This is a genomic window from Runella sp. MFBS21 (genome assembly GCF_029433105.1).
GTDB lineage: Bacteria > Bacteroidota > Bacteroidia > Cytophagales > Spirosomataceae > Runella.
On record NZ_JARNTW010000024.1, the window covers coordinates 57672 to 107855 of the forward strand.

The 50184-nt window shown below is 40.4% G+C and carries 44 protein-coding genes (1 of these 44 cut by a window edge); 21 read left to right on the plus strand and 23 right to left on the minus strand.

The genetic code is table 11. The annotated features are described in order from the left end of the window. Together P1X15_RS28260 and P1X15_RS28265 are read left to right on the plus strand one after the other, a co-directional pair. On the plus strand, positions 1-279 hold the final stretch of the coding sequence (locus P1X15_RS28260) for a serine hydrolase (RefSeq protein ID WP_277341485.1). 885 nt of this gene lie to the left of the window's left edge; the window shows 279 of its 1164 coding nt (coding positions 886-1164); its start codon lies off the left edge, out of view; it ends in the stop codon at positions 277-279. Positions 280-425: 146 nt separating this feature from the next. Then, positions 426-1202 carry a class I SAM-dependent methyltransferase gene (locus P1X15_RS28265; protein ID WP_277341486.1) on the plus strand — a complete coding sequence of 259 codons (777 nt, stop codon included), beginning with the start codon at positions 426-428 and terminating at the stop codon, positions 1200-1202. A gap of 6 nt (positions 1203-1208) precedes the next feature. Here the strand turns inward: P1X15_RS28265 and P1X15_RS28270 are convergent, their stop codons facing one another. After that, positions 1209-1922 carry a DUF1361 domain-containing protein gene (locus P1X15_RS28270; RefSeq protein WP_277341487.1) on the minus strand — a complete coding sequence of 238 codons (714 nt, stop codon included), beginning with the start codon at positions 1920-1922 and terminating at the stop codon, positions 1209-1211. Positions 1923-2223: 301 nt separating this feature from the next. Between P1X15_RS28270 and sucC the strand changes: the two genes are divergently transcribed. Beyond that, positions 2224-3447: an ADP-forming succinate--CoA ligase subunit beta gene (sucC, locus tag P1X15_RS28275; protein WP_277341488.1), complete on the plus strand. Its 1224-nt coding sequence runs from the start codon at positions 2224-2226 to the stop codon at positions 3445-3447. Positions 3448-3505: 58 nt separating this feature from the next. Here sucC and P1X15_RS28280 read toward each other — a convergent pair whose 3' ends face one another. After that, positions 3506-5344, minus strand: a complete 1839-nt coding sequence (locus tag P1X15_RS28280) for a gliding motility-associated C-terminal domain-containing protein (protein WP_277341489.1) — start codon at positions 5342-5344, stop codon at positions 3506-3508. Between the two features lie 148 nt (positions 5345-5492). Here P1X15_RS28280 and P1X15_RS28285 point away from each other — a divergent pair, with 148 nt between their 5' ends. Then, positions 5493-6023, plus strand: coding sequence for a 5' nucleotidase, NT5C type (locus P1X15_RS28285; protein WP_028664705.1), 531 nt, complete (start codon positions 5493-5495; stop codon positions 6021-6023). A gap of 72 nt (positions 6024-6095) precedes the next feature. On the opposite strand, the gene P1X15_RS28290 is transcribed toward P1X15_RS28285, so the two are convergent. The 6 genes from P1X15_RS28290 to P1X15_RS28315 all read right to left on the minus strand — a co-directional run bounded on the left by P1X15_RS28290 (position 6096) and on the right by P1X15_RS28315 (position 11166). Then, positions 6096-6893 carry an acyl-CoA desaturase gene (locus P1X15_RS28290; RefSeq protein WP_277341490.1) on the minus strand — a complete coding sequence of 266 codons (798 nt, stop codon included), beginning with the start codon at positions 6891-6893 and terminating at the stop codon, positions 6096-6098. Between the two features lie 136 nt (positions 6894-7029). After that, entirely contained in the window at positions 7030-7701 is a 672-nt protein-coding gene (locus tag P1X15_RS28295; protein WP_277341491.1) for a DUF4159 domain-containing protein, read from the minus strand. A gap of 100 nt (positions 7702-7801) precedes the next feature. Beyond that, positions 7802-8206 carry a LytTR family DNA-binding domain-containing protein gene (locus P1X15_RS28300; protein ID WP_277341492.1) on the minus strand — a complete coding sequence of 135 codons (405 nt, stop codon included), beginning with the start codon at positions 8204-8206 and terminating at the stop codon, positions 7802-7804. A 127-nt stretch (positions 8207-8333) separates the two neighbouring features. After that, on the minus strand, positions 8334-9038 hold the full coding sequence (locus P1X15_RS28305; protein WP_277341493.1) for a 16S rRNA (uracil(1498)-N(3))-methyltransferase: 705 nt from the start codon (positions 9036-9038) through the stop codon (positions 8334-8336). Positions 9039-9095: 57 nt separating this feature from the next. Then, a complete protein-coding gene (locus P1X15_RS28310) occupies positions 9096-10304 on the minus strand; it encodes a VWA domain-containing protein (protein ID WP_277341494.1) in 1209 nt (402 codons plus the stop codon). Positions 10305-10317: 13 nt separating this feature from the next. Then, entirely contained in the window at positions 10318-11166 is an 849-nt protein-coding gene (locus P1X15_RS28315; RefSeq protein WP_277341495.1) for a MoxR family ATPase, read from the minus strand. A 142-nt stretch (positions 11167-11308) separates the two neighbouring features. Here P1X15_RS28315 and P1X15_RS28320 point away from each other — a divergent pair, with 142 nt between their 5' ends. Continuing rightward, a complete protein-coding gene (locus tag P1X15_RS28320; protein ID WP_277341496.1) occupies positions 11309-13033 on the plus strand; it encodes a GMC oxidoreductase in 1725 nt (574 codons plus the stop codon). Between the two features lie 28 nt (positions 13034-13061). Here P1X15_RS28320 and P1X15_RS28325 read toward each other — a convergent pair whose 3' ends face one another. Genes P1X15_RS28325 through P1X15_RS28335 form a run of 3 tightly spaced genes read right to left on the minus strand, consistent with a single transcriptional unit; the run spans position 13062 to position 15943 of the window. Then, positions 13062-13751 (minus strand): polysaccharide deacetylase family protein, encoded by a 690-nt coding sequence (locus tag P1X15_RS28325; RefSeq protein ID WP_277341497.1) that lies wholly within the window; start codon positions 13749-13751, stop codon positions 13062-13064. A gap of 32 nt (positions 13752-13783) precedes the next feature. Further along, positions 13784-14917 (minus strand): glycosyltransferase, encoded by a 1134-nt coding sequence (locus P1X15_RS28330; protein ID WP_277341498.1) that lies wholly within the window; start codon positions 14915-14917, stop codon positions 13784-13786. 12 nt (positions 14918-14929) lie between these two features. Continuing rightward, on the minus strand, positions 14930-15943 hold the full coding sequence (locus tag P1X15_RS28335; RefSeq protein ID WP_277341499.1) for a lysylphosphatidylglycerol synthase domain-containing protein: 1014 nt from the start codon (positions 15941-15943) through the stop codon (positions 14930-14932). Here P1X15_RS28335 and ruvC point away from each other — a divergent pair. Together ruvC and P1X15_RS28345 are read left to right on the plus strand one after the other, a co-directional pair. Then, a complete protein-coding gene (gene ruvC, locus P1X15_RS28340; RefSeq protein ID WP_028664801.1) occupies positions 15942-16532 on the plus strand; it encodes a crossover junction endodeoxyribonuclease RuvC in 591 nt (196 codons plus the stop codon). The two genes, P1X15_RS28335 and ruvC, sit on opposite strands and share 2 nt — an antisense overlap. A 145-nt stretch (positions 16533-16677) precedes the next feature. Beyond that, positions 16678-17688 (plus strand): hypothetical protein, encoded by a 1011-nt coding sequence (locus P1X15_RS28345; RefSeq protein ID WP_277341500.1) that lies wholly within the window; start codon positions 16678-16680, stop codon positions 17686-17688. On the opposite strand, the gene P1X15_RS28350 is transcribed toward P1X15_RS28345, so the two are convergent. After that, entirely contained in the window at positions 17666-19063 is a 1398-nt protein-coding gene (locus P1X15_RS28350; RefSeq protein WP_277341501.1) for a hypothetical protein, read from the minus strand. The genes P1X15_RS28345 and P1X15_RS28350 overlap by 23 nt on opposite strands. Positions 19064-19400: 337 nt before the next feature. Between P1X15_RS28350 and P1X15_RS28355 the strand changes: the two genes are divergently transcribed. After that, positions 19401-20705: an SUMF1/EgtB/PvdO family nonheme iron enzyme gene (locus tag P1X15_RS28355; protein ID WP_277341502.1), complete on the plus strand. Its 1305-nt coding sequence runs from the start codon at positions 19401-19403 to the stop codon at positions 20703-20705. 92 nt (positions 20706-20797) lie between these two features. On the opposite strand, the gene P1X15_RS28360 is transcribed toward P1X15_RS28355, so the two are convergent. Further along, positions 20798-21943: an NAD(P)/FAD-dependent oxidoreductase gene (locus tag P1X15_RS28360; RefSeq protein ID WP_277341503.1), complete on the minus strand. Its 1146-nt coding sequence runs from the start codon at positions 21941-21943 to the stop codon at positions 20798-20800. Between the two features lie 138 nt (positions 21944-22081). Here P1X15_RS28360 and P1X15_RS28365 point away from each other — a divergent pair, with 138 nt between their 5' ends. Continuing rightward, positions 22082-23272: a sorbosone dehydrogenase family protein gene (locus P1X15_RS28365; protein ID WP_277341504.1), complete on the plus strand. Its 1191-nt coding sequence runs from the start codon at positions 22082-22084 to the stop codon at positions 23270-23272. Between the two features lie 68 nt (positions 23273-23340). Next, positions 23341-23838, plus strand: a complete 498-nt coding sequence (locus P1X15_RS28370) for a GNAT family N-acetyltransferase (protein WP_277341505.1) — start codon at positions 23341-23343, stop codon at positions 23836-23838. Here the strand turns inward: P1X15_RS28370 and aac(6') are convergent. Together aac(6') and P1X15_RS28380 are read right to left on the minus strand one after the other, a co-directional pair. Continuing rightward, positions 23833-24282 carry an aminoglycoside 6'-N-acetyltransferase gene (gene aac(6'), locus P1X15_RS28375; protein WP_277341506.1) on the minus strand — a complete coding sequence of 150 codons (450 nt, stop codon included), beginning with the start codon at positions 24280-24282 and terminating at the stop codon, positions 23833-23835. The two genes, P1X15_RS28370 and aac(6'), sit on opposite strands and share 6 nt — an antisense overlap. Before the next feature lie 65 nt (positions 24283-24347). After that, positions 24348-25268: a ClpXP adapter SpxH family protein gene (locus tag P1X15_RS28380; protein WP_277341507.1), complete on the minus strand. Its 921-nt coding sequence runs from the start codon at positions 25266-25268 to the stop codon at positions 24348-24350. Positions 25269-25470: 202 nt separating this feature from the next. Here P1X15_RS28380 and P1X15_RS28385 point away from each other — a divergent pair, with 202 nt between their 5' ends. Continuing rightward, the gene (locus P1X15_RS28385; protein WP_277341508.1) at positions 25471-25788 is read left to right on the plus strand and encodes a helix-turn-helix domain-containing protein; all 318 of its coding nucleotides are present in this window, start codon (positions 25471-25473) and stop codon (positions 25786-25788) included. 14 nt (positions 25789-25802) lie between these two features. Here P1X15_RS28385 and P1X15_RS28390 read toward each other — a convergent pair whose 3' ends face one another. Genes P1X15_RS28390 through P1X15_RS28400 form a run of 3 tightly spaced genes read right to left on the minus strand, consistent with a single transcriptional unit; the run spans position 25803 to position 27157 of the window. Then, positions 25803-26243: a MarR family winged helix-turn-helix transcriptional regulator gene (locus P1X15_RS28390; protein ID WP_277341509.1), complete on the minus strand. Its 441-nt coding sequence runs from the start codon at positions 26241-26243 to the stop codon at positions 25803-25805. Between the two features lies 1 nt (position 26244). Further along, entirely contained in the window at positions 26245-26727 is a 483-nt protein-coding gene (locus P1X15_RS28395) for a glutathione peroxidase (protein WP_277341510.1), read from the minus strand. A 4-nt stretch (positions 26728-26731) separates the two neighbouring features. Next, on the minus strand, positions 26732-27157 hold the full coding sequence (locus P1X15_RS28400) for a hypothetical protein (protein WP_277341511.1): 426 nt from the start codon (positions 27155-27157) through the stop codon (positions 26732-26734). A 338-nt stretch (positions 27158-27495) separates the two neighbouring features. On the opposite strand from P1X15_RS28400, the gene P1X15_RS28405 reads away from it, so the two are divergent. The 5 genes from P1X15_RS28405 (at position 27496) to P1X15_RS28425 (ending at position 33668) form a co-directional block, all read left to right on the plus strand. Continuing rightward, positions 27496-29493 carry a thioredoxin domain-containing protein gene (locus P1X15_RS28405; protein ID WP_277341512.1) on the plus strand — a complete coding sequence of 666 codons (1998 nt, stop codon included), beginning with the start codon at positions 27496-27498 and terminating at the stop codon, positions 29491-29493. Positions 29494-29508: 15 nt separating this feature from the next. Then, positions 29509-30306 carry a queuosine precursor transporter gene (locus tag P1X15_RS28410; protein ID WP_277341513.1) on the plus strand — a complete coding sequence of 266 codons (798 nt, stop codon included), beginning with the start codon at positions 29509-29511 and terminating at the stop codon, positions 30304-30306. Between the two features lie 190 nt (positions 30307-30496). Continuing rightward, positions 30497-30913, plus strand: a complete 417-nt coding sequence (locus tag P1X15_RS28415) for a hypothetical protein (RefSeq protein ID WP_277341514.1) — start codon at positions 30497-30499, stop codon at positions 30911-30913. Then, positions 30913-31971, plus strand: a complete 1059-nt coding sequence (locus P1X15_RS28420) for a phosphotransferase family protein (RefSeq protein ID WP_277341515.1) — start codon at positions 30913-30915, stop codon at positions 31969-31971. The genes P1X15_RS28415 and P1X15_RS28420 overlap by 1 nt, the downstream gene beginning before the upstream one ends. Further along, positions 31968-33668 (plus strand): T3SS effector HopA1 family protein, encoded by a 1701-nt coding sequence (locus P1X15_RS28425; protein ID WP_277341516.1) that lies wholly within the window; start codon positions 31968-31970, stop codon positions 33666-33668. Before P1X15_RS28420 ends, P1X15_RS28425 begins: the two co-directional genes overlap by 4 nt. Before the next feature lie 34 nt (positions 33669-33702). On the opposite strand, the gene P1X15_RS28430 is transcribed toward P1X15_RS28425, so the two are convergent. Further along, positions 33703-35646: a tetratricopeptide repeat-containing sensor histidine kinase gene (locus tag P1X15_RS28430; RefSeq protein WP_277341517.1), complete on the minus strand. Its 1944-nt coding sequence runs from the start codon at positions 35644-35646 to the stop codon at positions 33703-33705. A 49-nt stretch (positions 35647-35695) separates the two neighbouring features. Next, positions 35696-38089, minus strand: coding sequence for a PDZ domain-containing protein (locus tag P1X15_RS28435; RefSeq protein ID WP_277341518.1), 2394 nt, complete (start codon positions 38087-38089; stop codon positions 35696-35698). 115 nt (positions 38090-38204) lie between these two features. Here P1X15_RS28435 and P1X15_RS28440 point away from each other — a divergent pair, with 115 nt between their 5' ends. The 4 genes from P1X15_RS28440 to P1X15_RS28455 all read left to right on the plus strand — a co-directional run bounded on the left by P1X15_RS28440 (position 38205) and on the right by P1X15_RS28455 (position 42528). Next, positions 38205-39632 (plus strand): sodium:alanine symporter family protein, encoded by a 1428-nt coding sequence (locus tag P1X15_RS28440; protein ID WP_277341519.1) that lies wholly within the window; start codon positions 38205-38207, stop codon positions 39630-39632. 92 nt (positions 39633-39724) lie between these two features. After that, positions 39725-39931, plus strand: coding sequence for a helix-turn-helix transcriptional regulator (locus tag P1X15_RS28445; RefSeq protein WP_277341520.1), 207 nt, complete (start codon positions 39725-39727; stop codon positions 39929-39931). Between the two features lie 323 nt (positions 39932-40254). Continuing rightward, positions 40255-41538: a Gfo/Idh/MocA family protein gene (locus tag P1X15_RS28450; protein ID WP_277341521.1), complete on the plus strand. Its 1284-nt coding sequence runs from the start codon at positions 40255-40257 to the stop codon at positions 41536-41538. Positions 41539-41622: 84 nt separating this feature from the next. Further along, entirely contained in the window at positions 41623-42528 is a 906-nt protein-coding gene (locus P1X15_RS28455; RefSeq protein WP_277341522.1) for a sugar phosphate isomerase/epimerase, read from the plus strand. Between the two features lie 170 nt (positions 42529-42698). On the opposite strand, the gene P1X15_RS28460 is transcribed toward P1X15_RS28455, so the two are convergent. The 3 genes from P1X15_RS28460 to P1X15_RS28470 all read right to left on the minus strand — a co-directional run bounded on the left by P1X15_RS28460 (position 42699) and on the right by P1X15_RS28470 (position 49524). Next, positions 42699-46442 carry a putative Ig domain-containing protein gene (locus tag P1X15_RS28460; RefSeq protein ID WP_277341523.1) on the minus strand — a complete coding sequence of 1248 codons (3744 nt, stop codon included), beginning with the start codon at positions 46440-46442 and terminating at the stop codon, positions 42699-42701. A gap of 263 nt (positions 46443-46705) precedes the next feature. After that, positions 46706-49006 carry an FdhF/YdeP family oxidoreductase gene (locus P1X15_RS28465; protein WP_277341524.1) on the minus strand — a complete coding sequence of 767 codons (2301 nt, stop codon included), beginning with the start codon at positions 49004-49006 and terminating at the stop codon, positions 46706-46708. Between the two features lie 110 nt (positions 49007-49116). Next, entirely contained in the window at positions 49117-49524 is a 408-nt protein-coding gene (locus tag P1X15_RS28470) for an EthD family reductase (protein ID WP_277341525.1), read from the minus strand. A 126-nt stretch (positions 49525-49650) separates the two neighbouring features. On the opposite strand from P1X15_RS28470, the gene P1X15_RS28475 reads away from it, so the two are divergent. Continuing rightward, positions 49651-50070, plus strand: coding sequence for a LysR family transcriptional regulator (locus P1X15_RS28475; RefSeq protein WP_277341526.1), 420 nt, complete (start codon positions 49651-49653; stop codon positions 50068-50070). The last annotated feature ends 114 nt before the right edge of the window (positions 50071-50184 follow it).

Sequence of the window (50184 nt, forward strand, 5' to 3'; positions counted from 1 at the left end):
GGCGTATACAAAGGCACTAGAGTGTTGTCAGAGGCATCTATAAATGAAATGGAAAAAGACCAAACAGGCTCAATGAATCGATTGTATGGTTTAGGCCTTTGGCGTTATAATTATAGCTCTGGCACGGCGATAGAGGTGAGTAGCCCTAGTGCGCTGGGGGTTCATCCCTGGGTAAATAGAAACAAGGGATATTTTGGAATCATTTTTACCCAAGCTGGCTTTGATAAAACCTACCAATCTAACCTAGCCTTTAGAGAATTAGTCCAAAATAATCTATAATAAACTGCTTTTGCTTTCTTAGTGAATTAGCTAACATTATGAAATAGCAAGCTGTTTTTAATATGTTTTTTATTACTTCTAAAATAAAGGCACTATCTTTGTCGTCTTTTTCTAATATCAATTTACCCCATTTACGTAAATACATCATGGTCGATTTCATCAAGTTATATCTTGGTACAACGCGTCGTTTGGCATATACCTTTACTACAAGCTTCTTCAATCCTACCGAAAGAAAACGATTAATGGACTTGTATAATGTCTATAATCACCAGGATCCTCATGCTTTTCCAATCGACCCCTATATCATTCCTAAAACGGACGTATTAGAAATCAATGGCAACGACAAAGCCATTTATGAAGGCGTCGATGAATGTGGTTTTGGACATATCACTGAGTTTGAACTGAAAGTTATTTGCCAAATTATTCAAAAGTATCAACCTCAAAGGATTTTTGAAATTGGAACTTTTGAGGGGCGTACTACCCTAAACATAGCTCTTAACGCTCCCAACGCTCAAATTTTCACTTTGGATCTCCCGGCCGCAGACCTTGGCAATACCAAAATGCAAATCGAAAAAACGGAAGAGGCCTATGTAAAGAAAACCCAATCTGGAGGGCGTTTCTTAAATCATCCTGCCAAAAAAAATATCCAACAATTGTTTGGAGACTCGGCTACTTTTGATTTTTCACCCTATTACAATTCCATCGATTTGATGTTTGTGGATGGCTCTCATGCCTATGAATATGTACTTAGTGATACAGATCGCGCCCTTAAACTCGTCAAAAAAGGCGGAATCATCTTATGGCACGATTACACTAACTGGGAGGGAGTCCGGGATGCACTTAATGAATTCTATAAAAATGACCCTTTATTTAAAGGAGTTAAACACATAGGTGGTACAAGCATTGTAATGCTGCAGGTATAAGACTCTCTAACGGGGCCGTACCCGAAAACGTAAAACGGCCCATAATACTAAGTATAGTATTCCTAGCAATAATCCAAACTCAAAGCTTAAAATCAACGCTGTTCTGTCAGTCAAACTCTGTAAGATAGCGTTGAAAAGCTCTTGAGGATTGTGAAGAATATCCCAACTATTCCACCTTCTGATTCGACCTAGGTAAATTCCAAAGCCAGCTAATGGCAAACTTACCAACAAAAGTGCATTGCCAATATTTTTATTATAAGTCTTTTGCCAAGACCGGTGCATCCAATACAATGATACTAGTCCATTGAAAAGACTTACTTCGGCATAGAAAAATAGCATAATCATGTCGTGGTAGGTAAGGTCGCTGCCCATATCTACCGAAAGATGCACCAAATCGGTAATCATATAAGGTGCATTTGGAAAAAACAGTACCCATACCACACTCCACACTCCTACCCATAAGGGCAATGCTCCAAATCTTTTGACAGAAACATCTACCACAAAAGCTACCAAAAGGGGCATCCAACTTAAAAAAAGATTCCAGTCCAACGAAAAATCTACCGCTTCTTTGAATTGAATCCTAATCATGTGGTACGTGAGAGCTACCATACTCATCAATAACAGTAGGAGTAATGGATAAAGTCCTTCTAACGTAATAATAGGTGGCTCAGCGATACTGAGATGGTATTTCCACAATCGATCAATTAAACGTTTGAGCAAAATATAAATGTTTTGGTTGTATAAAGAACGCCCAAAATCCATCCTGATTTTAACAATACAACTAAAAAGTTTGTGTAATCATCCAAAATCCTAGGATAAATCTAATATTTTCTTTTTAAGAGAACAAACCAAGTTTTCCTCCTTCTTATTTTCCTTTTTTCTGCTTGAGAAGAAGCTAAGCCTTGCAAGTATTTAGAAACTGTACCTAGGCTAAAACCTAAAAAATCCTATTTCCATTCAGTTATTTTCTGTAATTTGGCACGGAAAATAAAAATCTCACCAACTCACCCAAAATACCTATATGAATATTCACGAATATCAAGGTAAAGAAATACTCAAAAAGTACGGTGTGCGTGTGCAAGACGGCATCGTAGTAGATACTCCAGAACGGGCTGTTGAAGCATATCGTAGCATCGCCGAACGTACTGGTTCAAAGTTCGTTGTTGTGAAATCTCAAATTCACGCGGGTGGACGTGGTAAAGGAAAAATCCAAGGTTTAGAACAACGTGGTGTACAAGTAGCTAAATCGCCCGACCAAGTACGCGAAATTGCCACAAACCTCTTAGGACATATTCTAGTAACACACCAAACTGGCCCTGAGGGCAAGCGTGTAAACAAAATTTTCTTGGCCGAAGACGCTTATTATCCTGGCGCTTCTGATCCTAAAGAGTATTATATTTCTATTTTGCTTGACCGTGCCAAAGGATGCCCCGTAATCATGGCAAGTACTGAAGGTGGTATGGACATTGAAGAAGTAGCAGAACATACTCCCGAAAAAATCATCAAAGAATGGGTAGACCCTCGCGTAGGCCTTCAGCCTTTCCAAGCTCGTAAAATCGCTTTTGCGTTTGGTTTGTCAGGCAATGCCTTCAAAGAAATGGTCAAGTTTGTCTCGGCTCTTTATACTGCATATTGGGAGTCTGATGCGGCGATGTTTGAAATCAACCCCGTACTCAAAACTTCTGATGACAAAATCATGGCCATTGATGCCAAAGTTAATTTGGACGATAATGCCCTGATTCGCCATGCAGACCTTGCCAATATGCGTGATACTAATGAGGAAGATCCTCTTGAAGTAGAAGCAGGCGAAAACAACCTCAACTACGTTAAGCTTGACGGTAATGTAGGTTGTATGGTCAATGGCGCTGGCTTGGCCATGGGTACAATGGATTTAATCAAGCTTTCGGGCGGTGAGCCTGCCAACTTCCTTGATGTAGGAGGTGGAGCAAATGCCAAAACAGTGGAAGCGGGTTTCCGTATTATCTTAAAAGACCCTAACGTTAAAGCGATTCTTATCAATATCTTCGGTGGAATTGTGCGGTGTGACCGCGTAGCAACGGGGGTTGTGGAGGCTTACAAAGCCATTGGCGATATTCCGGTACCAATCATTGTGCGCTTGCAAGGTACCAACGCCGAAGAAGGAGCACGTATCATCAATGAATCTGGCTTGAAAGTTTACTCTGCTATCGAGTTTAAAGAAGCTGCTGCTAAAGTAACCGAAGTGTTGAAATCTTTGGGATTATAGTAATATCTTTTAAAATAAAAAAGCAACTGATAGCTCTCTCTGTCAGTTGCTTTTTTATTTACCTCATAAGCCATACTTTCCCGCGCCATTCATACTGATGAGAAGGCGTTTTTATCATATAACTATATACTCCAACAGGAAGAGGCTTATCTTGAAATGTACCATCAAAAGGCAGTTGAGTATCTCCTTTACCAAAAAATACCACTTCTCCCCATCTATTAAGCACCATCACTTCTATCTCTGGATATTGATCTAATCCTTTTAATATCCACAAGTCATTTTGCCCGTCACCATTGGGAGTAAATACGTCTGGAATATACAAGGGCCCTAATACCTCAATCAGTACGCTATCCTCAGCCAAGCAGCCTACTGGTCCAATAGCTTTTAAATGATACATTGTAGTAGTTTCAGGGCTGAAAATAGGAGACAAACTCATCGCATTTTCGATACCTGATGAGGGCGTCCATTGATAGGTATATCCTTCTCCTAAATCAATATCAATCTTTAATTTTGCACCTCTTATCAAACTACGCTTTTCACCCAGCTCTACTTTGGCCGGTGCCACCACTGCTACGGTCTGTTCTGCTTGTCCATTCAAACACTCTACTGGACCGTTTAAGGCGTACACAATAGTATGCATTCCTTTTCCAGCTTTAATAGGATCAAATACCCCATCTACCACGCCTCTTCCCGAAAATGTCCCTCCTTCAGGACTCCCCCTCAATTTGACAGGCTTCATTATCTCACTACAAAAGGGGGGAATGGAATCCATCTTGACGATCATTTTATCTACCATTGAGACTTCAAATACGCTAGAAACAGCAGTACAGCGATTGGTATCTCTGACTGCCACTGTGTATTTCCCCGCTTGAGTTGCCACAACTTGGGCTTGTGTTTGTCCTTGTAGTAGCTGTCCATTTAGCAGCCATTCAAAAGCTTTCAAATCCTTACCTTTTGCTTTGAGCAAGAGCGAAGCCCCCGGACAAAGCTCTTTGCCGCTAGCCTCTATTTCCACTACAGGTTCTTCATATTGAATCACTTTTACATCCTCCGAGTCGGTGGTGCAATTGTTAGGAGCAGTTACTTTTACCTTATAAACTCCTGGTTGTGTAGCTATTAGTGAATCTTTAATACCATTGATAGGCTGTCCATTAAGGTACCACTGATAGATATATGTCCGCCCATGAGTAGCGTTTAGAGTGACTTTACTCCCTTTACAAAACCCTGCTCTTGCAGCTTTCAAATCTGCTTTGGGAGGAGTATTTGTGATTACAATAGAAGAAGACGAAAGATAACCACAACCGTGGGGATCAGTTATTTTCAAGCTATAATTTCCCGTCTCCACTGCTTCCAAAGTATTGGAAGTAGCACTTAGGACAGGTCGATTTTCAAAAAGCCATTGGTAAAAAAAGGCTCCATCTCCACTTACAGCTGCACTTAATTTGACCGTTCCACCTTGGCAAGGATTGCCTGTCAGATTTCCCTCTGAAATACTAATATTAGGTTTAGGAAAAAGAGCAAGCTCAACTCCGAGCGTAACTACCATTTCGGGGCAATAAAGAGGTGTCGAAACCAAGCATTTATAATTTCCAATTCGATTATTTGTAACTATCAAAATCGAATCTTTAGCGTTTGGAATCAAAACATCGTTGAGAGTCCATTGAAATGTACTGTTTGCTAAAAAACCACTTGCATTGAGCTGCACAGTACTATCATAGCATATAGTGGTTTGAAGCCTTTTTTGAGGTTGCCCTACTTTAGAAACAAAAGTAATGGGCTTGCTTACATTGGTATTGCATACTCTTGTAGTTTCATGAGCTATTTTGGCAGCTGCTTTAGCTGATAAAATAAAGTAGAGTACCCAGTAAAAACCAATTAAAAGGAAGCGCCTTGACATACCAAACAAGATGAGTCTTTTGACAAAAATAACAATAAATCAAGAACTTATGTTGGGACTAAAATAGACTTCCTTACAACAATTGTCAAAAAGTGGAATTATTCAAAAATCTTCGTGGTTGAGATAGTAAACAATCTTCTATCATTTTATGTCAAAACCCCGCCTCATTTTAGACCAAGACGATGTATTAGCTGCTACGCACGACAAACTCGCCGATATTGTTTTCAACGAGTTTGAAACTGGTCTTTCACGCGAAGCTTTTAACAAAGTAGCATTTCATCAAATCCTTTCAACTGAACTGAGCCAACGTCTTTATCATATTATCCAAGCTCCAGGTTTTTTTAGCGATATTCCGCTCATCCCCAATGCCCGCGAAGCTGTGCTTGAGTTGAGCAAGAAATATGAAATTTTTGTAGCTACTGCCGCCCTAGAGTTTCCCAATTCTTTCCGCGAAAAGTATGATTGGCTACGCCAATATTTCGATTTTATTCCTTGGACCCACATTGTATTTTGTGGCGACAAAAGTGTTTTGTCTGGAGACTACCTTATCGACGATATGCCCCGCAACTTAAAAACCTTTAAAGGAAAGGGTTTACTTTTTAACGCTGCTCATAATCTCGAAGAAACAGCCTACCAACGTGTCATGAATTGGGAAGAAATCTTGCAACTTTTGGGTTGAGATTGATTGACTACAAAACAAAAGCCCGACGCGAATGCGTCGGGCTTTTGTTTTGTACCTTGATATTTATTGCTAAAACAAATGCGTAGGTGAAGCTTCTTTTGGTTTAGGCACTTCCACCCCTACCTTCGATTCTTTCATTTTGATGATTTTGGTCCAACTCAAAAACTTAATCACTGGGTAAGTAGGATCAAACTCAAACCATTTAGTACCAAAATTGACACGATTTGGAAGTTTATGATGGTTGTTTTGAAACAACTCTCCCATCATCAATAAGTCAAAAACAAGGGAATTTTTTGATTCGTCTTTGTTATCAAAATTTTGGTAACCGTATTTATGACCACTCCAATTGACGATAGCCCCATGCACGGGTCCCATTAAATAATGAATAGGCAACAACAAGAAAAATGCCCAATGCATATCTAAATAAATGAAGGCAAAAACATAAAACAACGAGTATAAAATCCCCCATCCTAAACGTGAAATCCACGAATCGCCTAGTTTTTCGAGTTTTTCCCAATAAGGATAATCACGCTCAAAACGAGCTTCTACTTTGACTTTACGATTCAAAACTGCGTTATAAAGATCTTTTGTTTTCCACATCATCGTAAATACATTTTCGGTATGATGAGGAGAGTGAGGGTCTTTATCGGTATCGCTAAAAGCGTGGTGCATACGGTGCAAGATAGCATACGCACGAGGGCTTAGGTAAGAAGACCCTTGCGAAATGTAAGTAAGGGCGTAGAAAAACTTCTCCCAAAACTTATTCATCGTAAACATCTTATGGGCAGAATAGCGATGCAAAAAAAACGTCTGACAAAATAAAGAAAGATACCAGTGCCCAAAAAAAGCGGCCAAAACTACGTACATGTAATGAAGTAGGTTATTTTTAATGATTTTAAACTTGTACAAAACTAAGGAAACCTTTTGGTAGAAACAACCTTTTTGAGGCGAAATTTCGCTTCCTTGCGTTTTGGGTTTGAATCAAATCAATAGGGTAATTAATTTATTGATTTACAGTAAGTGCATATTGTACCAAATTGGCGCCCATTCGCAAAGCCTGCTGACGTAGTTCTTCAGGGTCGTTGTATACACTCTGATCTTCCCACCCATTTCCTAAATCACACTCATAACTATAAAAACAAACTAACCTTCCTTCCCAAAACAATCCAAAGCCCTGTGGAGACTTAGAATCATGCTCATGTACTTTTGGGAGCCCATTAGGAAATTGAAATTTTTGGTGATATACAGGATGCGAAAAAGGTATTTCCACAAACTCTAGTTCGGGAAATACCTTTTTCATTTCACGGCGAATATATTTATCTAAGCCATAATTATCATCTAAATGCAGAAATCCACCCGAAATCAGGTATTTGCGGAGGTTACGAGCTTCTGAATCCGAAAATAGTACATTTCCGTGTCCAGTAAGGTGAATAAAAGGATAGGAAAACAAATCAGGGCTACCTGGCTCTACAATATCTTCTTCAGGAAAAATATTCATTCGTAGGTTTTGATTACAAAATTTAATCAAATTAGGCATGGAAGTTTTGTTGGCATACCAATCACCTCCGCCGCCATATTTGAGTTTTGCAATTTTGTAGGCATACTGTGCATGAGCCGCCGACAATATCCCTAGGATGATAATTAAGGTGGATAAAATTGATTTTTTGAGATTCATTGTAGCCTTTGTCTGAGGGTTTCAAACCGTTTCACTAACTTAACGCAAACTAATCTAATACGCAAGTTTGTGCAACAATTACAACGAATCTCTATCAAATTTAGTACCACTTATCCATTTTGATAAAAGAAGAAAAAACGGAAGTGATTGCTCGGTTTTTTTTCAATACCCGTCGTTTGCGGCGTGATACAGGCAACTGTACTCCGTTGCGCAATTCGACAAATTCGGGCGTCATTTCAACAATAAAGTTTTTGTTTACTAAAAATGACTTATGAATTCTGATAAAATCGGAGCCTTCCAATACGCCATTGAAGTGCTTGAGGGTTTTTGCTTCCAAATAAGCCTTTCCATCTTTGGTAAAAAAACGCGTGTAGTTTACTTCAGATTGCAGATACATGATGTTTTGGGTATCCATCATTCTGACAATCCCTCCTACGTGTAAACAGAGGCGATGAACTGATTTTTTTTCTACAAGTGGTAAAGGCAAGAGTTGTGGCTGTAACATAACGGGAGAGTATTAGATTGTTTTTGATGCTTCAAAGGTGATACATCTCTCCCCCTCAAATCAAATAAGAAGTAGTGAATCGTGTTATTAAGCAAGTGAACCGTGGCGAATTTATTCTTGAAGCGTATTAGAGATTGACATGGTGTAATACCTGACAAGCAGCCAAAGCTGCCGTTTCGGTGCGTAAACGGGTATTTCCTAGTGTCGCCATCCTAAATCCATGTATTTGGGCTAGTTCAATTTCAGAAGCTGTAAAATCGCCTTCGGGTCCAATCAATACAGTATAGCGCTCCCCGGAGGTAGCCGCTTTGAGTAAGTGAAGAGGGACTTCGTTTTCGGGTAAATGAGCTATCCATTTTTGAGTATTGGTATCGGATTGCCTCACAATCCATTTCTCAAAATCTCCTACTTCTACTATCTCCGGTAGATACGCTTGCAAAGATTGCTTCATCGCAGATACAGCTATTTTATGGATACGTTCCAATTTTAGCGTCTTTCGTTCGGAGTGTTTGGTATAAAAAAACGATATTTTATCAATACCTATCTCCGTGGCTTTTTCCACAAACCACTCAATACGATCTATATTTTTGGTGGGGGCAAGTGCTATTTCAATATGGTATTTTCGTGGTGGTTGGAGTATTTGATTTGTAACGTTAAGAATACAATTTTTAGGAGTACTTGATTGAACCACGGCTTCGTACCAGCTTCCTTTACCGTCTGTGACTTGTACGCTTTCTCCCTGACGCAGCCTTAATACTTTGGCCGCATGAAAGGCTTCGTCGTCGGTGAGGGCAGTGATTTCGGAGAAGTTGGGTTGATAAAACAAATGCATATAAAACACTATAATTGGGGAAATGATATAATCTTAGCAACGATTTGCTTGAAACTATTAAACTTTATTCTCAAACTTTATTTTAGGATTTTTCAAACACTTCATGGCTTGAGTAAGTCCTGCCAATGTGAGGGGAAACATCCGATTGTCGGTCCATTCACGAATGATACTAATGCTATGGGTGTATTGCCAATAATCTGCCACTGTGACAGGATTGAGCCATACCAAATGCGGATATTGCTCTTTGAAGCGATTAAGCCACACGATTCCTGCTTCTTCATTGTAGTGCTCTACACTACCTTTGGCATGAGTAATTTCATACGAAGCCATAGAAGCATCCCCCACAAAAATCACTTTATAATCTTTGTTGTATTTATGTAATACCTCCAAAGTAGGCACTCTCGTACTACGACGGGTATTGTCACGCCATAAAGTTTCATAAACACAATTATGAAAATAATAATGCTCAAGATGTTTGAATTGGTACTTTGCTGCCGAAAACAACTCTGAACACAATTCGATATGGTCATCCATAGACCCACCCACATCCAATAGCAACAATACTTTAACGTTGTTTTTACGAGAAGGGTGGAGGTGTATATCCAAGATGCCGCCATTTCGGCTTGTACCTTCGATAGTGGCATCCATGTCAAGTTCTTCTTCTCTTCCTTCACGGGTCAAGATACGAAGGCGACGTAAGGCCATTTTTATGTTGCGGGTATTGAGTTCTACCTCTTCGTCGTAGTTTTTATACTCCCTATTTTCCCAAACCTTAGCCGCCGTTCGGTTGCCAGAAGAAGGGCCTTTTAGTCGAAATCCCTCAGGATTGTATCCATTGAAACCAAAAGGCGAAGTACCGCCCGTACCTATCCAAGTATTACCACCATCGTGTCGTTCGTTTTGGTTTTGGAGCAATTCTTGAAACCTTTCAAATAGCTTGTCTAATCCTCCCATACGCTCAATTAGAGCCTTTTCTTCTTCTGTGAGCTCACGCATTAGCGCATTTTCAAACCATTCGGGTGGAAGATTGGTATCAAGTATTTTGGTTTGTACCGACTGCGCATTTTTGAAATATTCCGTAAAAAGTCGGTCAAACAAATCATAGTGCATTTCATTTTTGATGAGGGCTGTTCGGCTGAAATAATAAAACTCTTCCACACTCATATCGACAATTTGTTTTTTCAAACCTTCCAACAACACGAGATATTCGCCTACCGAGACAGGTAGGGCGTGTTTTTTGAGCAACAAAAAGAAATCAAGAAACATAGCTTAGTGAAAGTTAGTAAGGTTTAAACCCTTTGGCTCGGAGAGCAGCATACAAGTCATGGTCTTGTTCGTTTTTCAATAAAGCTCCTAAAAACGGTGGCACTTCAGGCATCGTCTCCAAATCTTTGAGATCGTCGGAAGATACTTTAGCCCATACAAGGAGTTTTATCCAGTCAATAAGCTCACTAGTAGAAGGCTTTTTCTTGAGGGCTTTGACTTCTCTTACGGCAAAAAATGCTTTTAAAGCACGTTCCAGCAGTTCTTTGTCAAGCTCAGGATAATGCACCTCCACAATCTGCTGCATGGTGGTTCGGTCAGGAAAACGGATAAAATGAAAAAAACATCTTCTCAAAAATGCGTCAGGAAGCTCCTTTTCATTGTTGGAAGTAATAATCACGATAGGTCGCTGCTTGGCAGAAATAGTTCGGTTGAGTTCATAACAAAAAAACTCCATGCGGTCGAGTTCTTGGAGCAAATCATTCGGAAATTCTATGTCAGCTTTATCAATTTCGTCAATCAGCAACACCACCTGCTCCTCAGACTCAAAAGCCTCCCATAGTTTTCCTTTTTTGATGTAGTTTTCGACCTCATATACTCGTTTATCACCTAGCTGTGAGTCTCGTAAACGTGATACAGCATCATATTCATACAAGCCCTGATGCGCCGTAGTGGTAGATTTGACATGCCACGTAATGAGCCGTTTACCCAAAGCTTTTGATACTTCATAAGCCAACATGGTTTTGCCAGTCCCTGGCTCGCCTTTGATTAGTAGGGGTTTTTGTAAACTTACTGAGGCATTGACCGCCACGGCCAACTCGCGCGTAGCAACGTATTTTTCGGTACCTTCAAAAGAGGGAGTCATAAACTATCATTCTTTATACAGTCGCAAATTAAGCTTTTTAGGCGTATCATTTTTTCTTTTTGAGTAAAAACAAGAAACCACAAGAGGTATAAAAAACCGTTCCAATACTTATTATAATAAGTTTAGCAAAACATCAACCAGAATGTATCTCAACCTCGACGCTCAAAAAAATAATACTTATGATGCCATTGTCATTGGCTCCGGAATCAGTGGTGGATGGGCCGCTAAAGAACTGACAGAAAAAGGTTTGCGAACCCTCGTGCTAGAGCGTAGCCGTGACGTAAAACACGTGACCGATTATCCCACTACGATGTCAGCGCCTTGGGAAATGGCTCATCGCGGGCGGCTTCCGCTCGAAATCGCCGAGCGGGTGCCTATCCAACGCAAAACCGGCCCCGCCGCCAATGAATATAGTAATCACTTCTTTGTAAAAGACGATGAGCATCCTTATACCCAAGTCAAACCTTTTGACTGGACAAGAGGCTATCAAGTTGGGGGCAAATCGCTCATGTGGGCGCGGTGGGTTCAGCGTTGGAATGAAGACAATTTTGAAGAAAATGCCCGCGAAGGAATTGGGGTTGATTGGCCTATTAGGTATAAAGACATGGCCCCTTGGTATAGCTATGTTGAAAAATTTATCGGAGTAGCAGGCAACAAAGACGGGATTAAAACCCTGCCCGACGGCGAATTCTTACCCCCTTTTGAGCTCAATTGTTTAGAAAAACATTTCCAACAAACTGTTGCCAAACATTACAACGACCGTCATTTTATTATCAGCCGAACTGCCAATCTGAGCAAGCCTTCGGCTATTCATACCGCTCTAGGGCGCTCGGCTTGTCAATCTCGCAACTGGTGTAGCCGTGGGTGCCCGTTTGGGGCGTATTTTAGCACGCAGTCTTCCACTTTGCCCGCCGCCGTCAAAACTGGCAAGCTCACACTGTTGCCTTTTTCTATCGTACATTCTATCATTTATGACGACAAAAAAGGAAAAGCTACGGGCGTCAGAGTCATTGATGCCAATACCCTTGCTATGACCGAATATTATGCCCGTATCATCTTTGTCAATGCTGGTACCCTCAACAGTACTGCTATCATGATGAACTCTGTTTCGCATCGTTTTCCAAACGGCCTAGGCAACGATAGTGGTGCCTTGGGGCACTATCTTATGGATCACAACTATCGCATCCGAGTTAGCGGCGTCTATGAAGGTCATGATTTTGATGACCAATATTACTTCGGACGACGCCCTGCGGGCTCTTATGTACCTCGTTTTCGCAACTTAGGCAACGACCGCCAAAAAGATTTTGTACGGGGCTATGCCTATGCCTGCGGTGCAGGAAGGCAAGGCTGGGAACGTGGCTCCGGAAATTTGGAGTTTGGTAGCGAATTTAAAGAAAGCATGACCCGCCCTGGCCGTTGGACTTTCAGCATGACAGGCATGGGGGAAATGCTCCCGCATATCGACAACAAAATAGAACTCGACCACGACAAAAAAGATAAATGGGGCTTACCTACCCTCAAAATTGACTGTCGGTGGAATGAGAATGAAGACAAAATGGTATTGGATGCAATCGAACAGGCGCAAGAAATGATGCATCATGCAGGTATTAAAGTAACCGCCGCTTTCGACAATCACCAAGCACCCGGACTTGCTATCCATGAAATGGGCACCGCTCGAATGGGGCGCGATTCAAAGACCTCCGTACTAAATGGCTTCAATCAAGTACACGCTTGCAAAAATGTGTTTGTGTCTGACGGTGCTTGCATGGCTTCTTCGGCTTGTCAAAATCCTTCCCTAACTTATATGGCTTTGACGGCACGAGCCGCCGATTATGCGGTCAAAGAAATGAAAAAACAAAATCTCTAATTTATTGAATTAAAAAACTTTCACCCATTCAATGCTGGGTTTTTAGAGCTTGGGTATGACTGAACGACAATTTTTCGGACAAAGGTGCTTGCTGAGGAAGGGCCTCAAAACGATAGCCTTTTCCTGATAAATCCTCTAGCATCCGAGGCAACACATAGCTCATGTTTCGCCATGCTTTGAGGCTATCATGCAGCACTACAATCGACCCTGGGCTAGTATAGCGCAGGGTTTTTTCTAAGCAACGATCTGGACTAAGGTATTTCTCGAAATCGCCCGTAAGTACTTCCCACATTACAATGTGATGGTCTTCCAAAAGAGGCTTGGCTTGACTCAGTTTGATGCGCCCATAAGGAGGTCTAAACAAGTTGGTCTCCACAGGTAGTATATCATTACATCTACCTACATTTTCCCAGTACATGGTATCATTGGTTTTCCAACCATTAAGATGATTGAAAGTATGATTACCAATACTGTGCCCTTGGGCTACGAGTTTTGCAAAAATATCAGGGTGCTTACATACGTTATCACCAATACAAAAAAAAGTTGCTTTTGCTTGGTATTTAGCGAGTTGCTCTAGCACCCACTCTGTTACGTCTGGAATAGGGCCATCATCAAACGTAAGGTATACCACTTTCTCTTGAGTCGGAATATTCCACACAAAAGGCGCATAGATAGCCTTTAGTAAAAGAGGAGACTTATGTACAAACAATGGGATCATGAGCTGTTTTTTAGGGAGATTGGTATCTTATTTTATTTCAATTTTCGACCTTTCCATTCATATCCTTTTCGTTGGGAAACTATTCCAAACAATAGTACATACATTGGATAAAAAAGTTGCACTAAAGGAATACAAGGAATCAACCTATTTTTTTTCAAAAATCTGATAATCAAACTTAAAAACAAAAATTCTGGCAAAAATTTAACAATTAAAATTGTATTAATTAGCTTATCCTGAAAATTATCAATTAATGTAGAAGTTAATATTAGTAATGTAAAAGTATTTACTAAAAATACAAAAACGGCCACTATCATGGTAGCCACTCTTTTATTAACAGCCCACTTGCTACCCCAGCGGATACGTTGTTGATAAAACGCTTTCCAGCTTTCTTGAGGTTGGGTACGCACAATTGCAGTCTGATTTTTAAGGAAATAGACGCCTCCACCATAAAATTGATTGATTTTTTGTAACAAAAACTCATCATCTCCTGACGCAATTTGATCTACACCACTATATCCTCCTACCGCCTCAAAGGCTTTTCTTTCATAGGCCAGATTTGCTCCATTACACATCGTAGGATACCCCGCTTCAAGCAAACAGGCCCCTGTCCCTATCAGACTCGAAAATTCGATAGTCTGAAAACAGTGAAAGCTATTTTTTTCGTCCACAAATGTTACCGGCCCACTGATAAAATGTGCTTGAGTTTCCAAATACGTTTTTGCATAGGTCTCTAGCCATCTCTCTCCTACCCTACAATCACCATCAGTTGTAACAATAAGCTGCCCCGTTGCTATCGCCAAGCCTTCCGTTATTGCTCTTTTTTTGGGCGCGTTCACAGGCTTATCTATAAGCTTGATAAGTTTTAAATCCAAGTCATTTTTTACCCCAAAATCTTCCACAATTTCGGCGGTACGATCCGTAGAAGCATCATCTACAACGATGACCTCAAAATATTTTTTGGGCAAATATTGTACTTGTAAATCACTTAATAATACGTGTATGTTGGCGGCTTCGTTGCGAACTGGAATAATAACCGACAATTTAAAATCAAGAGGTAAAATATACTCTTTGCTTGACGACTGCACCCTGATACGATTCCACATAATGCAAAGCCATATACAGGCCACCGCATATACCAACACCGCCACTCCCCCGACAAATATCATCTCTTTTTACAGTTATGGTTTGAAATCATTGCCCCACCATTTCAATTTCATTACCCAAACTATCCCTAGCAATACGGGTAGTAGGATGTTGACAAACCACAGCGTCAATGTCACCGCTACAATTTGACTGGGAGCTACCTCATAAAAACTAAAAAAATACAAAGAAGAGGCCTCTCTAATCCCCAAATCACCTAGAAAGTTGAGAGCCGGAATCAATGTTTTTGCAAAAAACACTAAAAAAATATTTGATATAGCTGCTCCTAAAGGCAACGTAACTTTGAACACCTGAAGCAGTAAGAAAAATTGGAGCGTAAATACTCCATACCTAATTACTGCCCACCGCCAAGCCGCCACGATTTCGCCAATACTATACTGCGAGATAATCTCTACATAAGGTGCTACCCAGCGAAACCACCGAAATTTTTTGAGATAAAACTCCGCCTCTTTCCGTTTGATAATCAACCAAATCCCTGCCACGATTGTTGACACCAATGCCCCTAAAAGGAGCCATGCTGCACTGTTTTGAAAGGCCGGCACATATACTATTAAGTACCCTATACCCAGCGTTCCAAATATCAGTGAAACATAAAACTGAAGCCCATTGGCCAACAATGCAGCCCCTACACCCGAAAGCCGTTGGTGGCTTTGAAGCGAAAGCACTCTGCCCGCAGCATCTCCTACGTTGTTTGGAAGTAAAAACCCCAAAGCTAGTCCAGCCAATACCCCCTTTAATGATTCAAAAAAATTGATTTTTTCTACTTTTTGCGCCAACAACTGCCATTTTCTACTCTCACATGCCCAATTGACAGGAGTCAACAAACCCACTATTACCAATTCTACCCAATGCTCCCGATTCAGGTTTTGACAAAGTTGCCAATACACATCTTCTAAACTTTGGCCTTTTTGTTGGATTGTCATATACAAATACCACAACATCGCCACCAAAAGCCCCCATTTAAACACCCAAGCCATTTTTTTGAGAGAAATAATCCAAGAATACCGCGAAGGGGTGTTACTTTGCATCATGCAAAAAGAAATGTCTAATCTACCGACCGAAAAAATTATCTTAGGTGTTGACCCAGGCACCCGTATTGCAGGCTACGGAGTCATTCGTGTTGTGGGGCCGCGCATCGAATTGCTTCAATACGGTGTGCTAAAACTCGACAAATATAGTAGTCATGAATTGAAACTAAAGAAAATCTTTGACAGAATCACCCAACTCATTGAAGAGTTTTTGCCCGATGAAATGGCCATTGAAGATCCTTTCTATGGAAAAAATCCCCAATCAATGCTCAAATTAGGTAGAGCACAAGGGGTGGCTATGGCAGCTGCTCTCAATCGCAGCATCCCGATTGTGGAATACTCTCCCAAAACAGTCAAAATGTCGGTAACTGGCAATGGAAATGCTTCCAAAGAACAAGTCGCTTTTATGCTTCAAAGTATTCTTAAGCTTGAGCTTCAACCCGAATACCTCGATGCCACGGATGCCGTTGCTATTGCGATTTGTCATCATTACCATGCCAACTCGCTTCCGTCGGCAGCGGCCAAGAAAAAAGGAGCTAAAAAAGGGGGATGGTCCGCCTTCGTAAGCGAAAATCCTAATCGAATAAAATAGGAACAATTGTACAGTAAGTCTATTTTTATGGGGCAATAGTGGCAAAACCTACCTCAGTTGTCATACATAGAGTTTGTAAAAAAACGCTGCTTGACTATTTTTGCAGATAAGTCCATCAACCGAACCCTTAGAAAAACTCATATAGTTGAACTTTACAGCCAAAATAACGCTTGTTTGTATTTTTGTTTTCGTCTCCTTAGCGTCTTTTTCCCAAGAAGTACACATCAAAGTACTTCAACAAGGAAAAACGTTTAAGGATTCTTCTTATTATGACATCATTCCGGTGGGCAATCAGTACTGGATTGGGGGCAAATACGGCACCTTAAAGTCTAGTGATGCGCTAGGAAATCTTTCTGATATTCCCTACCCCAATCAATTCGTGGACATTTACAAAATAGATCGATTTGACAATCAAAATTTAATCGCTTGCGCCGACAAAGGAATCATTTACAAACACAATCTCTCTTCAAAGCATTGGGAAGTAATCAAGGTAAAAGGCTACGAAAAGGCTTGTTTTTATAACATGGCAGTTATCAATGATTCAACGGCCTTTGTATGCGGAGGCAATTCGGCAATTGCTCATTCCCAAAAAACCATTCCGCTGGGGTTTATTTTAAAGACAATTGACCGTGGCAAAACTTGGCAAAAAGTATACAGTAATGCCTTTAAAATGGTATGGTGCGTCAAAGTCAACCCCTACAATCAAAAAGTGTATGCCCTCATGTATACTCCAAATCAAACTCATTTATACGCTTTTGAAGATGAGAAATGGAAGCGTAAAGAAAAAATTGGCAACAGTATTTTTCATGAAATACAATTTGATAATGAGAATGATTTTGTCGCTATGGGTGGTTGGATTGGCAAAAAAGGAAGAATCCACTACAACACAAAGAAACATATCATTCGTCAAGCGGGTTTGGTATGGGGACGGGTTTCAAATGAGCAATATGATCTTTATACTGCCTGCAACGGCCACGTCATATTGAGCGACAAAACCGATACATTCAAAACATTTGGCGTAAAGCTCAACGATGAATTTAGCATTTACGAAGCTATTTTTACCTCCCCCAACACCGCGCTCGCCATAGGAAGTGCCCAAACTTTACTCCATATCACGATTGCAGCACCTTCAATTAGCGCCCATCAATCGCACTGATCGGCGGTTCTGCTTGAAGTAAAGAATATTTGTGCAATGCTTGCGCTACGAGTGCAGTAGTGTAAGCTTCCGAAGTAAAATAGAGGGCATTTCTTACCACTGTTCCTCCCGAAAAAAACACCCCTCCTTTCCAGTAAACGTGATTTTGTTCAAACTGCCGCTGACTCAACAAAAAAGCAAGCGATTGGTCAATATAGTGATGAGCTACCTCTAGCCCGGCTGATTTGAAATTAAGCAAGCTTAAAAGGGCATAGACTGTGGATTGAATTTTATCTCGGTGATTTACTTTCTTCCGACTTACGTAGCTTCCATTTTTTTGCTGCGATTTTAGCAGATGTTGAAGCATAACATGAGCGGTATTCTTAAGGGCGGTATCACCTGCCACCAAAGCCCGCGAAACAGCATAATGAAAATGATAGTGATTAGGATAATAGTGCGCCGCTCTCCGCCAGCGTTTATGTCGCGCTTGGTGTTCTATGAATCGATGCGCCCCTTCTTTCCCTCTGCTACTTGATAGTTCTCCTTTTTTTTGTAAGTAGGTAAGTACATTCGCATTGACCACCGCATCGAGGTCGTTTGTGCCGTAAGGAATATAAGGCTGATAGGGCTTAGGATAGCAAATACTACTCTTCAAAAAGAAAATTTTGTTGTGCCCAATCGTTTTCAGGATATTCCATTTTTTAAAATCTGCTTCTTTGCCAAGCCATGTCATATAAGCTCCCGATTCAGGAATGCCATTGAAAAGATAATTGTACCAATGTCGATTTTTGCGGTTTTGATCGAGATAGCTGTCAAATTCACTGGCACCGATTAGCGTGTCTTTTGCTCCGAAAATCTGATTATGAAACCAAATAGCCAGATTTCCCGAAGCCGTATCGTCTGCATCATTTTCTACATTGGCAGCGTTGTTGATATATCTTGATTTTAGTTTGTAATGAGTCGGGCGCCTTACCAGAGGTACGGGCTCAGGTTCGGGGCCTTTTTGTAAATCACGGTTTGGGGGGAGTTTTTTCCAAAAATTAAATCTATGAGCCGTCGCATAACTCAAAATTTCAGGATAAGCGAGCAGAAGCATGGGCTTAATCTGGCCTAAAGAACTATCGGTCAGATACATCTCTGACAAGATATTGTGAATACCCGAAGTAGTAAAACTATTGGAATCTCGGTACTTGTGGCGAGTGCCAAGCAACAAAAACCGCGTGTGCATTTGCATATAAGCGGGCCACTCTCCTTTATAAACTTGGCCTTCTATAGTTTGCTGGCACTGAATCTGTTGTAAATATTTCAGCGATTTTTCTAAAGTTTGCCGGATTGTATCCGCGTTTACGACCACATGTTGGGCAGAAAGGCTTTTACTAAAAAGTAGGTTAAACAATAAAACAAAGCACCATTTAGACCCGAAAGTAAGGTTTTTTACAGGGTATTTTGGGCATTTTCTCCCCCAAAACTTTATTTTTATACATTTTATCGAAAATCTCACTTCCATAAACAATACGCCCAAAATTATCTTCGTTATTAGTCCAGCAAAATAAGCCAATTCGCCTTAAACAACAGAATCTCTGTCTCTATTTTATAAGTTTGGCAAAGTTATTGATAATGCCATTAGATAGAATTTTCATTGTATTTTAGGCATTAATCGTATTTTTGCCTTATCATTGTTCGACATTATAAGATTTCACGATTTACAAATAACGGTTAACTATTTAATCTAGATGGTCAAATTAAGTATGAAAGCGGCGACTTGTGTACTAGCAGCGGTGGTATTACTGGGCGCGTGTAAGTCTAAGCACCCTTCAAGCCTCAATCCGGGTAAGAAAAGTACGGCGACCAACGCAAACTTTGCTACCAAGGGTGGTAAAGGTAGCAAGAAAGGTAAGAAAGGAGCAGATGCTCAAGAGTCTGATGGTTTTGTGGTGATGCCTTACAAGTCACAGGTAGTAGGCCCCAACCTCGTTTTTATCGAAGGTGGACGCTTTACGATGGGAGCGCTAGAGGAAGATGTCATGAACACTCGTGACAACCGCGAGCGCACAGTCAGTGTACAGTCTTTCTACATGGATGAAACTGAGATTGCCAACTTACACTATCTAGAGTATTTGCACTATATTCAGCGTGACTCTTCGGCAGAGGTACATGCGCGTGCGCTACCGGATACAACTGTTTGGTATGATCCGTTGTCGTTCAATGATTCTTATGTTACTTATTACTTCCGCCACCCTGGTTTCAGGATGTTTCCAGTAGTAGGTGTATCGTGGGTGCAAGCCAATGACTATTCTACTTGGCGTACTAGTTTCGTCAACTCAAACTTAGCCAAACAGGCCAACGGTAAAGGCAAAAAACCTTCTACAAGTAGAAAAAGCAAGAAAAAAGGACAAGCATTGGCTGAGTCTGAAGCTATGATGGCCTCTACTCCCGCCCGCCCTGCGGTAGAAAGTGGCTATGTACTGCCTAACTATCGCCTTCCAACTGAGGCTGAGTGGGAATACGCTTCAAAAGCTATGATTGGTACTCAATACGCTGATGAAAACCAATCAAACCAGCGTATTTATCCTTGGGATGGCTCTTCGCTTCGTAATCCTCGCGGAAAACACAAAGGCGAGATGTTAGCTAACTTCAAGCGTGCGCGTGGTGACTACGCCGGTATCGCTGGTAAATCAAACGACGGCGCTATCATCACTGAAGAGATTTACAAATATCCACCAAATGACTTTGGTCTCTATAATATGGCGGGTAACGTAAATGAGTGGGTATACGATGTTTATCGTCCATTGTCATACATGGATTTCAAAGACTTGAATCCCCTTCGTCGCGATGGCTTCTTGGATGAGTCAAAACGCTACGATTCTAAGAATAGCAACTCCGTTGTAAATGACAAACTTCGGGTTTATAAAGGCGGTTCTTGGAACGACGTGGCTTACTGGCTCTCACCTGGTACACGCCGCTTCCTAGACCAAGATTCAGCTACGGCGATGATTGGTTTCCGTTGTGCCATGATTTCAACAGGAAGAAACAAATAACAATCCCCGGTTCCTCATTTATTTCCTTAATATACTTAAAAAGCGGAGGCAGCAATGCCCTCCGCTTTTTAATTTGGTAGGTATCTCATCATTTATACTACTATCACCTTCCCGTGCGTTTGCTTGATTACCCACTTGAGCATAGGCATTGAATTCTGAAAAATACTCAGCGATAGTTCGGAAAGCCATTCATCCCCAAACAAGCGTTGTACGGTGCGCCCCACCCAAAGCCGACTTGCAAATTGTTCTTTCCAACGTTTTGTGTAGTCACCTTCAAGTTGTGAACGAGAAATTTTTCCTTCTAAAAACAACATCGTTTGTTCTGCCACGATTTTTCCTCCATGAATCGCCATCGCCATACCATTGCCACAAAGCGGGGTGATTAACCCCGCCGCATCACCTACCATCAAAATATTGTTTTCGATGGTTTGTTTAGGGGTAAATGAAAAACCATTAATGACCTCAGGACGCTCATACAAAAACTCTGATTCGGTGAAAATACGGCGTAAATGTGGGTTTTTCCAAAGTATATTTTGTTCCATATTAGCGATATCACCGTAGCGACGTAGATTGTCGCGAGTGGTAAGATAACACAAACAATATTTGTCTTCCTCAATCGCTGAAATACCACAATACCCATCTTGAAAGTTGTGCAGCGCTATCAAATGTTGGGGAAATTGGGTTCGAATATGATATTTTACGCCAATATAGGAGGGTTTTTCATGGACAAAATCTCGCTTCAAGGCCTTATCCATTTTCGAATTTTTACCAAAGCTCCCCAATATTACTTTGCCTAGAATCGCTCGGCCAGATTGAATATGTACTTCAAAACTATTCTCTAAACCATTTGTAACCTCATTTACTGTCTCCCCCAAACAAAACTCCACTCCTGTTTGAAGCGCTAACTGGTAAAGCGCAAAATCTAGCCGAAATCGACTCACCCCAAATCCTCCCAAGTCAAGTTGGGTATCTAACGCGCGCCCAGAAGGAGAGGTAAACCTAAAATGTGTGATCTCTTTTACCCCTAAGGCTTTTAAATCTAGTCCTAAATGTGCTAAATAAGGTCTTACTTCATTGGAAATGTATTCGCCACATACTCGATGAAAAGGATAATGCTTACGCTCAATCACCATCACCGAAAACCCCGCTCGGGCAAGCTCTATACTACTAATAAGCCCTGCCAAGCCGCCTCCTATTACGACTACATCATACATGCCTGATTGATCCTTGCTTTTCATGGGTTACCCTTTATGATTTAAAACAAAGTAAGCAAAATGTAGTTTTGAAAATGTATAAATAAAGTAAGTTTTCGTTTTAAGAATGGCACGGTATTTTAAAATACTTTCAAAAAGTCCCACACTTAAATTCTATCAATAATGAAAATCAACTCTTTTGTTTTGTACGTATTTTGGACATTAGGAGCAGCAACGCTGTTGGGTGCTTGCAACAAATCGAGCGATACGCCTCCCACTACCGACCCCGACCCTAATGCCACTTGGCAAGTCAATCCGGTTTTTAGTAACCTTACCTTCAATAGCCCCGTCGAAATGACTCACGCTGCCGATGGTACCAATCGGATTTTTGTGGTAGAGCAGCGTGGTGTAGTACGTGTTTTTCAAAATGAAGCCAATGTAAACCAAAGCCAAACTTTCTTAGACATCAGCAACCGAGTAAGTTCTGGCGGAGAGACTGGGCTGTTAGGATTGGCATTTCACCCTGATTTCAAAACCAATGGCCAAATTTTTGTGAACTATACTCGCCGCTTCAACAACCAATTACAGTCGGTAGTGTCGCGTTTTCAATCCAACAAAACCACTGCCGATGCCAACTCCGAAGAAATCCTGATTACTTTCGACCAACCTTACGCCAACCATAATGGCGGAGCTATATTGTTTGGGAAAGATGGGTTTCTTTATATCGCCACTGGTGATGGCGGCTCGGGCGGTGACCCTCAAAACAACTCCCAAAATCGTGCGAATCTGCTCGGAAAAGTCTTGCGGATTGATATAAATACCAAAGAAGGAGGTCTAAATTACGCTATCCCTACCGATAATCCTTTCAAAGGAATGGCCGGCTCTCGTCCCGAAATATACGCCTATGGTCTACGCAATCCTTGGAAAATCACCTCTGACCGCAGTACAGGCCGCGTATGGATTGCGGATGTAGGCCAAAACGCCCGTGAAGAAATTGATATTCTTGAAAAAGGCGGCAACTACGGCTGGCGCGTTACCGAAGGAAAAGAATGCTATAGCCCTGCCAACAATTGTAACCGTACTGGCTTTGTAGAGCCTGTTTTTGATTATGGCACTTCCGAAGGCCGTTCTATCACTGGAGGCTATGTATATCGCGGCTCCAAACTTAGCTCTATTGTAGGACAGTACATTTATGGCGATTATGTAAGTGGTAATATTTGGGCGCTTACTTACGACGAAAACGCTCGCCAAGCAACCAACAAACTCCTAACGCGTTTGGTAGGTTCACTCTCTTCATTTGGCGAAGACGAAGCGGGGGAGCTCTATCTCCTCAACCACCAAACTGGCAAAATACACCTCTTAGAGCTAAAGTAAGATTAAGAAGGGCGGAACTTTGAAATACAAAAATTGCTTTTCAAAATAAACCGCCCTTACTTGTATCTATGTTAGAAATTATTATTGCTTCAGAAGAACATTTACCCGAAATAAACCGCATTGCCCACGAAACTTGGCCTTCTACTTTTGGCGAAATTCTTTCACCAAAGCAAATTTCATACATGCTTGAATGGATGTATAGCATAGATTCACTCAAACAACAAATTACCGAAAAAGGGCACGTTTTTTTGTTGGCCAAAGATGAAACAGGTTTTCTAGGATACGCCTCCTATGAACTTCATTATCAAGGTCTTCATAAAACAAAAATTCACAAAATTTATTTATTGCCCGCCAGCCAAGGCAAAGGTGTAGGTGCGGCTCTGATTGCCCAAATTGGGGCTAGAGCTACCCAACACAATGACCTTTCTCTTTTACTCAACGTAAACCGCTACAACAAAGCAGTGGGTTTTTACGAAAAAGTAGGCTTCCAAATCGTCGGAAGTGAGGATATCGACATCGGAGATGGTTTTTTGATGCAAGATTTTATCATGGAAAAGCCTCTATGAGAGGTTTTTGACAAAACACACGATTCGGTTTACTTCTTCAAATCCTACTTTTTTATGAAAATCAATACTTGCGGTATTGTTGATTTCGGCATCGGAAGCTAGTTGCACACAGCCTTTCTGAATGGCCCACTCTTCGGCGAGTTGTAAGAGTTTTTTGCTCAAGCCCAAGCGTCTAAAATCTTCTTTCACAAATATTCCTTCTACATAAGCCGTGGGCGACTGAGTAGCGCCCTCTACATAATCTGTTCGTAGCGATACATGGATAAAAGCAACGTAGATTTCACCTGATTTAAGAAGAAAAGCCGTCTCAGTATCTGAGTGCGCTATTTCTTGACAGCTCTCTAATTCTTCCTCAAAATCACACTCAGGCCAGAGTTCTAGGAAAAGTTGAGCCAGATGTTGGGTATTATTTTCTGAAAGGCTTTCTACTATTACTGACTTCATAGGTCTGTTTTTTTGAAAACATTTATATCAATAAATATACCCAACACCACCCGAAACACAATACCTTACCCTAAGGTTTTAAGCATCCAAAGTGCCCCATTTTTGGTCATGAGTTTGGTAAGTTTGTTTGTTTCTACTAAAGAGTCCAAAAGCTTTTCGGCTTCTGGAACCGAAATTTCACCCAATACCGCAAACTCCTTAGCAGTAAGCGTAGGATAGTAGCCAAACAAATTTTCCCAATCTTTGGAATAAGATTTTTTTTGGGCTTGAGGATAAGCATTTAAGATACCATTTTCAAAAACAGCATAAGGCTTTACTCCATAAACCACCTGATGATTAGCGGCTTGGTCAAAAATCATAAAAGTTGGAAAACCCCTCACCCCCAGCTTTCTAGCCAAATCCAAATCAGCCTGAAACCAATCTTTTGCTTTGTTTTCATAATCATCCTTCAACTGACCGAGGTCAAGGCCCGTTTTTTGGGCAGCCTGCGCTACGTATTCCCAACGAGTGATATTTTTCTTTTGCAAAAACAGCATTTCTCGTAGATTTCTCAAAAACATAATTGCTTTATGATTGTCTTGTTTTTGGGCTGCTTTAAAAGCGATAGAAGGAGGATAAGAAGAATGTAGAGGGTCTTCGAGCCATATATCTCCGTCGATAGGCATTTGATAATGTACACTCACTTCATCCCAATGCGGCGCTACATCCGAAGGCTTGCTGATACCTCCACTATTGTAACTCCAATCGGGCAATAGCCCCCCCATATGGTATTCAATGTCAACATCTTGCCCATACTCCAATTTAAGTTTTCGCAATTGTGGTTCAATCCCCCAACATGACGAACAGATAGGATCAGTAAAATAAAGTACTTTGACATTTTTTGAGAGCGTCATGTCTTTTTCTACCTTTATTTCGGACTGATTAGTAGGCAATTCGCAAATACCTTCTTCAGTATCACACAGCAAAGGATTAAGATTTGTTTCCATAGTTGTTTTAGTATTGGCTAGGTCATATTCGTCAGAATATCCACCTTGTTTAAATTTATTTACTTAAATCGTTGTTTACTCTTCAAGTAGCGTCCTAAACTTCCAAAGTTTCAAAAATATGTAATAGGCAAACTTGGTAAGATTAGTAACTTGGATGCAAAGTTGAATACTATAAACATACCAATCAATTAGTCAGAAAAACATGACTACTCCTACACACACTCATACCGATAGCAGTTGCCCCGCCGAAGGGCTTTTGAAAATGCTCACGGGCAAGTGGAAACCTCAGATATTTCGCTTTGCCCTCGAAGGAACCGTGCGGTTTAATACGCTACTGCGTCAGCTAGAAGGCTCCAACAAACAATCGATTGCGGTAGCTCTCAAAGAAATGGAAGAGCAAGGTTTGTTGGAAAAAGTAGTAGTAAAGCTCAAACCTCTTCATATAGAGTATCATTTGTCGGAAAAAGGAAAATCATTGATTCCTATTTTCCGACAATTGGAGCAGTTGGCAGCTGCCTAAAAATGGCCGCATTTTCAACCCACTGTCTTCATTATTTTCCAAAGTGTTTGTTGAAACGCCACAATTTCGTCCATGTTCATATCGCCTTTATTTAGCGATTCCATGATTTTGTCAGGAATACAAGCGGCCTGATTTTTAAGTGCTTTACCAGTTTCTGTAAGCGAGATATATACACTTCTTTCGTCTGATTTAGAGCGACTTCTGTTGATAAATTGCTTTTCTTCGAGCCTTTTCAGGAGCGGTGTCAGTGTGTTATAATCCAAATACAAAACCTTACTCAACTCGCCTACCAATTGTTCGTCTTTTTGCCATAGTGCCAGTAGAACCAAGTATTGGGGATAAGTAATACCCAATTCTTCGAGCAGAGGAGTATAAAAGCGTATTGTAAGACGAGAAACTACATAAAGTGGAAAACAGATTTGATTTTCCAGATACAAACGCTCATCATCGTTCATATTACAGGAGTTTTTGAATAGTCGATTCAAGTTCTGTGGGCTCAGCCGTTGGGCGAAAACGCTCCACGGGTTTGCCGTTTCGGTCTATTACAAATTTAGTAAAATTCCACTTGATATCGTCAAACAAAAAACCACCAAGCTCTAACTTCAAATATTTAAAAATGGGGTGTGCTTCCTTGCCATTCACGTCAATTTTGGCAAACATCGGGAAACTTACGCCATAATTTAACTGACAAAACTCCTCAATTTGGTTGGCAGTACCGGGTTCTTGGCCACCAAATTGATTACACGGAAATCCTAGTATGACCAGTCCTTGGTCTTTGTATTTTTGGTATATTTTCTCCAGTCCTTCAAACTGAGGTGTCAAACCGCATTTGCTAGCGGTATTTACTACCACTACTACTTTCCCTTTGAAGCTCTCCATAGAGATACTTTTGCCTTTGATATCACTCGCCGTGAAATCATAAAATTGATTGGTTGTCATGCTGTTATTTGTTTTTATTGAGGGATAAAAGAAATTTCAAAGCACCCGTTGACCACAACGCCCATGCACTCAATACGGGCTGAAAAAACAAGCGGATTAATCTTTTTTGGTCAGTATCTAGCCCAAAAGCACTGATACCGTTGAGGTATTGGGCGATATTGCCCGGAAAAATAAGCACATAAAAGGCCGCAAGGGCCAACCCTACTTTTACTTTTTGTTTGGTCAAAAAAAGCATGGCTGCGCCCAAAGCAATTTCGACCACACCCGACAAAATCACCACTAAGTCTTTGCTTAAAGGCACCCAATGAGGTACTTGTGCCTGAAACTCACCCCTTTGAAACGTTAAGTGACCAATGCCCGCAAGCATCATCAATGCCCCCAGAAGCCCTCTTAAGATATTTTGAGTAACGGAAGTTTTTGGATTTATCATATCTAAAAATCTTTTACGATTAAATCGTTTACGATGCAAAAGTATTCTTTTTAAAAATCTCTTCCAACTTAATTTTCTCTTTTATTGTAACTACTTAGCAATATGCTTTAGGCCATATGGTTTTTATAAAAAAGGTTTTGCATACTCAACAAATCGCTGCTATGATTGTCTAAAAAACTCACAAAAATGCCTACTGCTTACAACTTATTGCAGTTACCTTTTCTTGCCTTAAATGGCATATTAGCCCTCAAAAGAAAAAAGGCACGATGAACTTTCTAGTTTTAGAATTTAGTTATTTTCACAAAAAACAACTCATTCAGTTTTCTCGCCCATACAACATGTCTAATCGCCTCCTTCACGAAACCTCGCCGTATTTGCTTCAGCATGCCCACAATCCCGTTGATTGGTATCCTTGGGGAGAAGATGCGCTCAACAAAGCTCTTTCCGAAAACAAACCTATTTTGGTAAGTATCGGGTATTCGGCCTGCCATTGGTGCCATGTGATGGAGCGCGAAAGCTTTGAAAAAGAAGAGATTGCGGCGGTGATGAACGAATATTTTGTGTGTATCAAAGTAGACCGCGAAGAGCGCCCCGACGTAGACGCTATTTACATGGATGCTCTTCACGCGATGGGTGGACGCGGCGGGTGGCCTCTCAATGTATTTTTGATGCCCGATGCCAAGCCCTTCTATGGCGTAACGTATTTGCCGCCCCAAAACTGGGTTCAACTCCTCAAAAGTGTTAAAAATGCGTTTGACAATCACCATGATGAATTGGTAAAATCAGCCCAAGGTTTTACGGAAAATATGCTCCTCAAAGAGTCAGACAAATACAATTTAGAGGGTAATGAAGGTACTTTTTCGGTCGATGATTTGCACGAGATGTTTGAAAAAATGAAACAACATTTCGATACCGAAAAAGGTGGAATGGACCGAGCACCCAAGTTTCCGATGCCGTCTATTTATAAGTTTTTGTTACGTTATTATGCTCTTACCCAAAATCCTGAGGCACTGCGCCAAGTCGAATTGAGCCTCAATCGTATCGCGCTTGGAGGTATCTACGACCACGCAGGAGGAGGCTGGACGCGGTACTCGGTAGATGACGAATGGTTTATTCCACATTTTGAGAAAATGCTCTATGACAACGGTCAACTCTTGAGTATTTATGCTGAAGCGTATGCCCTCACCAAAAACGAGCTATACAAAAGCCGCGTCTATGAAACTATCGCGTGGCTTGAACGCGAAATGTTAAGTCCCGATGGCGGTTTTTATTCCGCACTTGATGCCGATAGCGAAGGAATCGAAGGGAAATTTTATATCTGGACACAGGCCGAATTACAATCTATTTTGGGAGAAGATTTTGACTGGTTTTCAAAACTTTATCACACAAGAGCGGCAGGAAACTGGGAACATGGCTACAATCATTTACACCTTACATCTCCCCTTGAATTACAAAAAGTTGACCAGAAGGATTATCAAAAAGCCTTAAACAAACTCTTTGAAGCCCGACAACAACGCATTCGTCCGGGATTGGACGACAAAATCCTCGCTTCGTGGAATGGCTTGATTTTGAAAGGATTGACCGATGCATATCGCGTATTTGGCGAAGAGTCATTTAAAAAATTAGCACTCAATAATGCCCATTTTCTAAAAAACAAAATGACCCAGGCCAATCACCAGCTTTGGCATAGTTATAAAAACGAAAGGGCTACAATTGTGGGTTTTTTGGAAGATTATGCGGCGGTCATTGATGGATACATAAGTTTATACCAAGCTACTTTTGAGGAATCATGGCTCGACGAAGCGCTACAACTCACGGCCTACACCATCGAAAATTTTTATGACGATGAGGAAGCACTTTTTTATTTTACAGATGCCAATGCTGCCGACTTGATAGCCCGTAAAAAAGAGATTTTTGATAATGTCATCCCTGCCTCCAATTCTCTAATGGCTCATAATTTATATTTATTAGGGACATTATTTGACTATGGTGACTATGTAAAACTGGCAGATTGGATGCTTTCCAAAATGAAACGTGCCATGTTCACCGATGTTCAATGGGCTACCAACTGGGCTGCCCTGTACGCGCTGAGGGCTCAGCCTACAGCCGAAATTGCCATAGTCGGGCCGGAAGCAGAGAATTATCGACAAGAATTGGAAAAACACTACTATCCCAACAAACTAGTTGTAGGCACTACGACTAGCTCTGATTTACCTTTGCTCCAACAAAGAACTGCCAAAAATAATTTGACAACTTTGTATGTGTGTTTTAACAAAACCTGCCAATTGCCTGTTCATGATATTGAAGCCGCTTGGAAACAGTTGAATCATCCTTAACCTGCCCACCCTTGTATGTCCACCAACAGTACTTTTGAGCAAAAAAAACAATTCCTTTTCTTGTTTTTGTGTGGTCTTTTTTTGACCAATGCCCTCATCGCAGAAATCATCGGCGTGAAAATATTTTCGGTAGAAGCCCTACTCGGCACAGCCCCCGCCCAGCTCCCCCTTTTCGGGACAAAGCTCGATTTCAACATGTCGGCGGGCGTAGTCAACTGGCCCGTAGTTTTTATCACTTCCGACATCATCAATGAGTATTTTGGCAAAAAAGGAGTACGCCGAATCTCCTACCTCACTGCGATTTTTATCGCGTATATGTATATCGCGATTTATGCGACTACTTCCCTTCCACCCGCACAATTTTGGCTGGAAGTCAACAGCAAAGACAGTCTCGGCAATGCCATGAACATAGACGGTGCTTTCAACGCCATTTTTCGGCAAGGATTGGGTATCATGATAGGCTCGATTATCGCTTTTTTGATTGGGCAGATACTAGATGTTACCATTTTTTCGTGGTTGCGTCGCCGCACGGGCAGTAAGCATATTTGGCTAAGAGCTACGGGCTCTACTTTGTTTTCACAACTGATTGATAGTTTTGTGGTGATTTTCATTGCCTTTTACGTATTTGGCAACTGGTCGATGACCCAAGTAGCCCAAGTGGGTAGCATCAACTATATCTACAAAGGTGTCGTAGCGCTGTTAATGACGCCTATTTTGTACGTAGCCCACTACCTCATTGATCAATATTTAGGCAAAGAAAACGCCCACCAAATGGCCAACGAAGCAGCCGCAGCGAGTTTTACGGCAGTGTAGAAAAAAGTTTTAGATGGCCAGGGAATTCATCATCAATCTACCCAAGATATAAGAATAGTAGTTAAGTCGAATAAGCCACTAGATAACTTTTCTAATCAATTCTTAACGGTTTGATTGGAAACAAATCAGTAGTTTACTAAGATTGTCCTGCTTTCTAAAATACACCTTAAACCAAACTTCCTAAAGATATATGTCAGAAATATCACTTCAATCTGTTGTTATTGTCAATGGTTATGCCAGACGTACAGAGGTAGAAATACAAAATCAATTGAGAGGCGCATTAGGCGATCAGCATAATTTTATAACCCTCTATTTTTCCCAAAAAGAGGGTGAATCTCACACAAGCAAGGCCATTCATTTTAAAGATGAAAAAGATGAAGTCTTTTTCTACTTAGGTCAAGGAATCAACAATGACCCCACAAAACTTGTGCAATGTCTTTTCAAAGCTGAAGCTCTTTTTTATTACTTCGACAAAGGGAATAATACTCTAAAAGCAAGTACTTTTGCTGACTTAGGCAATATTCCTGGTTTTGTTAGCGACACAATCAAAAGTACCGTATCACAACGTGCGGGCCACAATGCTCCTCGATATACCGCTCTACCTTAATGAACTATCGGGTGTTATTGACTGGTTATAATATTTTAGGCTATTTGCGAAATCAGTCTAAAGAATCAGGTGTAAGTCTGATTAAACTCTCATCTCTCAACAATTCCAATTTTGAAGTTCAAGAGAATTTTTCGGGAAAAACTCGGAACAATACTTTACTAGTTACCTGCCCTGATGGGGCAGGTAATACATGCCAATATTTTATCAAGCAATGTCCAAGCTGGGAAGAAAATTTCTATTTTACTTTTAATACAGAACGCTTTTTCTTTGACACCTTTACCGAAAATCCCGTTGAAGGTGCTTTTTTATTACCTAAACGCCTATGTATAGACTCTTCTTTATTAGTTACAGTATTTGTTTTTGACAATACCAGCAAATCTCTCTATAATTTTTTGTTACAAACTGCCTCTAACAAACCGAGAGTTTTCAACTTTCCTCAAATTTTGGCAGAAAACCTGAGAGCATGGCATCAACATTTTTTACAAAAAAATAACGATTCAGTATTAGCTAAATTTGACAAGTCTATTCCTTTTCCACTCAATATTGATAATAATTTAATTAATGTAGCTTCTTATCATGGAGACGAAAACAAGCAGGATTTTTTAGCACTTTTACAAGACTCCCCTGATGTAATCAAATCTTTGGGAGCCTTACGAAAAAGTTGGCTCGAACGCCCCCAGACCCTGCTACATGGAGATTTAAAACCTTCTAATATATTGATTAGTGCATCATCTTCTGAAGCTAACCCAATTCTTACATTGATTGACTGGGAAATGGCTTTGGTGGGTGATCCCCTTTGGGATTTAGCTTCTTTTATAGCTTCCCTAGTACTTATGAAATTCAAACCCTTAATGGTTGTTTTAATTCAACAAGAGTGTGATGACTGTATTGAACAATTGCTAACTCATTATTTTAATAATTCTATAAGTATCTACGAAAAAGAACTTATTTTTAAATATGCTGGTGCAATACTTTTACAACATTTGTGGGTTAACCCTTCTGAATGTACCCCAGATTTGTTTAAACAAGTAGTTGATTTTTTAACATTATCTTCATGAGTCAAGAGATTTTTCCTCATTTCCAAAATGATTTTGAAAAGGCAATTGCTTTTATAATCGACAATGTATCGCTGAAGATTCAAGAGGCTAGTATCTCTTTAGAAGGCCCTGTTTATGATTCTTCACATAATCTCCCTGTATTGAGAGGAAAACTTACTTCTGCATCCCCTTTTCTTCAACCAGAAGACTTTAAGTTACTCGCTGATTATATAAGATTACAATTTTATGTTTATCCTACACTTCAAACAGAAAAAGGCAGTTTGGGAATTAATTTCAATGAAATTGAATATTTTACTAATCCTCAGTGGCAAAGCCAATACTGGATGGCGAAATCCAAAGAAATTGTTGGCGATTCGGTAGCAATTCTAACCAAAGGTAGTCAGAAAATTGCTGTAAATTCTGGAAAATGGATATTTGAGGGTGACTGGAAAGTAGCACCTAATGATACTATTGAAACAGTACACTCCATTTTTTTTCCAACAAAAAGTTTTAAAAATGTAACAGAAGGTAAAACTGGTTTTGAATTCATTAATGGTCGAGAATTACAGGAGTCAGATGGCAGGCAAACCATTCGCTTTTACCTCAATTTTCAACCAAACTGGAATATTATTAAAAATTTTATAGAAGATGTTTATTTATACTGCGACCCTAAAAACATACCTTATACTATTAAAATTTTATCTCAAAAAGAAGACTTTAATAGAACTGACTCTGTCATATTGTATTCTGACCAAAAAAGTTTTTTCTATATAAAATATTTTTTAGAATCTGTATATTTAAAATATCACAATCATTTACGTGAACCTGTTCCCATTTTCACCTATAAATTGTATAGAGGAGTAGGTTTTGCAGAAGAGCCTGACACACAAAGCGCAGAAAGCGTAGGTCAAAATAGAAGCAAATTAATCGCAGAAACCCTTACAAGGCTTAGCTTTGAAAACGTAATCGAAAAAAAAAGTAGAATTATAAGGGGTTTAGAAATCATAAAACACCAATATCAAAATTTGAATTTATTTTACCTTAATCCCCATTCAAATTTTCCATATGATTTAGTATTTACTCCTATCAAACTTCCTATACGACTACCTAAAAAGGTTAACTTTTTTCTTCAAGGAGCTATAGAAATAGGACACATTATTTGTAAAGAAGCAATGTGGATAGATGATAAACATTGCAATTGGCTAAATTACCAAAACGATAAAAACACAGTCACTTATCGCCTATTAGACAACTCTTTAGCTGATGGGAGAGCTGGAATAAAATTGTTTCTACTTACTTTATACGATGCGTACAAAGACCCCATATTCAAAAAAACCTTAGGAGGCTTAAATGATATTGACGTTAAGACAATTCTCTATAAACGAAAGCCTTTAAAGAGTCGGTATTTTCGTAAAAATAGAATTTTTCATTTCTGGACTAATGAAAGCACCTTAGATGAAATTGATTTAGACCTAATAGACAAAGAAACGTTTAAGGCTTTATCGGAAGGAACTCTTATCAATAGATGGGTTAGTAATCAAAATGCAAATTTAGCTAGGCAAAATATCAAAACTCATTTCCTAGATAAAGAAAGGCCGTTAAAAAACGGACTAGGTACAGATTTTTTTTGTCCAACGCTCAGGCATGGATATGCAGGTCTTGGATATTTTTTCTTACGAGTATATAGTCCTCAATTGGTGAAGCCTGTAAAATTTTAATATTAAACTCGCGATATCAATATTTTTTTAAAAATTATAATGGTATTGAAACTGTAATTAATGTACCTTGGCTAGGTAAAGATATAATATTTAAGTCGCCAGCAAGCATTAACACTCGTTTTTTTATATTGATTAATCCCTTACCAATATTTTGTTTGTCTCCTACAACAAACCCCTTACCATTATCCTTTATACTTACTCTAAAGGATGACTGTTGTGCTTCGAGTTCTATCGTGCATTCAGAAGCTTTTGCATGTTTAATTATATTATTTATAATTTCAAGGCATATACTATACATATCATTTTCTTGAGAAGTCGAAATAAGATTTTTAGGTAAACTACCTTTTAATAAAAAAATAGTTTTATTATTTCGGTTAAGATCGCCAATCAACTTTTGAAGTGCCTGTTCAAAACCTTTATCTAATTCTTTGGGAGATAAATGGTGTGAAATATGTCGGATTTCATCATAAGCACTACTTACTCGTTCCACTAATGCTTCGTAGATTTCCTGTTCATGTGGTGTTAAATTATCAAGGGTTATTCCTTGTAATTGCCACAACAATCCCGATATTGTACTACCCAGATTATCATGGAGTTCTGAGGCTACTCTTTCTCTCTCTTGTTTTTTACCAGTTATAAACGCTATCTGAATTTCATTATTTTTTCGAACCAATTCTTCGTTTGCGAGCTTTAGCTCACTAGTTCTATTTTCAATTTTGGTTTCAAGTGATTCATTTAAATCAAGAAGTTTTTGATTTGAACTATTCAAATCATCTTTCAGTTTATGAAGTTCATTTTTTTGCATCTCTATTTGCAAATTCTTGCCTTTCAATATTTTATTATTCCAAAACAATATTATGATAATTAATATAAAAGATAAAACTACTATCAATAGAATCTTTAACTCATTCTGTTTATCTAAAAGCTGACTATCAAGAGAGTGAATCTTTATCAAATTGTTTTCGTTGTCATATTCAAACTTCAAAGCACTTAAAAGCCTATTTTTCATATCTTTATCTGCTTTTTCTTTAAATTCACTCCATTGCTGATAACTTTCTAAAGCCTTCCTAGAGTCATTTATATTATTATAAAGCTCATACATATTCTCATATGCTGCAGACAATTCGCTGTCATTCTGAGATTTAAGAGCAATTCGATACAACATCAAAGCCTCTTTTTTTGCTTTATCATATTTTTTTTCTTTGATATATAATTTAGTAAGTCCTATATGTAAGTCTATTTTGGATAGATAAAATTTATTTAAAATAGACTCATATATTTTAAAATAATACAAAGCTTCTGAATAGTTATTTTTATCAAGAGACAAAAACGCCAGATTAGCAATACAATAACTTTCTATTATATGCAATTGAGCTTGGCGACTTATAATTAACCCTTTTCTAAAATAGAATTCTGCCTCCTTAAGTCTCCTTAAAGAATAATAGTCTGTCCCTAAAATATTGAACAATTTAGCTTTTTGGGGGGATTTTGGAGGTAGCTGACTAAATGCCTTTAAATGAAGCTTCAACCCTTCTTTAGGATCATTCATTAGATTATAATAATTCCCTAATACATACAATATTTTACAACCCATTTCAGCATCTTTTAATTTTTCAGCAATTGCAAGTGCTTTAAAAAGGCATTGTCCTCCTCTATAATAGTTCACCAACAGCCCATAGTTTTCTCCTAGATAGTAATAGGTTCTCATTTGGCCTAGAGACCAATTAAGTCTATTAGCTAAATCATTAGCTTTTTCAAAAAATTGAGTTCTTTTATCTGGAGTTACAGACTTACCCATCTCACATAACACCATCACCCTCGTAGTATCGCTTCCAAACGAGCTACCTGGAGTTGGCAGTGAGATAAGTACTTTTTGAAGACTATCAATAGTTGATTTTTGGGCATTACCTAAAAGGGGTAAAACCAAAAAGACTATCCATAAATATTGATTAACAATCAGAGTAAGAGTCCGAGTCATACCCAAGGGTATCATCACAACGATTTTCATCAACGAAAATATCAAAATATCACTTCAACAACAATACCACCTTAACCAACTCCTGATTTCGTAGCACTTCAAGATTCATCTTCCCGTGCCAGTTGATTTCTTGATAAATTTCCAAAAACTCCCGAAGGGTCTTTACGTTTTTCCCGTCGGCTATTCGTATCACATCTTTGTCTTGCAGGCCCGACTTGGTAAGTAGGCTATTGGTCCCGACCGACATGACGATGATGCCCGTTTCGTCGGGTAATCCATAGGCTGAGCGATCGCCAAGCCCTTCTACATTCTTGAGTGTACCTCCTAAAAACGAGACACTTGCGCTTCTATCCAATCCAAGTTGAGTGTCAAACAAAGGAGGAATCAGTGGCGTAGCAGCTTGTTTTTTTAAGGAAGACTTTTGAACTCCAAAGGTTGCCATCTCAAAATTTTTGAATCCAATTTCAAAGGCAGGTGAGCCTGCTTTTACTCGATAATCTCCTTTTGATGCATCCTCAAACATCGGACTTCCTGCTATACTTTGCGCGTCGGTGCCATTTTGACGGGCAAGATTCAAGGAAGATGTGTCAGGAAATAAATTTTGATTGACCGCTTTTCCCCAATCCTTGATTTGAATGGGGTAATATTTTTTCATCACGATATTGTGGCGAAATACGTCACCACTATTTTGAAACCATACATGTGGATGAAAAGAGTTATTGACCATGATATTGTTTTCGACGGTACGATAAAAACCCTCTCGCAGTTTCAAACCCCCATTCAGACATACGTTATTATAGATGTGGTAATTGGAAGAACCGTCGTCAAGGTCAATATCCCAACCGTGGTCGCAACGAAAACGGTTATTTCGTATAATCGTTGTTTTTTGAGCATCTAGCAATATTAACTCTGGATGTACTGCCACAAGGCTATCCATATATTTTCGATTGGCGTACCAAAAGCGGTCGCGTCCCCAAGAATTGAAAGCGCCATGATCCCCTGTTTCTAAAACGGTATTGAATACGTCGTTGTATTCCAAGATATGACCTCCCCAAGCGCCATCGCCGATATTGATACCCGCACGAGGGGTATTGTATATGCTATTATGACTGACCGTAATGGCCGCCGACATCTCTATCTGCACCCCGGTAGCTTGTTTCTCGATTTGGCCTACATCATGGATTAAATTATCAACGACGGCACATTCTTGCGGAAAATCTTGGGTTTGCGGGCCGGGCGTTTGGTCAAGCTTTTCGTACGGAATGGATAGCTCATACCTAAAAGAAGGCGAACGTACCGCTTTTGAATTTCCCACAAAAGCCACCGCACTCGCCCCAATACGATGAATATGACAGCCGCTCACAGTATCGTTTCGATTATAATTGCTAAAAACAATAGCATTGCCGCCCAAATCAGCAAATTGACAATCAACGATTTTACAGTTTTCGGTTTGGTCAAAAAGTAGAGCACCTCCTCTGTAAAAAGTCCAATCACTTCGCAGCAATGGCTCTTTGGTTTCCATAAAACTACGCTCTGTATGGATAAAATGTAGATTTTTAAAACTTACATTCCGTAAAGGCGTGGTAGCTGTGCCACGCAATTCGATGGCGTTTTTAAGGTGAGATACTTCCACAAGTGCGGTAGCGAGGTTTACACCAGAAGGAGGTAAGACGTAAACAATGTGTTTTGTTTTATCCAAAAACCATTCTCCTTGTTGATCCAATTCTTCAAAAATATTTTCTACAAACCGAAATTGCTTGTGCATAGCAGCAGGTCGGTTGTTTTGCCAGCCTCCCTCTAGAGTCAGTTCCCCTTTTTCATTTTTTCCCGTAATTAGATAATGAAATCCTCCCCATTCGCCAGAGTGAAGGGCATGAACATATCCCCCCACAGGATTTTTCCACTGAGCTACTCGTTCTTTTGAGATAGCATCGGGGGCCGTTCCTTTAAAAACACGCACAGCAGCATCATAATTGGGATACCTTGCTAAGTGTTGTAATTGTCCGTTGACAAACAACCGCTCAAATGAAACATCCTCTGGAACCGACGCTTGATAAATGCCATTTTGATAAGGTTTCCATTGTAGCTGTAAACGACGCCCCCCGCTGATTGTGACCTCTTGGTTTTGATAAGCCGCTATTTCCAATCGATTGGTGGTGGTTTGTGACGCGTCGATTACAATCGTTTTGGTCAGATAATATTTTCCTTTCAAAAGGTAAATCTTCACCTCTTTTCCTTGGGCTTTTTGTGCTACTTTGATAGCAGTTGAAAGATTTTTAAAAGGTTTTTGGAACGTTCCCGTATAAGAATCATCTCCTTTAGGAGATACATAATAATTTACTTGGGCATTCACAATCGACACTGTGCAAAGAAAAACAAGTAACAATGCCTGCCTAATACCCAAAGTTTTGTTCAATACCACCATTTTTTGAGTATAAATCATGATTTTTCTAATACCTTGGCCACCCTTTCGTTTTATTTTCATTTCTTTGAGTACATTATTTATAACCATAAAAACCATTTCGCCACAAACCTAACTACCTAACCGAAAAAACTCAATGGAAAAAATTGTTACTGCTATCAACGACATTATTTGGAGTAATGCCTTAATCTTACTTTGCCTAGGGGCGGGCGTTTATTTTTCTTTTGTTACTAAGTTTCTACAAGTGCGGTATATCCGCGATATGATTAAGCTCTTGTTTGGGGGAAAAGCATCCGACAAAGGCGTTTCTTCCTTTCAAGCCTTTGCGATTGCTATCTCGGGGCGTATCGGTACGGGCAACATCGCTGGCGTAGCCACTGCTATTGCAATGGGTGGACCGGGCGCTGTGTTTTGGATGTGGGCGATTGCATTCTTGGGTGCTTCCTCAGCATTTATTGAAGCGACTTTAGGTCAAATTTACAAACAAGTCAAAGATGGCCAATACCGAGGTGGGCCAGCATTTTATATCGAAAAAGGTTTAGGGATTAAGTGGTACGCCATTTTATTTGCAGTTGCGACGATTTTGAGTACTGCCCTGTTTTTGCCTGGTGTACAAAGCAACAGTATAGCTCTCAGTGCCAAAGCAGCTTTTGACATTCCCGTCGAAATCACGGGAGCGATTATCACAATTTTGTTGGGGTTAATCATTTTTGGCGGTGTCAAGCGCATTAGCCAAGTGGCTGAGATTGTGGTGCCATTTATGGCAGGAGGATACATATTGATGGCTCTCATCGTCATTGCTCTCAACATCACTAAAGTTCCAGCAGTAGTCAATCTTATTATTCGTTCAGCTTTTGATTTGGAACCTGTTTTTGGAGGAGTGTTCGGGATGGCCGTTTCTTGGGGTGTCAAAAGAGGAATTTACTCCAACGAAGCAGGCCAAGGGACGGCTCCCCATGCCGCTGCTGCCGCCGAAATCAGTCATCCAGCCAAACAAGGTCTTGTGCAAGCTTTTTCGGTTTATGTAGATACTCTTTTTGTGTGTACCGCTACGGCATTTATGATATTGTTTACGAGCAAGTACAATGTTGTCAATCCTTCGGGTGGCTTTATCATCGAAAACGTCCCTGGTATGGCAATTGGCTCGGAGTTTACCCAAGCCGCCGTCAATACGCACTTTCCTTCCATAGGAGGTGGGTTTGTGGCTATTTCACTTTTGTTTTTTGCGTTTACAACTATTATGGCCTATTACTACATTGCAGAAACCAACTTAAGCTACCTTCTTCCCAAAGGAGACAAAAAATGGATGGTACAAGCTTTGAGAGTGATGATTATGGCAGCCACATTTTATGGTTCAATCAAAACTGCCGCTTTGGCTTGGACGCTGGGCGATATAGGCGTAGGAATGATGGCTTGGCTCAATATCATTGCGATATTCTTACTCCGCAAGCCAGCCCTCAAGGCTTTTAAGGACTACGAACAACAACGTAAAGCCGGTATCGACCCTGTTTTTAATGCCAAAAAACTAGGTATTAAAAATACTGACCAATGGGACAACGACTAAAATAACACACATTTTGAGAGCTACTTGAAATCAAAGTAGCTCTCAAACATATGATTATAGTTTTAATTTCATGATACCCTCTATTGTAGTACGTGCGTATCGCCCGTTTCGAAAATGCCATAAAACTCAAAAAAGCCAATACTACAAAAGATTGGCTATCAATGGCGATGGAGCTTGGAGATTATGATTATCAACACTTAGTAAGAGACTTCAAAGAGTTTACCAACCTCACTCCTAATACTTTTCTCCAATACGAAAGTCAAGCACCCGAGCGGGCCTTTGGGAAGATTGAGACTTAATGAGGAGCATTTTTTTCGTTTTGTGAGTTATTGGAAACTCACTCTTAGACAAACAATAATTATGCTATAAGAAGACAAAAAAATCCACTAATAATATAGATAAATTATAGAATATCATAAATCCTTGATTAATTCATGAAAAAGGCCACATATCGAAAACTTTTTAAAAAAAATGGTTATATATTGAATATATATTAAAAAATAATAGGATATTTGGGTGAAAGTAGAAAAATACCAAATAATGGCGTCGGATTTTTTCTGGGTAAAATTATTGGTTTTTTCCTATATTTACTCCATTCTAAATCCTTTAAACTACAACCAATATGCACACCTCACGTCGCGATGTGTTAAAATTAGCCGGTGCTGCTTTAGCAGGCACTGCACTCCCGTCTATTATTGTTCCTAACAAGGCTTTTGCAGGTACCAACAGCGAAACCCTCAAAGTGGGTTTGGTAGGTTGTGGCGGTAGAGGCTCTGGAGCGGCAATGCAAGCACTCAAGGCTGACCCAAACGTTGTGTTACACGCACTTGGTGATATTTTCCCTGAAAGATTTGATACTTGTCTCGAAGGTCTCAAAAAAGTACATGGAGACAAAGTAAAAGTGGACGATGGCCACAAATTTTTGGGCTTTGATGCCTATCAAAAAGTGATTGATTCGGGCGTAGATGTAGTGCTATTGGCTACTCCTCCGTTTTTTCGCCCCCAACACCTCGAAGCCGCTATCAAAGCAGGCAAACACGTATTTTGTGAAAAACCCGTAGCAGTAGACGCTCCCGGAGTAAGAAAAGTAATAGAGCTAGCTCAACTTGCGAAACAAAAAAACCTCTCGCTTGTTTCGGGCTTTTGCTGGCGTTTTCATGAGCCCAAACGTGCGGTGTTTGGCAAAATCAACGAAGGTGCGATTGGTGAAGTAATGAGTATTTACAATACTTACAATACGGGAGGGGCTTGGTCTTTTGCTCGTCAAGAAGGCTGGACTGATATGGAATTTCAACTTCGCAACTGGATGTACTATACATGGCTCGCAGGTGACCATATCGTAGAGCAAGCTGTACACAGCCTCGATATGATGTCGTGGGCAATGGGAGATGTGCTTCCTGTAAGTGCTGTAGGTACTGGTGGACGTCAAGTACGTGTTGACCCTTTGTTTGGCCACATTTTTGACCATTTTGCTATTACCTACGATTATCCTAATGGAGCCAAAGGATTCCATTTCTCTCGCCAACAAGAAAACTGCGAACGTAGCTACTTGGTAGAAACTTTCGGAACGAAAGGAAGAGCAATGGCCAACTGCTCACGTCCTACTCACAAAATTGAAGGACAAAATCCGTGGGAATACTCAGGCCCACAAAACGATATGTATCAAACAGAGCACAACGAACTGTTTGCTTCTATCCGCAACAGCAAGCCTATTAATAACGGCGAATGGATGGCTAACAGCACTATGATTGCGATCATGGGTCGGATGGCAGCCTATACTGGAAAGAAAATCACTTGGGAAGAAGCCATGAAATCTAACGAAAAACTTGGCCCTGATTCCGTAAGTTTTGATATGGCTGCTCCTAAAATAGAAGTGGCACGGCCTGGCTTTACTCCTTTCTATTAATATTAAATTCCTTCTTGCCCGTTAAGCACTGCTTTGTTCCATCAAGACAACCATTGCTAACGGGCATTTTGATTTTTCTTTCCCATGCAAAGACGAACATTTATAAAGAATACTGTACTAGCCACCTCAGCGGCGGTGATTGGCGTAGATGCTACGGCCAAAATCACCGAAGCTCCTATGGCTTCGCCACTGATTAAAAAAAGTTTGAAATTTGGAATGGTCAACGAAAACCTTTCGATACTCGACAAATTCATTCTTTTGAGAGACCTTGGCTTTGATGGAGTAGAGTTTGATTGCCCCAACGAATACGACATCAAAGAAATACTAGCTGCTCGTGATAAAACAGGCCTTGAACTTCCTGGAGTAGTCAACTCGATGCACTGGAAATCGCCCTTATCAAGCGCCGACCCTAAAGTGAGAGAAGCTTGCTCAAAAGCCATGGAAAAAGCCCTCCATGACTGTAAGCTATACGGTGGCACTACTGTCCTTTTGGTACCAGGGGTTGTCAACGAATCTACTAGCTACCAAGAAGCTTATGAGCGCTCCCAAGCCGAAATTCGTAAATTGATACCCGTAGCCGAAAAAACAGGCATTAAAATCGCCCTCGAAAATGTCTGGAACAATTTCCTCATCAGTCCAATAGAAGCGGCTCGCTATGTAGACGAAATCAACCACCCACTTGTAGGATGGTATTTTGATGTAGGCAATGTGCTACGCTATGGCTGGCCTGAGCATTGGATTGAGACCCTTGGTAAGCGTATCATGAAAATCGACATCAAAGAGTTTAGCCGCAAAAAACAACAAGATGAAGGCTTGTGGAAAGGCTTTCAAGTGGAATTGATGGAAGGAGATTGCAATTGGCCGGTGGTCAATAAAGCCCTTGCCAAAATCGGTTATTCAGGCTGGGCATCGGCAGAGGTACCAGGCGGCGACCGAAAACGCCTCGAAGTCATCAGTCAAAAAATGGATGGCATTTTCAAAGCAATGTAAAATGTAAACAAGTTTCGAAGCAAGCCCTTCCAAGCTTTCTGCATAAAACTTGGAAAGTCTGTTTTGCATTATTACTATAAGTGAAGTAAATTAAAAAAAACTCGCGTCGTTTGATGCGAGTTTTTTTGTACTACTGTCCCCTTGTTATTCAATAAATAGGATTTTTAGAATTATTGTACTTTTACCAATTTGAGGGTTCTATGTACAAAATCAAAGTTGTTGTTTTTTACTTGTAAGAAATACATCCCTTGAGGCAAGCGCAAAGAAGACACATTTAGCACGGCTTTTTGACCTAACCAAAGCACATCTGGCACCTGTAACCTTTCACCGGTAAGGTTTATCAACGAAAAATGAGTATCCGAAGGCTCGTATTCAGAAGGAATATTCAATGTAATAGATTCACTGAATGGATTGGGGTACGGTGCCCAAAGCTCACCTTCGGCGTTAGTAAAATCACCACCACCGCCAGTGCTGCTCTTCGTAATTTCGAATGTAATCGCTTTTTCGCCAATTGTTTGGTTGTTTTTGATAGCTCTCACTTTCAAATTGTATACGCCTACCACTGTGCCAAAGCCTCCGTTATCGTCAAATAATCCAAAAGGTGAAGTAGCATCCGTAAAATTAACATTAACCGGGCCTTTCATTTCAAACACAATCCGGTCTATGACAGTATTGCCTTCAGCAAAAATATTGATAAAAGAAGGCAATTCGCCAATGGGAATTTTGTCATTATCTTGAATCGTACGTATCAGACGTCGTGACATAGAACCGCCCGCTTTGTACAAACTAAAATTGAATGCTACACTTCCTACGGGATTAGTAATTTTGATGACTACATAGGCATCAACCGAAGCTCCTTGATTATCAAAAACCCTGACAAGAACAGTATAGTTACCTGTCAACACAGGTACTCCCGTAATTTCTCCTCCTTGATATACAAGCCCTTGTGGCAAATTACGAACCACAATCGACGACAAGGTACCATCGGGATCACGAAATGAAGTAAGGGGGATAAAGAAGTGAAATTCTTGTCCTACTACCGCATTTTGGTCAGGCAACGCCGTCACAATAATGGGGGGAATATTACCATTGGTCAAAGTTACCCCTATTGTAAATGAGGTCTGAACACTAGCACCTAAGTTGTCAATGGCTTTGATTGTAGTCTTAAACTCGCCAGTTGTAGAAGGAACTCCAGAGATGATACCCTCTTTCAATGTCAAACCAGTAGGGAGATTTTGGGCTTCAAAACGTAGCACTCCTCCCTCTGGGTCTTTGAAAGTACTAGAAGGGATCGTATAAGTAAAGGTCCTTCCTACTACTGTTTTTTGGTCTGGGATAGTACTCACCACAATAGGAGGTTGGTTGCTTTCAGCTCCCTTCACAGTAAGTCGAAACGAAAATTCGCCCCAAGCTCCTTCATTATCAATGGCCCGAATCCCGATCTGATAGACGCCGCTTAAGGTAGGTACACCTATAAGTTTTCCATTTTGAAAACTAATCCCTGGAGGCGTATTGAGCGCGATAATCCTTACAATATATCCATCTTCATCCCTAAACAAAGTAAGAGGTATGGTATATTCGTAAGGTTGCTGAATCAAGACTGACTGATCAGGGATAGTACTCACTACTATAGGAGCCTGATTATAAGCAGCCACTTTAATGTTGAAGGTGGTTTTGGCGGAGGCTCCAAGATTATCGAAAGCCTCAACGGTGACTTTGAAAGTACCTACTTGCGTAGGTGTACCACTAATCTTCCAATCTACGGCTTTCAATCCAACAGGAAGATTAGTAAAAACTAATTTGACGATACTTCCATCTACATCTTGGAAAACATTGCTTGGAAAACTCCAATCAAAAGTACGCCCAATAGCCGCTTGTGGCTCAGCCACTGGATTCACAATCCTAGGCGGCATATTTATTTCTTTATCAATTACCACAAACTTAAGAGAAGTTTTTCCCAGTGCCGTTAAAGAGGATATATCTTGTGAACTATATGCTTCTACTGAAAGCTCATAGGTACCTACTTTGAGATTAATTCCGTCGTTGTCTCCATAAAGTCCAAAAGGTTTGTCAGTTTCGGTTTGAGTACGACTCACGGGTCCTATCAGTTTCATCACTACCGCTTCTGCTTTCGAACCTGCCTCAGCAAAAAAATTAAGTAGATATGTGTGTTCTTTAAGATTGAGAGTATCTCCGTTTTTAAGTTCTTTGAGCAAAACGCGGGTCTGGAAATTTCCAGCTTTGTAAAGATTAATCTTTGACGTAATAGGCGCGTTGATAGTTAATGTAAAAGTTGCACTTACAGAGGCATCATACAAGTCCGTAGCTTTGACTTTAATAGTATAGTCCCCAACCGATGAAGTGGTACCTTTGATGGTATTATTCTCAAAATACAAGCCATCTGGCAATCCACTTACTTCATAATATTCGATACTACCGTCGGGATCTTTGAAAGCGTTGTCTGGAATCTTATAAGATGCCTCAAAGCCCGCCGTAAAACTATAACTAGGAAGAGGATTGGCTAAAAAGGGGGCTTGGTTTACTTCTGGCTCACCAAGCAAATCTTCTACCAACCTTACCTCTACGGGCCCGTCCTTCTTTTTTTCATCCCATCGACTCGAATATCCTGCTTGAGGATATCCACCTGTCCGAACCAATTCCGACAACTTCACAATCATAGATTGGACTGGCACAATGGGCGTCATGGGTTTGTTGAGCCAATTGTTGAGTACCCATGTAATACTTGGCGAATACCAATTGATATCGTCTATATTATTAGCGACGATATTGACCAATTTACAACCACGCTCAAAATGCTCACTAAGCATGAGCTGCATACCATACTGAGAAAGGCCCGGCTCGCGGAAAGCTTCATTCATAATCCATTTCCCTGCCCCCATATTACTGCGCAGTACATCCGCACTAAAATAATGGGAGAAATATTGAGAATCATTGATTTTGGTACCATCTGTATTGCGTGCCAAATCTTTGAAAGCAAAAGTAGCTCTCCGAAAACTCAACCCATCGTGAACCGACCCAAAATCATTCACAACTTTATAAGAGCCATTCACCCCTTTAGCAGAGCTGCTCACTCCATCCAAAAACTTTTTGAGGGCATTATGTCTAAACACATACCAATCTGACCATCTTTTATTTTCTGAATGAGGGTAGGATGTATTTATAGGCTGAATATCATTCACATTATTGTAGTCAGATTTCCATTCACTATTAATTTTGCTAAGACTTCCGTAGCGTTGTAACAACCACTCCCGATAGCCCGTAATCATGCTTGGGCTATAATCATACATAGCCGTATAATTACCTCCATTTGCGGAGTTTTCGTAGTGATAACCAGACTCTTGGGTGGTAGTAGTAGTAGCCGCAAGGCAAAGGATATGGCCGTTTTGCTGATCAGAATTATATCGCTGACATACTTCTCGTACAAACCCGAGGGCTTTCTGAAGCGATGGCTCATGCGACATGCTGAAGATTTCTTTGAGGGTGTTTCCACGCTCATCACGTGCCGATTCTGATTCTTCCCAATATCCTTCGTTCCGATTACAGCAGCGCGCTAAGTGAATCCGAAGGAATACCTTAAGTCCTAGCTCTTTGGCCAGTTTAATCTGATTGTCGTACTGCGCCCAATTGGCCGAACTACTGGGAGTATAATATACTACATCCCACCGAACAGTCACCATGACCGCGTTACAACCTTTTTTAGCACCTTCCCGAATTACATCTAATCCAAACTCCGCACCTTCGGTGGTATTGAGAAGAGCGATACATAAATAACGTTGATTTTCGTCTGCTAATGAAGGATTACTTACAGGGGCGTGGAGGGCGCGCGAGTTTGCGAAGGCTACGATAGACATAACCCACGCAAGCACCCAAGAGAGTACTAAACGTTGAACCATTTTAGAATATGTTTTTTGAATAAAGGGGCTTATGCCTGTTCATTGTCAAAAACCATGCAAGAGATATGAAAAAAGCCGTTTAATAACTTTTAAAAAGTTATTAAACGGCTTAATGCACTGACTATCTGTATATTACACAAAAACTTTAACCTTTTAGGAAAACCTTCAGAAAAGGTTTTTACTATTTTTATTAGATTTTAAACCTGATGGCATAGTTTTTGAAAAGGTTCATTAATGTTATCGTTTTAGAATATTTTTTGAATTTAGGGAGCTTTTTTAATTTGAACCACGACCGTTTTGGACGTTGGGGTCATACTTTTGTCGGCATAGCTATCTATGGGTACCAAAGTATTGGTTTCGGGAAAATAGGTAGCAATGCATCTTTCTGGAATAGAATAAGGTACAATGATAAACTTGTGGGCAACCCGTTTGTGCCCGCCATTATAATTGTACAAATCCACCACATCGCCTGCTTTTAGGCTCGCTTTTTCCATGTCTCTTTCGTTCATCATGATTACCCGTCGCTCATTTTGAATACCCCGATAGCGATCGTTGAGCCCATAAATAGTAGTATTGTACTGGTCATGACTTCTGATAGTCATCATCAAATACTCATCCGAAGATAGGACAAAGGGAGTATAATGATTCAAGGTAAAATTGGCTTTACCTGTAGTGGTTTTAAAGTCGCCCTCTCTAGCACCATTGGGCAAGTAAAATCCACCTGGCACTCTTACGCGTTCATTGTACTTTTCAAAACCCGGAATTGTTTGTTCAATCACATCTCTAATATGATCATAATGTGATAAAAGCCTATCCCACTCCACTCTAGATTTAGCCCCAAGCGTAGCCTTTGCCAATCGACGAACTATGTCTGGCTCGCTCAGCATATGCTCTGAAATAGGACTTAGATTTCCTTTAGACTGATGCACTACACCCATTGAGTTTTCGACAGTTACAAACTGCGCCTCACCGTTTTGGATATCGCGGTCAGTACGACCCAAACAGGGCAGAATCATTGCTTCTTCGCCAGTTACTAAATGGCTACGGTTGAGCTTAGTGGACACGTGGGCGGTCAATGAGCAATTTCTTAGGGCTTGTGCGGTATAAACCGTATCGGGAGTAGCCGACAGGAAATTTCCGCCCATGGCAAAAAACACTTTGGCTTTGCCTTCGTGCATGGCTTTGATGGCATCTACCACGTTGTAGCCATGCTTGGTAGGGGGCTCAAAACCAAATCTTTTTTGAAGACTATCTAACAATTCTTTGGGTGGCATTTCCCAGATTCCCATCGTACGGTCGCCTTGCACATTGCTGTGTCCTCGTACGGGGCAAGTGCCCGCACCGGCCTTCCCAATTGAGCCTTTTAATAGGAGCAAATTTACCACTTCTTGAATATTATCGACCGCGTTTTTGTGCTGCGTAAGACCCATAGCCCAGCAGATGATAATATTTTGGGAAGCGATTATCATTTCCACTGCCTCTTTAATTTCTGACAAACTCAGTCCAGCATCTTGCACCAACTGCCCCAAATCATAATTTTTTAAATCTTCTAGTAGGTCTTCGATTCCTGCCGTTTTCTCACGGATAAACGCCCAATCAAATACCTCGCGGCCTTCTAATTCGGCTTCATGAAGAAGTTTCAAAATCGCTTTGAAAAGCGGCACGTCGCCATTGAGTCTCACTTGCAAAAACAAATCAGAGAGGGGCGTTTTTCTCCCTAGCAAGCCCGCAGCCGTTTGAGGATTACTAAATGCGACAAGACCCGTTTCCCGAAGTGGATTGACCGATATTATTTTGGCACCATTCTTTTTAGCTTTCTCAAGCGCCGAAAGCATCCGAGGGTGATTAGTACCAGGGTTTTGGCCGGCTATAATAATCAAATCACTTTTGTAAAAATCTTCCAATTTAACCGAACCTTTGCCAATCCCCACCGTATCTTTGAGCGCTACCCCACTTGATTCGTGGCACATATTGGAGCAATCTGGAAGATTATTTGTCCCAAATTCTCTTACAAAAAGTTGATACAAAAAAGCCGCCTCATTACTGGTACGTCCAGATGTGTAAAAAATAGCGTCGTCGGGAGAAGGCAATTGATTTAAATAAGCGGCTACTTTCTTGAATACCCCTTCCCAACTTATAGGCTGATAGTGGGTTGCGCCCTTCGATTTGTACATAGGCTGCGCAATTCTCCCCCGCTGACTTAGTTCATAATCGCTCCACGTACCTAACTCATCAATAGAATGTTGGGCAAAAAAATCTTCAGTCAGGCGTTTTGTGGTAGCTTCTTCGGCTACCGCTTTTGCGCCATTTTCGCAATATTCGGCAATAGCAGACCGCTCATCATCAGGGTCTGGCCAAGCACAACTTGGACAATCAAATCCATCTTTTTGGTTAAGATTGAGCAACGCTTTCATCCCACGACCTACATTCATAGCACCTAATACATGCTCAAATGCACTTACAACTGCTGGCAAACCTACCGCTACCTCTTTAGGGGCTTCAGTACTAAGCCCCGTAAACTCCTCGGGAGTAAGCTCGGGATGAGGCGTTTCTCTTTTTTCCATGGTATTAATTTTGTCTAAAGTATATTTCACATGACTTACCTTCGTCACATTTATCTTATAAACATACGTAAATGTTGGATTGTTAGTAATCGACCTTAGACATATTGTTTTTACTTCACTACCTCACTCACCAAAATAATGGGAGCGACATTGGTATAATTGGCAAAATCGGCACGAATAGCGTCGCGATTCGGAGCGATAGCCGCTTGATAGTCGCTCAGGCTCTTTATATAAAATGTACCAATCGCCATAAAGGGAAGTGGTTGGTTTGGAATACCACTCGCCAGTCCTTTTTCAATGGTATATTTCACCAAATTTGCCCCTAAGTACCCTGCAACCATTGGCATGTGCTTGGTCTCATAGTATTCCATATTAAAGGTTTTTCCTTCGGCATAAGGATACATGACCGATACTTTGATTAAACCTTTTTCGGCCATAGCCGCACTCTGTTTTTCTTGACTAAACGCAGCAAAATAGCTGATAAAAAGAGAAAATGACAGGAGTAGTTTAAGTTTCATGACTAAGAGAGTGAAGAGTTGTTAAATGTTTGATTTAAAGCAATATCCCACAAATATCTAAACAGGTTTTATATTTGCAAAACGCTATTTTTCGATAAAAACAATCGAAAAAACCGATTTAGAACTATGGAACTAAGACAACTCAAATATTTTTTAAAAGCCAAAGAGTTATTAAACTTTACGGAAGCAGCAAAGGCTTTAAATATTAGCCAAAGTACTCTTTCACAGCAAATTAAACAATTGGAAGATGAATTAAACGTGCCATTATTTAATCGTATTGGCAAACGAATCACGCTTACCGAAGCAGGAAGCTTGTTTGGAGAATATGCATTACAGAGTATCAATAGAGCCAATGAAGGACTCTTGCTTTTACAAGATTTAAAAAATCTCAACACGGGCAAAATCACCGTCGGGATAATCTATTCTATGCGTATTCTTTTTGCCAAAACCCTGATACAGTTTGCCAAACAATACCCAAACATCAAAATCCAAGTGGTGTTTGGTACTACCAAAGACTTACTCGAAAAACTGAATACACTGTTTTAAAAGTTTTTATGTATATTAGTTTTTGAAAAACTATCAATAACTGATGCAGAGACAACACATTACTTTGAGTGAACCGGATCGGGATTATCTGCAAGCTCAACTCAGCAAAGGGGC

Bases quoted from the DNA above. Each gene is read 5' to 3' on its own strand.
- P1X15_RS28295 (WP_277341491.1), bottom strand. From the start codon at position 7,701: ATGAATCTCAAAAAATCAATTTTATCCACCTTAATTATCATCCTAGGG.
- P1X15_RS28470 (WP_277341525.1), bottom strand. From the start codon at position 49,524: ATGAAACTTAAACTACTCCTGTCATTTTCTCTTTTTATCAGCTATTTT.
- P1X15_RS28285 (WP_028664705.1), top strand. From the start codon at position 5,493: ATGTCAAAACCCCGCCTCATTTTAGACCAAGACGATGTATTAGCTGCT.
- P1X15_RS28430 (WP_277341517.1), bottom strand. From the start codon at position 35,646: ATGACTCGGACTCTTACTCTGATTGTTAATCAATATTTATGGATAGTC.
- P1X15_RS28300 (WP_277341492.1), bottom strand. From the start codon at position 8,206: ATGTTACAGCCACAACTCTTGCCTTTACCACTTGTAGAAAAAAAATCA.
- P1X15_RS28315 (WP_277341495.1), bottom strand. From the start codon at position 11,166: ATGACTCCCTCTTTTGAAGGTACCGAAAAATACGTTGCTACGCGCGAG.
- P1X15_RS28435 (WP_277341518.1), bottom strand. From the start codon at position 38,089: ATGATTTATACTCAAAAAATGGTGGTATTGAACAAAACTTTGGGTATT.
- P1X15_RS28290 (WP_277341490.1), bottom strand. From the start codon at position 6,893: ATGTACGTAGTTTTGGCCGCTTTTTTTGGGCACTGGTATCTTTCTTTA.
- P1X15_RS28355 (WP_277341502.1), top strand. From the start codon at position 19,401: ATGGTCAAATTAAGTATGAAAGCGGCGACTTGTGTACTAGCAGCGGTG.
- P1X15_RS28465 (WP_277341524.1), bottom strand. From the start codon at position 49,006: ATGGAAAAAAGAGAAACGCCTCATCCCGAGCTTACTCCCGAGGAGTTT.
- P1X15_RS28410 (WP_277341513.1), top strand. From the start codon at position 29,509: ATGTCCACCAACAGTACTTTTGAGCAAAAAAAACAATTCCTTTTCTTG.
- P1X15_RS28415 (WP_277341514.1), top strand. From the start codon at position 30,497: ATGTCAGAAATATCACTTCAATCTGTTGTTATTGTCAATGGTTATGCC.
- P1X15_RS28405 (WP_277341512.1), top strand. From the start codon at position 27,496: ATGTCTAATCGCCTCCTTCACGAAACCTCGCCGTATTTGCTTCAGCAT.
- P1X15_RS28395 (WP_277341510.1), bottom strand. From the start codon at position 26,727: ATGACAACCAATCAATTTTATGATTTCACGGCGAGTGATATCAAAGGC.
- P1X15_RS28380 (WP_277341507.1), bottom strand. From the start codon at position 25,268: ATGGAAACAAATCTTAATCCTTTGCTGTGTGATACTGAAGAAGGTATT.
- P1X15_RS28425 (WP_277341516.1), top strand. From the start codon at position 31,968: ATGAGTCAAGAGATTTTTCCTCATTTCCAAAATGATTTTGAAAAGGCA.
- P1X15_RS28325 (WP_277341497.1), bottom strand. From the start codon at position 13,751: ATGATCCCATTGTTTGTACATAAGTCTCCTCTTTTACTAAAGGCTATC.
- P1X15_RS28265 (WP_277341486.1), top strand. From the start codon at position 426: ATGGTCGATTTCATCAAGTTATATCTTGGTACAACGCGTCGTTTGGCA.
- P1X15_RS28320 (WP_277341496.1), top strand. From the start codon at position 11,309: ATGTATCTCAACCTCGACGCTCAAAAAAATAATACTTATGATGCCATT.
- P1X15_RS28370 (WP_277341505.1), top strand. From the start codon at position 23,341: ATGTTAGAAATTATTATTGCTTCAGAAGAACATTTACCCGAAATAAAC.
- P1X15_RS28455 (WP_277341522.1), top strand. From the start codon at position 41,623: ATGCAAAGACGAACATTTATAAAGAATACTGTACTAGCCACCTCAGCG.
- sucC (WP_277341488.1), top strand. From the start codon at position 2,224: ATGAATATTCACGAATATCAAGGTAAAGAAATACTCAAAAAGTACGGT.
- P1X15_RS28335 (WP_277341499.1), bottom strand. From the start codon at position 15,943: ATGATGCAAAGTAACACCCCTTCGCGGTATTCTTGGATTATTTCTCTC.
- ruvC (WP_028664801.1), top strand. From the start codon at position 15,942: ATGCAAAAAGAAATGTCTAATCTACCGACCGAAAAAATTATCTTAGGT.
- P1X15_RS28475 (WP_277341526.1), top strand. From the start codon at position 49,651: ATGGAACTAAGACAACTCAAATATTTTTTAAAAGCCAAAGAGTTATTA.
- P1X15_RS28400 (WP_277341511.1), bottom strand. From the start codon at position 27,157: ATGATAAATCCAAAAACTTCCGTTACTCAAAATATCTTAAGAGGGCTT.
- P1X15_RS28365 (WP_277341504.1), top strand. From the start codon at position 22,082: ATGAAAATCAACTCTTTTGTTTTGTACGTATTTTGGACATTAGGAGCA.
- P1X15_RS28310 (WP_277341494.1), bottom strand. From the start codon at position 10,304: ATGTTTCTTGATTTCTTTTTGTTGCTCAAAAAACACGCCCTACCTGTC.
- P1X15_RS28460 (WP_277341523.1), bottom strand. From the start codon at position 46,442: ATGGTTCAACGTTTAGTACTCTCTTGGGTGCTTGCGTGGGTTATGTCT.
- P1X15_RS28305 (WP_277341493.1), bottom strand. From the start codon at position 9,038: ATGCATTTGTTTTATCAACCCAACTTCTCCGAAATCACTGCCCTCACC.
- P1X15_RS28390 (WP_277341509.1), bottom strand. From the start codon at position 26,243: ATGAACGATGATGAGCGTTTGTATCTGGAAAATCAAATCTGTTTTCCA.
- P1X15_RS28450 (WP_277341521.1), top strand. From the start codon at position 40,255: ATGCACACCTCACGTCGCGATGTGTTAAAATTAGCCGGTGCTGCTTTA.
- P1X15_RS28280 (WP_277341489.1), bottom strand. From the start codon at position 5,344: ATGTCAAGGCGCTTCCTTTTAATTGGTTTTTACTGGGTACTCTACTTT.
- P1X15_RS28360 (WP_277341503.1), bottom strand. From the start codon at position 21,943: ATGAAAAGCAAGGATCAATCAGGCATGTATGATGTAGTCGTAATAGGA.
- P1X15_RS28330 (WP_277341498.1), bottom strand. From the start codon at position 14,917: ATGATATTTGTCGGGGGAGTGGCGGTGTTGGTATATGCGGTGGCCTGT.
- P1X15_RS28420 (WP_277341515.1), top strand. From the start codon at position 30,913: ATGAACTATCGGGTGTTATTGACTGGTTATAATATTTTAGGCTATTTG.
- P1X15_RS28385 (WP_277341508.1), top strand. From the start codon at position 25,471: ATGACTACTCCTACACACACTCATACCGATAGCAGTTGCCCCGCCGAA.
- P1X15_RS28440 (WP_277341519.1), top strand. From the start codon at position 38,205: ATGGAAAAAATTGTTACTGCTATCAACGACATTATTTGGAGTAATGCC.